Source organism: Stenotrophomonas sp. CASM101, assembly GCF_049384845.1.
GTDB lineage: Bacteria > Pseudomonadota > Gammaproteobacteria > Xanthomonadales > Xanthomonadaceae > Stenotrophomonas > Stenotrophomonas hibiscicola.
Window position 1 is genome coordinate 1 of the sequence record NZ_JBMRFR010000012.1, and the last position, 56,967, is coordinate 56,967.

At 67.2% G+C, this 56,967-nt stretch carries 49 protein-coding genes, 1 pseudogene and 1 riboswitch (1 of these 51 only partly in view); of the genes and pseudogenes, 33 read left to right on the plus strand and 17 right to left on the minus strand.

Annotation, left to right across the window (positions count from 1 at the left end):
- Positions 1–166: 166 nt before the first annotated feature.
- The gene (locus tag VG543_RS15365; protein WP_423178772.1) at positions 167–646 is read right to left on the minus strand and encodes a DM13 domain-containing protein; all 480 of its coding nucleotides are present in this window, start codon (positions 644–646) and stop codon (positions 167–169) included.
- A 101-nt stretch (positions 647–747) separates the two neighbouring features.
- Positions 748–1,500, minus strand: coding sequence for an NRDE family protein (locus tag VG543_RS15370; RefSeq protein ID WP_312543534.1), 753 nt, complete (start codon positions 1,498–1,500; stop codon positions 748–750).
- Between the two features lie 323 nt (positions 1,501–1,823).
- Between VG543_RS15370 and mraZ the strand changes: the two genes are divergently transcribed.
- From mraZ to lpxC, 15 genes and pseudogenes are all read left to right on the plus strand, one after another.
- Positions 1,824–2,270 carry a division/cell wall cluster transcriptional repressor MraZ gene (gene mraZ, locus VG543_RS15375; RefSeq protein ID WP_004143635.1) on the plus strand — a complete coding sequence of 149 codons (447 nt, stop codon included), beginning with the start codon at positions 1,824–1,826 and terminating at the stop codon, positions 2,268–2,270.
- A gap of 14 nt (positions 2,271–2,284) precedes the next feature.
- Positions 2,285–3,253 (plus strand): 16S rRNA (cytosine(1402)-N(4))-methyltransferase RsmH, encoded by a 969-nt coding sequence (rsmH, locus tag VG543_RS15380; RefSeq protein ID WP_012479154.1) that lies wholly within the window; start codon positions 2,285–2,287, stop codon positions 3,251–3,253.
- Positions 3,250–3,513, plus strand: coding sequence for a cell division protein FtsL (ftsL, locus tag VG543_RS15385; protein ID WP_005412242.1), 264 nt, complete (start codon positions 3,250–3,252; stop codon positions 3,511–3,513). Before rsmH ends, ftsL begins: the two co-directional genes overlap by 4 nt.
- Positions 3,510–5,354 carry a peptidoglycan D,D-transpeptidase FtsI family protein gene (locus tag VG543_RS15390; protein ID WP_019661067.1) on the plus strand — a complete coding sequence of 615 codons (1,845 nt, stop codon included), beginning with the start codon at positions 3,510–3,512 and terminating at the stop codon, positions 5,352–5,354. The genes ftsL and VG543_RS15390 overlap by 4 nt, the downstream gene beginning before the upstream one ends.
- Positions 5,351–6,859: a UDP-N-acetylmuramoyl-L-alanyl-D-glutamate--2,6-diaminopimelate ligase gene (locus VG543_RS15395; RefSeq protein WP_423178771.1), complete on the plus strand. Its 1,509-nt coding sequence runs from the start codon at positions 5,351–5,353 to the stop codon at positions 6,857–6,859. Before VG543_RS15390 ends, VG543_RS15395 begins: the two co-directional genes overlap by 4 nt.
- Positions 6,856–8,250 (plus strand): UDP-N-acetylmuramoyl-tripeptide--D-alanyl-D-alanine ligase, encoded by a 1,395-nt coding sequence (locus tag VG543_RS15400; protein ID WP_423178769.1) that lies wholly within the window; start codon positions 6,856–6,858, stop codon positions 8,248–8,250. The genes VG543_RS15395 and VG543_RS15400 overlap by 4 nt, the downstream gene beginning before the upstream one ends.
- Positions 8,240–9,325 (plus strand): phospho-N-acetylmuramoyl-pentapeptide-transferase, encoded by a 1,086-nt coding sequence (mraY, locus tag VG543_RS15405; RefSeq protein WP_019661070.1) that lies wholly within the window; start codon positions 8,240–8,242, stop codon positions 9,323–9,325. Before VG543_RS15400 ends, mraY begins: the two co-directional genes overlap by 11 nt.
- A gap of 1 nt (position 9,326) precedes the next feature.
- Positions 9,327–10,646: a putative lipid II flippase FtsW gene (gene ftsW / locus VG543_RS15410; RefSeq protein WP_423178768.1), complete on the plus strand. Its 1,320-nt coding sequence runs from the start codon at positions 9,327–9,329 to the stop codon at positions 10,644–10,646.
- Positions 10,643–11,731: an undecaprenyldiphospho-muramoylpentapeptide beta-N-acetylglucosaminyltransferase gene (gene murG / locus VG543_RS15415; protein WP_155028955.1), complete on the plus strand. Its 1,089-nt coding sequence runs from the start codon at positions 10,643–10,645 to the stop codon at positions 11,729–11,731. Before ftsW ends, murG begins: the two co-directional genes overlap by 4 nt.
- Positions 11,732–11,771: 40 nt before the next feature.
- Entirely contained in the window at positions 11,772–13,208 is a 1,437-nt protein-coding gene (murC, locus tag VG543_RS15420) for a UDP-N-acetylmuramate--L-alanine ligase (protein WP_019661073.1), read from the plus strand.
- Positions 13,205–14,167 carry a D-alanine--D-alanine ligase gene (locus VG543_RS15425; protein WP_021203431.1) on the plus strand — a complete coding sequence of 321 codons (963 nt, stop codon included), beginning with the start codon at positions 13,205–13,207 and terminating at the stop codon, positions 14,165–14,167. The genes murC and VG543_RS15425 overlap by 4 nt, the downstream gene beginning before the upstream one ends.
- Positions 14,164–14,841: pseudogene (locus VG543_RS15430) on the plus strand (cell division protein FtsQ/DivIB); the annotation flags it as partial. The gene VG543_RS15425 and the pseudogene VG543_RS15430, both read left to right, overlap by 4 nt.
- Positions 14,842–14,909: 68 nt before the next feature.
- Positions 14,910–16,145: a cell division protein FtsA gene (gene ftsA, locus VG543_RS15435; RefSeq protein ID WP_005408083.1), complete on the plus strand. Its 1,236-nt coding sequence runs from the start codon at positions 14,910–14,912 to the stop codon at positions 16,143–16,145.
- Positions 16,146–16,322: 177 nt separating this feature from the next.
- On the plus strand, positions 16,323–17,558 hold the full coding sequence (gene ftsZ, locus VG543_RS15440; RefSeq protein WP_058980418.1) for a cell division protein FtsZ: 1,236 nt from the start codon (positions 16,323–16,325) through the stop codon (positions 17,556–17,558).
- A 171-nt stretch (positions 17,559–17,729) separates the two neighbouring features.
- Positions 17,730–18,641 carry a UDP-3-O-acyl-N-acetylglucosamine deacetylase gene (gene lpxC, locus VG543_RS15445; protein WP_019661076.1) on the plus strand — a complete coding sequence of 304 codons (912 nt, stop codon included), beginning with the start codon at positions 17,730–17,732 and terminating at the stop codon, positions 18,639–18,641.
- Positions 18,642–18,923: 282 nt separating this feature from the next.
- On the opposite strand, the gene VG543_RS15450 is transcribed toward lpxC, so the two are convergent.
- Positions 18,924–19,373, minus strand: a complete 450-nt coding sequence (locus tag VG543_RS15450; RefSeq protein WP_026347140.1) for a DUF721 domain-containing protein — start codon at positions 19,371–19,373, stop codon at positions 18,924–18,926.
- Positions 19,374–19,385: 12 nt separating this feature from the next.
- On the opposite strand from VG543_RS15450, the gene VG543_RS15455 reads away from it, so the two are divergent.
- The 3 genes from VG543_RS15455 (at position 19,386) to VG543_RS15465 (ending at position 24,363) form a co-directional block, all read left to right on the plus strand.
- Positions 19,386–20,342, plus strand: a complete 957-nt coding sequence (locus VG543_RS15455) for a M23 family metallopeptidase (protein ID WP_019661077.1) — start codon at positions 19,386–19,388, stop codon at positions 20,340–20,342.
- Between the two features lie 229 nt (positions 20,343–20,571).
- A complete protein-coding gene (gene secA, locus VG543_RS15460; protein WP_423178767.1) occupies positions 20,572–23,304 on the plus strand; it encodes a preprotein translocase subunit SecA in 2,733 nt (910 codons plus the stop codon).
- A gap of 102 nt (positions 23,305–23,406) precedes the next feature.
- A complete protein-coding gene (locus tag VG543_RS15465; protein ID WP_423178766.1) occupies positions 23,407–24,363 on the plus strand; it encodes a Nudix family hydrolase in 957 nt (318 codons plus the stop codon).
- An 87-nt stretch (positions 24,364–24,450) separates the two neighbouring features.
- Here VG543_RS15465 and VG543_RS15470 read toward each other — a convergent pair whose 3' ends face one another.
- Both VG543_RS15470 and metF read right to left on the minus strand, forming a co-directional pair.
- Entirely contained in the window at positions 24,451–25,035 is a 585-nt protein-coding gene (locus tag VG543_RS15470; protein WP_058980414.1) for a DUF4124 domain-containing protein, read from the minus strand.
- 40 nt (positions 25,036–25,075) lie between these two features.
- Positions 25,076–25,903 (minus strand): methylenetetrahydrofolate reductase [NAD(P)H], encoded by an 828-nt coding sequence (metF, locus tag VG543_RS15475; RefSeq protein WP_423178764.1) that lies wholly within the window; start codon positions 25,901–25,903, stop codon positions 25,076–25,078.
- Between the two features lie 203 nt (positions 25,904–26,106).
- Between metF and VG543_RS15480 the strand changes: the two genes are divergently transcribed.
- Genes VG543_RS15480 through VG543_RS15495 form a run of 4 tightly spaced genes read left to right on the plus strand, consistent with a single transcriptional unit; the run spans position 26,107 to position 29,444 of the window.
- Positions 26,107–27,033: an alpha/beta fold hydrolase gene (locus VG543_RS15480; RefSeq protein ID WP_154350236.1), complete on the plus strand. Its 927-nt coding sequence runs from the start codon at positions 26,107–26,109 to the stop codon at positions 27,031–27,033.
- A gap of 24 nt (positions 27,034–27,057) precedes the next feature.
- A complete protein-coding gene (locus tag VG543_RS15485) occupies positions 27,058–28,107 on the plus strand; it encodes a sensor histidine kinase (RefSeq protein ID WP_423178763.1) in 1,050 nt (349 codons plus the stop codon).
- Entirely contained in the window at positions 28,104–28,835 is a 732-nt protein-coding gene (locus VG543_RS15490) for a LytR/AlgR family response regulator transcription factor (protein WP_423178762.1), read from the plus strand. Before VG543_RS15485 ends, VG543_RS15490 begins: the two co-directional genes overlap by 4 nt.
- A 51-nt stretch (positions 28,836–28,886) precedes the next feature.
- The gene (locus VG543_RS15495; protein WP_134731244.1) at positions 28,887–29,444 is read left to right on the plus strand and encodes a DUF3228 family protein; all 558 of its coding nucleotides are present in this window, start codon (positions 28,887–28,889) and stop codon (positions 29,442–29,444) included.
- Between the two features lie 75 nt (positions 29,445–29,519).
- On the opposite strand, the gene VG543_RS15500 is transcribed toward VG543_RS15495, so the two are convergent.
- The 3 genes from VG543_RS15500 to ahcY form a co-directional block, all read right to left on the minus strand.
- Complete coding sequence (locus tag VG543_RS15500; protein WP_423178761.1) at positions 29,520–30,005, minus strand: hypothetical protein; 486 nt, start codon at positions 30,003–30,005, stop codon at positions 29,520–29,522.
- On the minus strand, positions 30,005–30,478 hold the full coding sequence (gene ybaK, locus VG543_RS15505) for a Cys-tRNA(Pro) deacylase (protein WP_423178760.1): 474 nt from the start codon (positions 30,476–30,478) through the stop codon (positions 30,005–30,007). Before ybaK ends, VG543_RS15500 begins: the two co-directional genes overlap by 1 nt.
- 197 nt (positions 30,479–30,675) lie before the next feature.
- Positions 30,676–32,121 (minus strand): adenosylhomocysteinase, encoded by a 1,446-nt coding sequence (ahcY, locus tag VG543_RS15510; RefSeq protein ID WP_019661087.1) that lies wholly within the window; start codon positions 32,119–32,121, stop codon positions 30,676–30,678.
- 36 nt (positions 32,122–32,157) lie between these two features.
- Positions 32,158–32,241: riboswitch (S-adenosyl-L-homocysteine riboswitch) on the minus strand.
- A 120-nt stretch (positions 32,242–32,361) separates the two neighbouring features.
- Between ahcY and VG543_RS15515 the strand changes: the two genes are divergently transcribed.
- Together VG543_RS15515 and ppc are read left to right on the plus strand one after the other, a co-directional pair.
- Positions 32,362–34,878 (plus strand): S9 family peptidase, encoded by a 2,517-nt coding sequence (locus VG543_RS15515; RefSeq protein ID WP_423178758.1) that lies wholly within the window; start codon positions 32,362–32,364, stop codon positions 34,876–34,878.
- 172 nt (positions 34,879–35,050) lie between these two features.
- Positions 35,051–37,762 carry a phosphoenolpyruvate carboxylase gene (gene ppc / locus VG543_RS15520; protein WP_134731301.1) on the plus strand — a complete coding sequence of 904 codons (2,712 nt, stop codon included), beginning with the start codon at positions 35,051–35,053 and terminating at the stop codon, positions 37,760–37,762.
- Positions 37,763–37,829: 67 nt separating this feature from the next.
- Here ppc and VG543_RS15525 read toward each other — a convergent pair whose 3' ends face one another.
- Both VG543_RS15525 and metK read right to left on the minus strand, forming a co-directional pair.
- Positions 37,830–38,336 carry an acyl-CoA thioesterase gene (locus VG543_RS15525; RefSeq protein ID WP_019661090.1) on the minus strand — a complete coding sequence of 169 codons (507 nt, stop codon included), beginning with the start codon at positions 38,334–38,336 and terminating at the stop codon, positions 37,830–37,832.
- 140 nt (positions 38,337–38,476) lie between these two features.
- Positions 38,477–39,688, minus strand: coding sequence for a methionine adenosyltransferase (metK, locus tag VG543_RS15530; RefSeq protein ID WP_005408103.1), 1,212 nt, complete (start codon positions 39,686–39,688; stop codon positions 38,477–38,479).
- A 327-nt stretch (positions 39,689–40,015) separates the two neighbouring features.
- On the opposite strand from metK, the gene VG543_RS15535 reads away from it, so the two are divergent.
- The 3 genes from VG543_RS15535 (at position 40,016) to VG543_RS15545 (ending at position 43,698) form a co-directional block, all read left to right on the plus strand.
- Positions 40,016–41,731 carry a GNAT family N-acyltransferase gene (locus VG543_RS15535; protein WP_134731252.1) on the plus strand — a complete coding sequence of 572 codons (1,716 nt, stop codon included), beginning with the start codon at positions 40,016–40,018 and terminating at the stop codon, positions 41,729–41,731.
- Positions 41,728–42,528, plus strand: a complete 801-nt coding sequence (locus VG543_RS15540; RefSeq protein WP_171953443.1) for a UDP-2,3-diacylglucosamine diphosphatase — start codon at positions 41,728–41,730, stop codon at positions 42,526–42,528. Before VG543_RS15535 ends, VG543_RS15540 begins: the two co-directional genes overlap by 4 nt.
- A gap of 123 nt (positions 42,529–42,651) precedes the next feature.
- Positions 42,652–43,698, plus strand: a complete 1,047-nt coding sequence (locus tag VG543_RS15545; protein ID WP_423178756.1) for a metal-dependent hydrolase — start codon at positions 42,652–42,654, stop codon at positions 43,696–43,698.
- 44 nt (positions 43,699–43,742) lie between these two features.
- On the opposite strand, the gene VG543_RS15550 is transcribed toward VG543_RS15545, so the two are convergent.
- The 5 genes from VG543_RS15550 to VG543_RS15570 form a co-directional block, all read right to left on the minus strand.
- On the minus strand, positions 43,743–44,570 hold the full coding sequence (locus VG543_RS15550) for a class I SAM-dependent methyltransferase (protein WP_423178755.1): 828 nt from the start codon (positions 44,568–44,570) through the stop codon (positions 43,743–43,745).
- A 59-nt stretch (positions 44,571–44,629) separates the two neighbouring features.
- Positions 44,630–45,625, minus strand: a complete 996-nt coding sequence (gene dusB / locus VG543_RS15555) for a tRNA dihydrouridine synthase DusB (RefSeq protein WP_155030412.1) — start codon at positions 45,623–45,625, stop codon at positions 44,630–44,632.
- Positions 45,626–45,772: 147 nt separating this feature from the next.
- A complete protein-coding gene (locus VG543_RS15560; RefSeq protein WP_021203449.1) occupies positions 45,773–46,204 on the minus strand; it encodes a hypothetical protein in 432 nt (143 codons plus the stop codon).
- Positions 46,205–46,353: 149 nt separating this feature from the next.
- Entirely contained in the window at positions 46,354–47,319 is a 966-nt protein-coding gene (locus VG543_RS15565) for a ribokinase (protein ID WP_019661097.1), read from the minus strand.
- Between the two features lie 25 nt (positions 47,320–47,344).
- A complete protein-coding gene (locus VG543_RS15570; protein WP_019661098.1) occupies positions 47,345–48,643 on the minus strand; it encodes a NupC/NupG family nucleoside CNT transporter in 1,299 nt (432 codons plus the stop codon).
- 193 nt (positions 48,644–48,836) lie between these two features.
- On the opposite strand from VG543_RS15570, the gene VG543_RS15575 reads away from it, so the two are divergent.
- The 6 genes from VG543_RS15575 to VG543_RS15600 all read left to right on the plus strand — a co-directional run bounded on the left by VG543_RS15575 (position 48,837) and on the right by VG543_RS15600 (position 54,251).
- Positions 48,837–49,808 carry an aldo/keto reductase gene (locus tag VG543_RS15575; protein WP_423178754.1) on the plus strand — a complete coding sequence of 324 codons (972 nt, stop codon included), beginning with the start codon at positions 48,837–48,839 and terminating at the stop codon, positions 49,806–49,808.
- A 22-nt stretch (positions 49,809–49,830) separates the two neighbouring features.
- Positions 49,831–49,968, plus strand: a complete 138-nt coding sequence (locus VG543_RS15580; RefSeq protein WP_423178753.1) for a hypothetical protein — start codon at positions 49,831–49,833, stop codon at positions 49,966–49,968.
- Between the two features lie 87 nt (positions 49,969–50,055).
- Complete coding sequence (gene hemP, locus VG543_RS15585; protein WP_005412278.1) at positions 50,056–50,250, plus strand: hemin uptake protein HemP; 195 nt, start codon at positions 50,056–50,058, stop codon at positions 50,248–50,250.
- A 153-nt stretch (positions 50,251–50,403) separates the two neighbouring features.
- The gene (locus VG543_RS15590; protein WP_423178752.1) at positions 50,404–52,647 is read left to right on the plus strand and encodes a TonB-dependent hemoglobin/transferrin/lactoferrin family receptor; all 2,244 of its coding nucleotides are present in this window, start codon (positions 50,404–50,406) and stop codon (positions 52,645–52,647) included.
- Positions 52,648–52,651: 4 nt separating this feature from the next.
- Positions 52,652–53,251, plus strand: coding sequence for a hypothetical protein (locus tag VG543_RS15595; RefSeq protein WP_019661101.1), 600 nt, complete (start codon positions 52,652–52,654; stop codon positions 53,249–53,251).
- A gap of 73 nt (positions 53,252–53,324) precedes the next feature.
- Positions 53,325–54,251 (plus strand): DUF6607 family protein, encoded by a 927-nt coding sequence (locus tag VG543_RS15600; protein ID WP_423178751.1) that lies wholly within the window; start codon positions 53,325–53,327, stop codon positions 54,249–54,251.
- Positions 54,252–54,358: 107 nt separating this feature from the next.
- On the opposite strand, the gene VG543_RS15605 is transcribed toward VG543_RS15600, so the two are convergent.
- Together VG543_RS15605 and VG543_RS15610 are read right to left on the minus strand one after the other, a co-directional pair.
- Positions 54,359–56,875, minus strand: coding sequence for an ABC transporter permease (locus VG543_RS15605; RefSeq protein ID WP_423178749.1), 2,517 nt, complete (start codon positions 56,873–56,875; stop codon positions 54,359–54,361).
- Positions 56,872–56,967: the 3' portion of an ABC transporter ATP-binding protein gene (locus VG543_RS15610; RefSeq protein ID WP_019661104.1), read on the minus strand. 552 nt of this gene lie beyond the right edge of the window; 96 of the gene's 648 nt are visible here — the last part of the coding sequence; its start codon lies off the right edge, out of view; the stop codon is at positions 56,872–56,874. The genes VG543_RS15605 and VG543_RS15610 overlap by 4 nt, the downstream gene beginning before the upstream one ends.

The following is a 56,967-nucleotide window of genomic DNA, read 5'->3' on the forward strand; positions in this document are numbered from 1 at the left end:
CGACGTTAAGGTGCGGGATGGGGATCGCTCGGCTCGTCTGTCGGCTGCTATCCGCAGATATCATGTTGACGGTCCCTCCACCCTGGCTCCTACATACCGCGTAGGAGCCGGGAGGAACATACAAGCCATGCTCGGCTGCTCTTCGCCCAGATGCTTGGGATGTTGTTCAACCCGGCGCGCGGTACTGCCCGGCGGAAATGAACTGCTCGAACCGTTCGCACCACACCACTACGGTGGTGTAATCGTCCACGTTGACGCTTTCAGGCACGTCCACCAGGAAACGGTTGAAGGTCTTCACCTCGCCGATGCGCTGGGCCTGTGCCTTGATCTTCAGGAAATCGGCCTTGTTGTCGACGAAGTCGCGCACGAGGTAGACCTTGTAGTCCGGCCCCGGGCCCATCTTGCCGTCGAACGCGACCTGGCGCGGGCTGACGCTGACCTTGCCGTCGGCCCAGTGCACGGCGTCGCTGCCCTTGAGGTCGCGACGGAAGGTGGTGTGGTAACGGGCGTCGCCCATCGCCGCCTGTACCTGCGCGACCGGCGGGTCGTCGGGAGCGATCAGGATCGGCAGCAGGTAGATGCCAAGGCCGAAGCCCAGGCCGAGGGCGAGCAGGTGGGTGACGACAAGTACGACAACACGGCGCATCGATGACTCCCTGTGGATCGGTGAGGCGCGCGGCAGAACCGCGCCGGGTCATCGTGTGGCGTGCGTGCAGACATTTATAGACACAGAAAACAGGTACAGGGTCAGAAATCGACCTGGCTCTGGCCGAGGGCGACACCCTGAGGGCCGAAGCGACGCTCGTGGATCTGCCCGTGCCCTTCGGCATCGATCAGCAGCACCGTGCTGGCGCGGGTGCCATAGTCGTCGCCGCGGATGAAGGCCGGGCTCAGCCAGCGCTCGCGTTCCAGTCCGATGCCGGTGTCGGGCAGGTCGCTGTCGGCGGGGCGATGTTCGTCCGCCAGGGCGGCCCAGAGCGGGGTCAGGTCCTCATCGCCGGCCTCGAACCAGGCTTCAAGCGCGGCCATCAGTCGTCGGGTCTTCGGCCAGGGTGCGTCCAGCGCGCCGTTGGACATGCCATGCACGCCCGGGCCCAGGCGCTGGCGCTCGGCAGGGTGGTTGCCCAGGTACTCCAGGCTGTCGCCATCGGCCAGCAACAGATTGAATGGGGCGTAGGCACCCGCCACCGTTGCCAGCCGCTCGATATGCACGGCGGCCGGGTCGCGGCCGCGCAGGAAGTCGGCCACCAGCGCACCCCGTGAAGGACCGGTCTGTGCGGCCAGCGGGTCGCGGACATTGGTGACCACAGCCATGCGTCCACCCGCACCGACGCCGGCCCAGCCGCCGCCGGAGCGCAGGTCGCGCCCCCCGATGACGGAGGTCTCATCTTGCCAGGGGGCCAGCGCCGCTGTCGGGCGGGCGTGGAACTCATCACGGTTGCCGGTCATCACCAGCCGCCAGCGCGGGTGGTGCATCCAACCAAGAGCGAGCAGGCACATGGCCTCATTGTGCACGGTTTGCGCAGTCTGGCGCCGCTTCCTGCCCGTCCCGGATGAATGCGCGAGCGATGTTTCACGCTCTGTCCACACCCCTGAACTTCCGTTCAATCTCAAAAATTGAGACGGATCAGCAACTTGTGGATAAGCCTTGAACAATTCTCTAAAGGTTGTTGCAAGCCATTGATGCGGCTGGCGATTTCCCCGCTGAAAAGTTGTTGACAACCCTTCGGCCGCTGCTAAGGTGGGCATCAGAGGGAAATCCGGGTGTTTTGTGGGTTTTCGTGGTTCAATGTTTCACCGGGCGAAGGATAGGTGCACGCGTCGTGTTCCAGGGCGAGACGGCCATCACAGTTGACGATAAAGGGCGCATGGCGGTTCCCACCGCTTACCGCGACCTCGTCGCGCGCGCCAGCAACAACCGTCTCGTGCTGACCTACAACCCGTTCGAAGCCGGCTGCCTGTGGCTGTATGCAGAGTCGGAATGGGAGCGGGTGCGCGACGACGTCATGTCCAAGCCCAACACCCAACGCGTCGTGCGCCTGTTGCAGCAGAAGCTGGTCGGCTCGGCCGCCCATCTGGAACTGGACGGCAACGGTCGCATCAGCATCCCCGCCAGCCACCGCGGTGCGGTGGGCATTGAAAAGAAGGCGGTATTGCTCGGTATGGGCGACAAGTTCGAATTGTGGAGCGAGCAGGCGCATCGGGCCCTGATCCAGCAGACGTTGTCTGACGAGGATCTGGGTGATGGGTTGCTCGACCTGAAGTTGTGAGCCGGGGTGCCCGGATGCGCCCAGAAGCGCAGACCGGTCACCTTCCGGTGTCGCAGTCGCCGGCGGTGCACCTGCCGGTCCTGTACACCCAGGTCCTTGAAGGCCTGAGGGTGATCGAAAACGGACGTTATCTGGATGGCACGTTCGGTCGTGGCGGTCATGCACGTGGCGTGCTCACCCAGCTCGGTCCCGAGGGGCGCCTGCTGGTCATGGACAAGGATCCGGAAGCCATCGCCGTTGCCGAGCGCGATTTCGCGCCGGACCCGCGCGTGTCCATCTTCCGTGGCAGCTTCGCCCAGCTGCTGCAGTGGGATGCGACGGCCGAAGGCCTGGACGGCGTGCTGTTCGACCTCGGCGTGTCGTCGCCGCAGCTGGACGTGGCCGAACGTGGCTTCAGCTTCGGCAAGGACGGCCCGCTGGACATGCGCATGGATCCGGACAGTGGTGAAAGCGCCGCGCAGTGGATCAACCGCGTGGAAGAGCGCGAGATCGCCGATGTGCTGTGGACCTACGGCGAAGAGCGCCAGAGCCGCCGCATCGCCCGTGCCATCGTGGCCCGCCGTGAGAAGCAGCCCTTCTCCCGCACCGCCGAACTGGCCGAGCTGATCGCCTCGGTGATGCCGCGTGGAAAAGACAAGATCCACCCGGCCACGCGCAGCTTCCAGGCCATCCGCATCCACATCAACCGCGAGCTGGCCGATCTGGAGGCCGGGTTGGATGCCGCCGTCGAACGGCTCAAGCCCGGTGGCCGCCTGGCGGTGATCAGCTTCCATTCGCTGGAAGACCGCATCGTCAAGCAGTACATGAACCGCCTGGCCAAGGCGCCGCCGGCCAACCGCCGCCTGCCCGAGGCGGTCGCGTTCGTGCCGACGCTGGACCTGATCGGCGGTGCCATCAAGGCCACCGACGAAGAGCTGGCCGCCAACCCGCGTGCCCGCAGCGCCGTGCTGCGCGTGGCGCAGAAGCGGGAGGCCGACGCATGAGCCGGTTGCTGCTGATCATCCTGCTGGCTTCCACCGTGGCCTCGGCGATCGGCGTCGTGTTCGTGCGTCATCGTCACCGGCAGACGTTCATCGAACTGTCGCGCGCCGAGCGCAAGCGCGATGACATCAACCTGGAGTTCGGTCGCCTGCAGCTGGAACAGGCCACCCTGGCCGAAGCCAACCGTGTCGATCGCATCGCCCGCGAGAAGCTCGGCATGAAGTTCCCCGAGGCCGCCGACATCGTGGTGGTGCGGCCATGAGCAAGACCGGCCGCAACCGCCCGCGCAACGCCTTCAACCTGCGCCAGCGCCTGCGCTGGGTCGCGCTGGCGCTCGGCCTGTGCTCGGTGTCGCTGGTCGGTCGTGCCGCCTACGTGCAGATCATCAACAGCGACTTCTACCAGCGCCAGGGCGAGGCCCGTTACCTGCGCGAGCTGCCGATCAAGACCTCGCGCGGCATGATCACCGACCGCAACGGCGAGCCGCTGGCGGTGTCCACCCCGGTCGCCTCGATCTGGGTCAATCCGCAGGACCTGCTGCGTTCGCCCGAGCGCATTCCGGAGCTGGCCCAGGCGGTCGGCATGTCTGTGGATGAGCTGAGCAGCCGCCTGTCGCAGAAGTCGGACAAGGAATTCATGTACCTGCGTCGCCGGATCAATCCGGACGAGGCAGAAAAGGTGGTCGCGCTGAAGATTCCGGGCGTGGCCGCGCAGCGCGAGTTCCGCCGCTTCTACCCGCAGGGTGAGGCGATGGCGCACGTGCTGGGCTTCACCAACATCGACGACCGCGGCCAGGAAGGCCTGGAGTTGGCGTTCGACGAATGGCTGCGCGGCAAGGCCGGTGCCAAGCGGGTGATCCGCAACCGCAAGGGCGAGACCGTCGAAAGCGATCTGCTGCGCGCCGCCGAACCGGGCAAGGACCTGACGCTCAGCATCGACCGCCGCATCCAGTACCTGGCGTTCAAGGAACTGCGCAACGCGCTGGTGGCCAACAAAGCGGCCGGCGGTTCGATGGTGATCATGGACGTGAACACCGGCGAGATCCTGGCCATGGTCAACCTGCCCACCTACAACCCGAATTCGCTGACCGGGGCGCTGCCCGATGCGCGCCGCAACCGTGCGGTGACCGACCTGGTCGAGCCGGGTTCGACGATGAAGCCGTTGACGATTGCCACGGCGCTGCAGGCTGGTGCGGTGACCAAGGACACCATCATCGATACCAACCCGGGTTACATGCAGGTGGCCCGCTTCACCATCCGCGACGTGCCGCGCAACAACGGCGTGCTGAACGTGACCGGCGTGATCACCCGCAGTTCCAACATCGGCGCGGCCAAGGTCGCGGCAAAGATGCCGGACCAGGTGTTCTATGACGGCGTGCGCCGTTTCGGCTACGGCTCGGTGCCGCACAGCGGGTTCCCGGGTGAATCCGGTGGCGTGGTGCGGCGCCCGGCCAACTGGGACGGTGCCACCAAGACCACCATGTCCTACGGCTACGGCCTGAACGTGACACCGCTGCAGATCGCCACCGCCTACTCGGCGCTGGCCAATGGCGGCAAGTTGATCGCGCCGACCTTCGTCAAGGGCCAGCGCAACGAAGCGCATCAGATCATCGACGAGAGCGTCGCCAGGCAGGTGGTGGCGATGATGGAAACGGTGGTCACCCAGGGCGGCGCCAAGCAGGCAGCAGTGCTGGGTTACCGCGTAGCCGGCAAGACCGGTACCGCGCGCAAGACCGGCCCGGGTGGTTACGAGCGTGGCCATTACAACGCGCTGTTTGCCGGTGTGGTGCCGGCCACCAACCCGCGCTTCGCCACCGTCATCGTCATCAACGATCCGCAGGCCGGCAAGTTCTACGGCGGCCTGGTGTCGGCGCCGGTCTATCACAACGTGATGGAAGGCACACTGCGCCTGATGGACGTGCCGCTGGATGACCTGCAGTCGTGGCTGGCCGCACAGCAGTCGGGCAAGGTCGGCCACTCGGCCTCGATCCTGCCCGCACCGCCGGCCGAGACCGCGCTGCCGGTGGATGCCGCCGCTGAATTCGATGCTGCGTTGCCGAGCGCGCACGCCCAGACGCCCCCCGTTACGGGAGGCACGCAATGAGTCCTTCGATGTTGCTTTCGCAGTTGCTTCCCGACGTGGCCCTGGCGGGCCATGATCCCGTTCTGACCGGCCTGGCGCTGGACAGCCGCGCCGTGCGTCCCGGCAATGCCTTCGTCGCCATCGCCGGTTTCGGCGCGCATGGCCTGAACTTTGTCGAGCAGGCCCGCGCGGCCGGTGCCAGCGCCATCCTGTTCGAGCCCCCGGCACCGGCCGAACTGCCGGCGCCAGCCGATGCGATCGCCGTGCCGGGCCTGCGCGCACGCATGGGTGCGATGGCCGACCAGTTCCATGGCGCGCCGTCGCGGGCGATGGCGATGGTGGGCGTGACCGGCACCAACGGCAAGACTTCCACCGTGCAGCTGCTGGCCCAGGCCTGGCACCTGCTCGGAACGCCCAGTGGCAGTATCGGCACGTTGGGCGCCGGACTTTATGGTGCGGTCGAGCCGACCGGTTTCACCACGCCGCTGGTGCTGCAGATGCATGCGCTGCTGGCACAGCTGCGCGACGCCGGTGCGCGCGCGGTGGCGATGGAGGTCAGCTCGCACGCGCTGGACCAGGGTCGCGTCGATGCCGTGCACTACGACGTGGCGGTGTTCACCAACCTCACCCGTGATCATCTGGATTACCACGGCGACATGGCCAGCTACGGCGCGGCCAAGGCGCGGCTGTTCCATCGTCCGGGCCTGAAGGCTGCGGTGATGAATCTTGACGACGCCTTCGGCCGCCAGCTGTTTGCCGGCCTGCCGGCGGGCGTGCAGCCGATCGGACTGAGCTCGCGTGGTGCCAGCGATGCCAGCGTGCGCGCCGAAGCGCTGCAGCTGGATGGTCGTGGCATTGCGTTTGAACTGGTCATCGACGGCCAGCGCGCGGCCGTGCATTCGCCGCTGCTGGGCCGCTTCAACGTGGACAACCTGCTGGCCGTGGCCGGTACCCTGCATGCACAGGGCCAGCCGCTGCCGCGCATCGCTGAAGTGCTGTCGGCGCTGCAGCCGATCCGCGGCCGCATGAACCGCCTCGGCGGCGAGAATGGCCTGCCGACCGTGGTGGTCGACTATGCACATACCCCGGACGCGCTGGAACAAGCGCTGGGCAGCCTGCATGGTCACCTGCAGGGTACGCTGTTCTGCGTGTTCGGCTGCGGCGGCGAGCGTGACACCGGCAAGCGTCCGCAGATGGCCGCGATCGCCGAGCGCCTGGCCAGCCAGGTCATCGTCACCGACGACAATCCGCGTGGCGAAGACGGTGACGTGATCGTCGCCGACATCCTGGCCGGCTTCCAGAATGCCGATGCCGTGACCGTGCAGCGCAGTCGCGCGCGTGCGATCGGCCTGGCGGTGAAGCGTGCCGGTGCCGGCGACATCATCCTGATTGCTGGCAAGGGCCACGAGCCGTACCAGGAAGTGAACGGTGTGCGCCATGACTTCGACGACACCGAGGTGGCTGCCGCTGCACTGGCGGCCAAGGCCGGTGTACTAGAGGCGCAGGCCGGGGAGGGTGCCGCGTGAAGCGCACTCTGCTTTCGCTGATCGCCCACTGGGCCGGCGGTGAGATCCACGGCGACGACGTGGCCATCGACGCGGTCAGCAATGACACCCGCAGCCTCGGTCCGGGCAGCCTGTATGTGGCGCTGCGCGGCGAGCGCTTCGACGGCCATGACTTTGCCGCCGACGCACAGGTGCGCGGTGCCAGCGCGCTGCTGGTCGAGCGCCTGCTGCCGGTCGAGCTGCCGCAGGTGCTGGTGGCCGACAGCGAGCTTGCACTGGCGAAGATCGCCACCGGCATGCAGCGTGACCGCGGCACCGAGGTGTTCGCGATCACCGGCAGCAACGGCAAGACCAGCGTGAAGAGCCTGCTGCTGTCGATCCTTCAGCAGGTGGCCCAGCACGCCCACAAGGTGGTCTACGCCAACCCGGGCAACCGCAACAACGAGATCGGCCTGCCGCTGGCGGTGATCGATGCGCCGGAAGATGCCGACTACGCCGTCTACGAGATGGGCGCCGGCAAGCCGGGTGATATCGCCTACCTGACCGAAATCGCCCGCCCGCGCTATGCCCTGGTCAACAACATCGCCCCGGCACACCTGGAACGCATGGGCAGCCTGCTTGGCGTGGCGGTGACCAAGGGCGCAATCTATGCCGCACTGCCGGCCGATGGCGTGGCGGTGATCAACGCCGACGATGCCTACGGCCGCTGGTTCGAACAGCATTTCGTCGGTACCCCGGCACGCTGCCGCGTGCTGCGCTACGGCCTGGAACATACTGCTGATGTGACCGCGCGCGACATCCGCGCAGGTGCGCAGGGCAGCCAGTTCACCCTGGTCTCGCCGGCCGGCGAGGCTCGCGTGGTGCTCGGCCTGCCGGGTCGCCACAACGTCAGCAATGCGCTGGCTGCCGCCAGCCTGGCGCTGGCCGCCGGTGTCGACCTGGCGCTGATCGCGACCGGCCTGGCCGAAGCGCAGCCGGTGCCGGGCCGCCAGATTGCCCATCAGCTGCGCAATGGCGCGGTGCTGGTGGACGACAGCTACAACGCCAACCCCGGTTCGCTGGCTGCGGCCATCGACGCCCTGGCCGCCGCGCCGGAAGAGGGCTGGCTGGTGCTGGGCGACATGCGTGAGCTGGGTCCGGACGCCGGAGCGCTGCACGCTCAGGCCGGCATCCGTGCACGCGCCGCCGGCCTGAAGCGGCTGTATGCACTGGGTCCGCTCAGTGCCGCCGCTGCGGCCGCCTTCGGTGAAGGAGGACGCCATTTCGATACCCATGGTGCGCTGTCGCAGGCGCTGCAGGACGAGTTGCACGCTGGTGTGCGCTGCCTGGTCAAGGGTTCCCGTGGCAGTGCCATGGACCTGATCGTCAAAGCGCTGCTGGCGCAAGGAGAGGAATCCCCGCATGTTGTATGAACTGGCTCGATGGTTGCAGCAGTTGGAGAGCCTGTTCGGGCTGTTCAACTACCAGACGTTCCGCGCCATCCTTGCCGCGCTGACGGCCCTGTTCCTGTCGCTGTGGCTCGGCCCGGCGATGATCCGCAAGCTTGCCCAGTTCAAGGGCGGCCAGCCGATCCGCAAGGACGGTCCGCAGACCCATTTCTCCAAGGCCGGTACGCCGACCATGGGTGGCTCGCTGATCCTGCTGACCGTCACCCTGTCGGTGCTGATGTGGGCCGACCTGCGCAACCGCTACGTGTGGCTGGTGCTGGCAGTGATGCTGTGCTTCGGTGCCATCGGCTGGTATGACGACTGGATCAAGATCGTCCGCCGCGACCCGAACGGGCTGAAGTCGCGCTGGAAGTACCTGCTGCAGTCGATCTTCGGCCTGGCCGCCGGCCTGTTCCTGTTCCATACAGCCGACGTGCCGGCAGCGCTGACCTTCTACATCCCGATGTTCAAGTCGGTGGCGCTGCCGCTGGCCGGCATCGGCTTCGTGGCCATCGCCTACTTCTGGATCGTCGGCTTCTCCAATGCGGTGAACCTGACCGACGGCCTGGATGGGCTGGCGATCATGCCGACCGTGCTGGTGGCCTGCGCGCTGGGCGTGTTCGCCTACGCCTCGGGCAACGTAGTGTTCGCCAACTACCTGCAGATCCCGCAGATCCCGGGGGCCGGCGAACTGGTCATCATCTGCGCGGCCATCGCCGGCGCGGGCCTGGGCTTCCTGTGGTTCAACACCTATCCGGCCATGGTGTTCATGGGCGACATCGGCGCGCTGGCGCTGGGCGCGGTGCTGGGCACCATCGCGGTGATCACCCGCCAGGAGCTGGTGCTGGTGATCATGGGCGGCGTGTTCGTCATCGAGACGCTGTCGGTGATGATCCAGGTGGCCTCGTTCAAGCTGACCGGCAAGCGCGTGTTCCGCATGGCGCCGATCCACCACCATTTCGAACTGAAGGGCTGGCCGGAGCCGCGCGTGATCGTGCGCTTCTGGATAATCTCCGTCGTGCTCGTGCTGATCGGCCTGGCCACGTTGAAGGTGCGCTGAGATGAACGACCTGTCCCGCCAGGCAACACGCCTTGAAGCCATCGAAGGCAGCTACGACAAGTGGCTGCTGGGCGCGATCATCGCGCTCACCGGCATTGGCGTGGTGATGGTGGCGTCCAGCTCGATCGCGCTGATGAGCAGCCCGTTCTACTACCTCAACCGCCACCTGATCTTCCTGGCGGTGGGTATCGTGCTGGCGGTGCTTGCCGCCCGTACCGAGCTGAAGTCCATCGAGCAGTACAACCAGATGCTGCTGCTGGGCTGCTTCGTGCTGCTGCTGGCGGTGTTCGCACCGGGCCTGGGCAGCACGGTCAACGGTGCGCGCCGCTGGATCAACCTGGGCATCTCCAAGTTCCAGACGGTCGAGGCGGTGAAAGTGCTCTACATCGTCTGGCTGTCCAGCTACCTGGTGCGCTTCCGCGACGAGGTCAACGCGACCTGGCCGGCGATGCTCAAGCCGCTGGGCGTGGCCGGTGCGCTGGTGGTGCTGTTGCTGCTGCAGCCGGACTTCGGCTCGTCCACCCTGCTGCTGGCGATCACCGCCGGCATGCTGGTATTGGGCGGGGTGAACATGCCGCGCATGTCGATGCCGGTGATCATCGGCCTGGTCGGCATGAGCGCGCTGGCGATCATCGAGCCGTACCGCATGCGCCGCATCACCTCCTTCCTGGACCCGTGGGCCGACCAGCAGGGCGACGGCTACCAGCTGTCCAACGCGCTGATGGCGGTGGGCCGTGGCGAGTGGACCGGCGTCGGCCTGGGCAACTCGGTGCAGAAGCTGTACTACCTGCCCGAAGCGCATACCGACTTCATCTTCTCGGTCACCGCCGAGGAATTCGGCTTCCTGGGCACCTGCGTGATCGTGGCCCTGTACGCGCTGCTGGTCGGCCGGACCTTCTGGCTGGGCATGCGCTGCGTGGAAATGAAGCGCCACTTCTCTGGCTACATCGCCTTCGGCATCGGCCTGTGGATCAGCATGCAGACCTTCGTCTCGATCGGCGTGAACCTGGGCATCCTGCCGACCAAGGGACTGACTCTGCCGCTGATTTCCTCCGGCGGTTCGTCGGTGCTGATGACCTGCGTTGCGATGGGCCTGTTGCTGCGCGTGTCCTATGAACTCAAGCGTGCCGAGCGCCGCCAGGCCGTGCGCATCGGTGGTGCCGAAGACGCAGCTGCTGAGCCGGTGGGCGAGCCAGCCGTGCAGGTGGCCGCCAGCGCGCCGATCAGCGCCGGGGCGAGGGCCGCAGCTCCAGCAAACGCCGCGCGCGGCACCAGCCGCCTTCAGTCGCGTATCGAACCGACCTTCGGGAGGCTGTCATGAGCGCGGCCACCGATAGCGTGCGCCCGGTGATGATCCTGGCCGGTGGCACCGGCGGTCACATCTTTCCCGGCCTGGCTGTGGCCCGCGTGCTGCGCGAGCGCGGCGTGCCGGTGACCTGGATGGGCGCCGACGGCGCGATGGAAACGCGACTGGTGCCGCAGCACGACATTCCAATCGACACGCTGGCCATCACCGGCCTGCGCGGCAAGGGCAAGCTGGCCCTGCTGGGCGCGCCGTGGCGGCTGATGCGCGCGCTGCGCGCTGCCGGCATGATCATCCGCAAGCGCCAGCCGCGTGCGGTGGTCGCCTTCGGTGGCTTTGCCTCCGGCCCCGGTGGCATGGCCACCCGCCTGCACGGCCTCCCGCTGCTGGTGCACGAACAGAATCGCGCGCCCGGCATGACCAACCGCATCCTGTCGCGCTATGCGCGCCGCCTCCTCACCGGCTTCCCGGGTACCTTCGCCGAGCGTGAGGAGTTCGTCGGCAATCCGGTGCGCGCAGAGATCGCCGCCACCGCACCGCCGGAACAGCGCTTCGCCGACCGCCACGGACCGCTGCGCGTGCTGGTGGTTGGCGGCAGCCAGGGCGCGCGTGCACTGAACACCGGCGTGCCGCAGGCGATCGCCGCACTCGGCCCCGGCATTCCGGTACAGGTGCGCCACCAGAGTGGCGAGAAAATGCACGCCGAAGCGGTGGAGGCGTATGCAAAGGCCGGCGTGCTGGCCGACATCACGCCGTTCATCGCCGACATGGCCGAGGCCTTCGCCTGGGCCGACCTGGTGGTGTGCCGCGCGGGCGCTTCGACGCTGGCCGAGCTGTGCGCGGTCGGTGTCGGCAGTGTGCTGGTGCCATTCCCCGCTGCCGTCGACGATCACCAGACCCGCAATGCGGAGTATCTGGTCGAGCGCGGTGCTGCGGTTTTGCTGAAGCAGGACGGAACGCTGGCCGACGGCATTGCCGCACTGCTGCGCGATCTGTCCGAAAATCCCGCCCGCCGCATGCAGATGGCGCAAGCCGCGCGTGCCCTGGCCAAGGTCGATGCCGCCGAGCGCATCGCCGATATCATTCTTGAGGAAGCTGTATGAAGAAGGCATGCCACCGCGCCTGCCCTGCGCGAGGCCGCGCATGATCCGTCGCCTGCACGACACCAACGACCTGGTGCGCGCGTTCCCGCGCGTGCATTTCGTCGGCATCGGCGGCACCGGCATGAGCGGTATCGCCGAAGTGATGCTGACGCTGGGCTATGAGGTGTCCGGCTCGGACAACGCCGACAACGTGGCAACCCGTCGGCTGGCCAGCCTGGGTGCGCGCATCATGCGCGGCCACTCGGCAGCCAACGTACTGGGCACCGACTGCGTGGTGGTCTCCAGTGCCATCCGCGAAGACAACCCGGAACTGATGGAAGCGCGCAGCCAGCGCATTCCGATCATGCCGCGTGCGGCGATGCTGGCCGAGCTGATGCGCTTCCGCCGCGGCATCGCCGTGGCCGGTACCCATGGCAAGACCACCACCACCAGCCTGACTGCTGCGGTGCTGAGCGAAGGTGGCCTGGACCCGACGTTCGTGATCGGTGGCCAGCTGCTGGCGGCCGGTGCCAACGCCAAGCTGGGCGGAGGCCAGTGGCTGGTGGCCGAGGCCGACGAAAGCGATGGCAGCTTCCTGCGCCTGAACCCGCTGATGTCGATCATCACCAACATTGATGCCGACCATCTGGAAAACTACGGCAACGACTTTGCCCGCGTGCAGGCGGCGTTCGCCGAATTCCTGCAGCGCCTGCCGTTCTACGGCTTGGCCGTGCTGTGCATCGATGACCCGGAAGTGGCCGCGCTGGCCGCCAAAACCCCGCGTCACGTGATGAGCTACGGCATGAGCCCGCAGGCCGACGTGCGCGCCGAGAACGTGGTGCAGGAAGGGCCGCGCATGCGCTTCACCCTGCGCCTGCCGCAGGGCACCAGCCAGGAAGTGGTGCTGGCGCTGCCGGGCAGGCACAACGTGCTCAACGCGCTGGCCGCCGCCGCAGTGGGCTGGCAGCTGGGCGTGGCGCCGGATGCCATCGCGCGTGCGTTGGAGAGCTTCGCCGGTGTCGGCCGTCGCTTCAACGATCTGGGCGAAGTGACCACCGCCAGTGGTGCCAAGGTCCGTATCATCGATGACTACGGCCATCACCCGAGCGAGCTGGAGGCCGTGTTCGCCGCGGCCCGCGGTGGCTGGGCTGACAAGCGCCTGGTGGTGGCCTTCCAGCCGCACCGCTACAGCCGCACCCGTGACCAGTTCGACAAGTTCGCTGCGGTGCTGTCCAGTGTCGACGCACTGGTACTGAGCGAGGTCTACCCGGCCGGTGAGGAACCGATTGCCGGTGCCGACTCGCATGCGCTGGCCCGCGCCATCCGCGCCCGCGGTCGCAGCGAGCCGGTGGTGGTGGGCAAGGCTGCCGAACTGGCCAGCGTGCTGCCGGACGTGCTGCAGGACGGTGACCTGCTGCTGATGATGGGGGCGGGCGATATTGGCGCCGTGGCCACCCACATCGCGGTGGAAGGCTTCAAGGGGGAGGGCGAGGCGTGAGCACGCTGACCTTCCCGCCGCTGCGCGTGACCGACCCGGCCGTGTTCGGTCGCGTCGCCGTGCTGCTCGGTGGCACTTCCAGCGAACGCGAGGTGTCGCTGGATTCCGGCCGCAACGTACTGGAAGCACTGCAGTCGCGCGGTGTCGATGCGTTCGCGGTGGACGGCATTCCGGCGCTGGCCAAGGCGCTGGCTGCCGGCGGCATCGACCGTGTGTTCAACATCCTGCACGGCCACAACGGTGGTGGTGAGGACGGCATCGTGCAGGGCCTGATGGACGCCTTCGGCGTGCCGTACACCGGCTCGGACGTGCTGGGCTCTGCGCTGAGCATGGACAAGATCCGTACCAAGCAGGTGTGGTTGTCGCTGGGCCTGCCGACCCCGCAATACCGCAAGGTCGACGCATCGAACGTGCATGCACTGGCGGCCGAGCTGGGCCTGCCGGTGGTGGTCAAGCCGGCCAACGAAGGCTCCAGCGTGGGCATCAGCCGGGTCACCGACGAGGCTGGCCTGGACGAGGCCGTGACCCTGGCCGCGCGCTACGACGGCCAGTTGCTGATGGAGCAGATGGTGGTGGGCGATGAGCTGACCGTGGCCATCCTCGGCGACGTTGCCCTGCCGTCGATCCGCATCGTGCCCAAGGGCCAGTGGTACGACTACAACGCCAAGTACATCGCCGAGGACACCCAGTACCTCTGCCCGGGCCTGGAGGGTGGCGACGAAGCGGAAATCCGCCGCATCGCGCTGGCCGCGTTCCGCGCGGCCGGCTGCCGTGGTTGGGGCCGCGTGGACGTGATGCGCGACCGCAGCAGCGGCCGCTTCTTCCTGCTGGAAGTGAATACCGCGCCGGGCATGACCAGCCATTCGCTGGTACCCAAGGCGGCCCGCCAGGCCGGCATCGGTTTCGAGGAACTGGTGTGGCGCGTGCTGGAACAGACCCTGGAGGCTTCGCACGCATGAACGCGGTGCTGCGCATCTTCGTCTGGCTGTTGGCGCTGTCGGTGGTTGCACTGCCGGTGGTGGCCGTGGTCAATGGCTGGGTCGGCGCCGAGCGCTGGCCGCTGGCGAAGCTGCGCGTGCATGGCGAGTTCAAGCGGGTACCGGCCGAGCAGCTGCAGCAGGTGCTGCTGCCGTATGCGCGCGCCGGCTTCTTCGCGGTCAAGCTGCAGGACGCGCAGGACGCACTGGAAAAACTGCCGTGGGTGGAAAGCGCGCGGGTGCGCAAGCAGTGGCCGGACGTGCTGGAAGTGACCCTGGTCGAGCACAAGCCGTTCGCGCGCTGGGGCAACGACCGCCTGGTTTCCGAGCAGGGCAAGTTGTTCCCCACGCCGAAGAAGCTGGCCGACCTGGCGTTGCCCGAACTGGACGGCCCGGACAGCCAGACCGAAGAAGTGATGAAGCTGTACAGCGACTCGCGTGCGTTGTTCGCACCGGCCGGCGTCGATGTGCGCCGGGTAACGATGGATGCACGCGGCAGCTGGTCGCTGGTGCTGAGCAACGGCACCGAAGTGGTGGTCGGCCGTGACGATGCGCGCTCGCGCCTGCAGCGCTTCGTCAAGGTACTGCCACAGCTCAACCGCCAGGACGCGCCGATCGAGCGCGCCGACCTCCGCTACACCAATGGTTTCACGCTGAGCTGGGGTACCCCGGCCACGCCGGCGAAAACGCCGGCGACCCCAGTCAGCAGGACGCAGGAAAGGACATGAATCGCAAGGGTGACAAATCGCTGATCGTTGGCCTGGACATCGGCACCTCCAAGGTGGTGGCGCTGGTGGGCGAGTATTCGCCGGGCAACCCGATCGAAGTGATCGGCATCGGCTCGCACGAATCGCGCGGGTTGAAGCGCGGCGTGGTGGTGGACATCGAATCGACCGTGCAGTCGATCCAGCGCGCGGTGGAAGAAGCCGAGCTGATGGCCGGCTGCGAGATCCGCTCGGTGTACGCCTCGATCTCCGGCAACCACGTGCAGTGCAAGAACTCGCCCGGCATCGTGCCGATCCGCGACGGGGAAGTGACCTGGGGCGACCTGGATCGCGTGCTCGATGCGGCCAAGGCGGTGGCGATTCCGGCCGACCAGAAGATCCTGCACGCGATCCCGCGCGAGTACGTGCTGGACGATTCGCAGGAAGGCATCCGCAACCCGGTCGGCATGACCGGCGTGCGCCTGGAGGTGCATGCGCACCTGGTGGTGTGCGCGCAGTCGGCCGCGGCCAACATCAGCAAGTGCGTGCAGCGCTGTGGCCTGCAGGTGGACGACCTGGTGCTGTCCTCGCTGGCCTCCAGCGTGGCGGTGCTGACCGCTGACGAACGCGAGCTGGGCGTGGTGCTGGTCGACATGGGCGCCGGCACCACCGACATCGCGGTGTTCGTGCAGGGCGCGATCTGCCACACGGCCTCGCTGCCGATCGCCGGCGACCACGTCACCAACGATATCGCGCACATGCTGCGCACGCCCACCCCGGAAGCCGAGCAGATCAAGGTGCGCTACGCCTGCGCCCTGGCCCAGCTGGCCACCGCCGAGGAAAGCATCCAGGTGCCGTCCGTGGGCGACCGTCCACCGCGCCGCATGCCGCGCCATTCGCTGGCGCAGGCGGTGCAGGGCCGCTACGAGGAGATCTTCGAGATGGTGCAGGCCGAACTGCGCCGCTCCGGCTTCGAGGAACTGGTGCGCGCCGGCATGGTGCTGACCGGTGGCGCCTCGAAGATGGAGGGCGTGGTCGAACTGGCCGAGGAAATGCTGCAGATGCCGGTGCGCGTGGGCATCCCGCAGCACGTCACCGGCCTGGGCGAAGTGGTGGGCAACCCGGTGCACGCCACCGGCGTGGGCCTGCTGCTGATGGGCAGCCAGATCGAGCACCCGCGGCGGCCATCGCTGCCGACCGGGCGCGCTGGAAGCATGTTCAAGAAACTCAAGACCTGGTTCCGCGGCGAGTTCTGACGCGGAACCCGCAACTCCGGGCCCGGCCCGGCGCAACACCCGCAGTACCCGCATCACAACGCAACAACGCAACAACGCAATACACAACCCACACAGCCGCAACGGCAACATGACACGCGAAGGCAGGAGGCCCGACCGTCCATGCCACCGACAAGCGGATACAACGAGGACACGGACATGGCGCATTTTGAACTGATCGAAAAGATGGCACCCAATGCGGTGATCAAGGTGGTTGGCGTGGGCGGCGGCGGCGGCAATGCCGTGGCGCACATGGTCAACTCGGCGGTGGACGGCGTGGAATTCATCACCGCCAACACCGACTCGCAGGCCATCAAGAATTGTGGTGCCAAGCTGCAGCTGCAGCTGGGTACCAACGTGACCAAGGGCCTGGGCGCAGGCGCGAACCCGGAAGTCGGCCGCCAGGCCGCGCTGGAAGACCGTGAGCGCATCATGGACGCGCTGCAGGGCGCGGACATGGTGTTCATCACCGCCGGCATGGGCGGCGGCACCGGCACCGGCGCTGCGCCGGTGGTGGCACAGCTGGCCAAGGAAATGGGCATCCTGACCGTGGCCGTGGTCACCAAGCCGTTCCCGTTCGAAGGCCGTCGCCGCATGCAGGTGGCGCTGAAGGGCATCGAGGAACTGAGCCAGCACTGCGACTCGCTGATCACCATCCCGAACGAGAAGCTGATCACCGTGCTGGGTCGCAACGCGACCATGATCCAGGCCTTCCGCGCCGCCAACGACGTGCTGCAGGGCGCCGTGCAGGGCATCGCCGACCTGATCGTGCGTCCGGGCCTGATCAACGTCGACTTCGCCGACGTGCGTACCGTCATGTCCGAAATGGGGCTGGCGATGATGGGCACCGGCACCGCTCGTGGCGATGACCGCGCCCAGGCCGCCGCCGAAGCCGCCATCCAGAACCCGCTGCTGGACGATGTGAACCTGGCCGGTGCCAACGGCATCCTGGTCAACATCACCGCCGGCGCCGACTTCACCATGGCCGAGTTCGACGAGATCGGCCGCACCATCGATGGCTTCGCTTCCGAAGACGCCACCGTGGTGGTCGGTACCGTGCTGGATCCGGACATGCAGGACGAAGTGCGCGTGACCGTGGTCGCTACCGGCCTGAACCGCGTTTCGGCCAGCAAGACCCAGCGTCCGGGCGAGCGTGCGCCGATCAAGCTGGTCCGCAATGCCACGACTGGCCAGCCGGAGTTCGGCGACTTCGACAACGGTGGCGACGCCGTGTCCAAGGCCGTCGGCGGCATGGGCCTGGGCCTGCGTCGCGCCAGCAGCGATACCGCGGCCGCTTCGGCCCCGTCGGCGCCGTCCTCCTCGGCCCCGGCTGCGGCGGAACTGCCGAACGACTACCTGGACATCCCGGCGTTCCTGCGCCGCCAGGCGGACTGAGCGGGGCGGCCCGGGGTTGTCCTCCCCGGGTAGCGCCACCATGTCCTGAAAACGCGGGCGCCGGGCCAGGATGGGCCCGGCCGCCCTGCTTCACGCGCGTCCTGCCGGCGTTTCAGCCGGGGTAGGGGAGCGTGCGTGTTAATCTAATGTGTCACTTCCGGTCCATCCCCCATGATCCAGCAACGCACCCTCAAGAACACGATCCGCGCCACCGGCGTTGGCCTGCACAGCGGCGACAAGGTCTACATGACCCTGCGCCCGGCACCGGTCAACCATGGCATCGTGTTCCGCCGCGTGGACCTGGACCCGGTGGTGGAAGTGCCGGCCAAGGCCGAGCTGGTCACCGAAGTGACCCTGTGTACCGGCCTGACCTGCAACGACGCCAAGATCCAGACCGTCGAACACCTGATGTCGGCGCTGGCTGGCCTGGGTGTGGACAACATCATCGTCGAACTGTCCTCGGCCGAGCTGCCGATCATGGACGGTTCGGCCGGCCCGTTCGTGTTCCTGCTGCAGTCGGCAGGCATCGTGGAACAGGATGCGCCCAAGCGCTTCATCCGCGTGCTGAAGACCGTGGAAGTGACCGAGGGCGACAAGGTGGCCCGCTTCACCCCGTACGAGGGTTACAAGCTGGGCTTCACCATCCAGTTCGACCACCCGATGATCCCGGCCAAGCAGTCGCGCCAGGAAATCGAGTTCTCGACGCTGGCCTACACCAAGGAAATCTCCCGCGCGCGCACCTTCGGTTTCATGCGCGACCTGGAATACATGCGCGAGCGCAACCTGGGCCTGGGCGGTTCGATGGACAACGCCATCGTGCTGGACGAGTTCCGCGTGCTCAACGAAGACGGCCTGCGCTACGCCGACGAATTCGTGCGCCACAAGATCCTCGATGCGATCGGCGACCTCTACCTGGCCGGTGGCCAGGTGCTGGGCGCTTACGAGGGCTTCAAATCCGGCCACGCGCTCAACAACAAGCTGGTGCGGGCGCTGATGGCCGACGCCACTGCCTGGGAATGGGTCAGCTTCGACTCGCCTGCCACCCCGGGTCCGGTCGAATACGCCACTCCGGCCTATGCCTGATTCCGTAGGCCGTTGAATTTAAAGATAAAAACGCCGCCACCCAAGGCGGCGTTGTTGTTTCCGGCGAAGACGACGCATTCAGTGTGCTTGAAAAGGCATCAAGGCCGGTTCGAGGTCACGGTTTTGTGAACCTGTTGGATCCGAAGCCTGAATTTAACGCCGTTTTAACAACAATCTAACGACAGGCCCCTGGATGGCCGCTAGGATGCGACCCGGCCCCCGAAATGTTTCACGCCGTGGTGACACGCGCGACGGGGAGCGGAGCCGGATGCTCCGTTGCCATCATGACCGTTTCTTCGGTTTGGAAGGAACGTCCTGCAGGCAAGCCAAGGCGTCGCGTAGCCCTTTGTGCGTGGCGGCTGAAACTGCGTGGGGTCCATTCCGGTTGTCGAGCGCTGGGGAGCGGGTGGGAGTGGGAGACGCAGTCTTGATGGTCACCTTGGTGGCCTTCAGCCCGATGGAACGGGCCGCGTCGAGCAACTGGGCTTCGGCAAGCCGCAACTTGGCATGCCAGACCGGGGATTCGACGAGAAAAACGAGGTGTTCCCCGTCCACATTGGCCAGCCGGCAGCGGCTGCGCAGAGGTGGCGGCAACTGGGGGCGCAACTGTCGGTCCAGCGCGTCGAGCCACAGGGCACGCCGCAGCGGGTTCCCGCTTTTGTCCGCCATTACCGCATCCAGCGCCGGTTTCGGTGCCGACGCGGGGCGAACGCTGGATTTCGGCTCAGACATGAAAACTCACTGATGGCATTCAAAAAGATCGTAATCAAAACGCGTGAAGGACAGGCCAAATCGTCGCCGATCACGCGTTTGCGGTTCTATTTCGAGGACCGCCCCCGCGCCCTGCTGGGCAGCGTGCTCGGGGTAGGCTGCATTATCGGCCTTGCTGGCGGCATTGGCGTCAGCGCGCTGAATGATTCCCGGCTGCAGGCCAAGGTCGAGCGCCAGGATGCGGAGCTGGCCAAGGTCAAGCGCGATGCGCAGACCCAGGTCAACGCGCTGGCGGCCCGTCTCGGCGAGCTGCAGGCCCAGGCCACCCGCCTCAACGCGCTCGGCGAACGGCTGACCCAGATGGGCAAGCTGGAGGATGGCGAGTTCGACTTCAACGAGACCCCCGGTCTCGGTGACGGTGACGCAGGCGGTCCGACCAGCGACATCCCGGTCAAGGACGTCAACGCCGACTTACAGGTGCTGGAGCAGCGCTTCGCTGCTTCAGGCCGCCAGTTGTCGGTGATGGAGTCGCTGATGTTCGACCACCAGCTGCAGCAGAACGCCGTGCCTTCGCGCATGCCGATCCGCAACAGCTACGTGACCTCCGGCTTCGGCACCCGTGCCGACCCGTTCGGCCGAGGCGCCGCCACCCACAAGGGCATGGACTTCCACGCCAAGGTCGGTGACCCGGTGATGGCCGTGGCCGAAGGCGTGGTCAGCTTCGCCGGCGTGAAGGGGGGCTACGGCAACGTGGTCGACGTCGACCACGGAAATGGCTACGTCACCCGCTACGCGCACAATTCCCGCCTGGTGGTGAAGGCCGGCGACCTGGTCCGTGCCGGCCAGGAAGTGGCCAAGGCCGGTTCCACCGGTCGTTCGACCGGCGCCCACGTGCACTTCGAGGTGTGGGAGAACGGCAACGTGGTCAACCCGCGCAAATTCCTCGGCGACGGCGGCAACACGCCGGTCGGCCGCGTCAGCCGCGGCTGATCCCGGGTCGGATCCCTTCCGCGCCGCGGGAGGGCTCTGGCCCCGTATCCGTGTTTCTTTGCCGAATCCGGGGCGATTGCGACCGGATTGGCGCTTGAAACCTCAGCCGCCCGTCCCAAGCTACAATGGGTGTTGCCATCGACAGGGCGCCAGGCGCCCTGTTTCGTTTGCGGCGGACGGATCCCCAGGGGGAGGCCGGGCGTCGTGTCCATCCAACCCGGTTCCTTCAATGATCAACAGCCTGCTTACCCGCGTATTTGGCAGTCGTAACGAACGACAGCTGCGCCAGCTCAACCGCATCGTCGCCAAGATCAATGCGCTGGAGCCGGAGATCGAGAAGCTTTCCGACGAGCAGCTTCAGGCCAAGACGCCGGAGTTCAAGCAGCGCATTGCCGGTGGTGAAGCCCTGGACAAGGTGCTGCCGGAAGCGTTCGCGGTGTGCCGCGAAGCCGGCCGCCGCGTGCTGGGCATGCGCCATTACGATGTGCAGCTGATCGGCGGCATGGTGCTTCACCTGGGCAAGATCGCAGAAATGCGTACCGGTGAAGGCAAGACCCTGGTGGCGACCCTGCCGGTGTACCTCAACGCGCTGGAAGGCAAGGGCGTGCACGTGGTCACCGTGAACGACTACCTGGCCCGCCGCGACGCCGCGCAGATGGGCAAGCTGTACAACTGGCTGGGCCTGAGCGTGGGCGTGGTGTATCCGGGCATGCCGCACAGCGACAAGCGCGAAGCCTACGCTGCGGATATCACCTACGGCACCAACAACGAATTCGGTTTCGACTACCTGCGCGACAACATGGCGCTGTCCAAGGCCGACCGCTACCAGCGCGGCCTGCACTACGCCATCGTCGACGAAGTCGACTCCATCCTGATCGACGAAGCGCGTACTCCGCTGATCATCTCCGGTCCGGCCGACGATTCCCCGGAGCTGTACATCCGTGTCAACCGCGTCGTGCCGCACCTGGTCAAGCAGGAGAGCGAGGACGGCGAAGGTGATTTCTGGGTCGATGAGAAGGGCAAGCAGGTGCACCTGTCCGAAGCGGGCATGGAGCACGCCGAGCAGCTGTTGGTGGAAGCCGGCATCCTCAACGGCGAAACCGAAGGCCTGTACGCGGCGCAGAACCTGACCGTGGTCCACCATCTCAACGCCGCCCTGCGCGCGCACGCGATCTACCAGCGTGACGTGGACTACATCGTGCGCGACGGCGAAGTGGTCATCGTCGATGAGTTCACCGGGCGTACCCTGGCTGGCCGCCGCTGGTCCGATGGCCTGCACCAGGCGGTGGAAGCGAAGGAAGGCGTGCCGGTCCAGCGCGAGAACCAGACGCTGGCGAGCATCACCTTCCAGAACCTGTTCCGCATGTACAAGAAGCTGTCCGGCATGACCGGCACGGCCGATACCGAAGCCTTCGAGTTCCAGAGCATCTACGGCCTGGAAGTGGTGGTGATCCCGACCAACCGCCCGACCATCCGCAAGGACAGCCCGGACCAGGTGTTCCTCAACCGCAAGGGCAAGTTCAATGCGGTGCTGGCCGACATCGAAGAGTGCGCCAAGCGCGGCCAGCCGGTGCTGGTCGGTACCACCTCGATTGAAACTTCGGAAATGCTGTCCGAGCACCTGAGCAAGGCCGGTGTGAAGCACGAAGTGCTCAATGCCAAGCAGCACGACCGCGAAGCGACCATCGTCGCCAACGCCGGCCGTCCGGGCGCGGTGACCATCGCCACCAACATGGCCGGCCGTGGTACCGACATCGTGCTGGGCGGTTCGCTGGAAGCAGAGCTCCACGCGCTGGGCGAGGACGCGACCGACGAGCAGAAAGCCGCGGTCAAGGCCGACTGGCAGAAGCGCCACGAGGCAGTGAAGGCGGCGGGCGGCCTGCACATCGTCGGCACCGAGCGCCATGAGTCGCGCCGTATCGACAACCAGCTGCGTGGCCGTTCCGGCCGCCAGGGTGACCCGGGTTCGTCCCGCTTCTACCTCGCATTGGAAGACAATCTTCTCCGGGTGTTTGGGGGAGAGCGTGTGCAGAAGATGATGCGCATGATGGGGATGAAGGAAGAGGACGTCATCGAGGATCGATTGGTCACTCGAATGATCGAAAAATCGCAGCGCAAGGTTGAAGCCCACAACTTTGACATCCGCAAGAACCTGCTGGACTTCGACGACGTCAACAACGACCAGCGCAAGGTGATCTACGCCCAGCGCGACGAGCTGCTGGACGCCGAGTCGGTGAAGGACAACGTCGACGGCATCCGCGACGACGTGATCTTCGACGTGGTGGCCCGCTTCGTGCCGCCGAACTCGATCGACGAGCAGTGGGACCTGCGTGGCCTGGAAGCGACACTGGAGTCGGACTTCGGTCTGCAGATGTCGCTGACTGACCTGGTCAAGCAGCATGAGGAACTGGATGCCGAGGCCATCGCCAGCAAGGTCCAGGAGCGCGTCAACCAGCACTTCGCCGAGAAGGAAGCCAGCCTGGGCGAAGAGACCATGCGCGCGCTGGAGAAGCACGTGATGCTGACCGTGCTGGACCAGAGCTGGAAGGAGCACCTGGCGCGCATGGATTACCTGCGCCAGGGCATCTACCTGCGTGGTTACGCGCAGAAGCAGCCCAAGCAGGAATACAAGAAGGAAGCCTTCGAGCTGTTCTCGGACATGCTGGAGAACGTCAAGCGCGAAGTGGTGACCCTGCTGGCCCGCGTGCGTATCCGCAGCGACGAGGAAGTGCAGGCGCTGGAAGCGGCCGAGCGCCAGCAGGTCGAAGCCCGCCTGAGCCAGTCGCAGTTCCAGCACCAGGACGTGGGCGGCTACAGCGCCGACGAGGAAGCCGCGCAGGTGCAGGCTGCCCAGCAGGGCGTGGCGCAGATGCAGCGCGACGAGCCGAAGATCGGCCGCAACGATCCGTGCCCGTGCGGCAGTGGCAAGAAGTACAAGCACTGCCACGGCCAGCTGAGCTGATGCCGAAGAGCCCCGCGAAAGCGGGGCTTTTCGTTTGTGGCAGGGGAGTTGCAGCGGATCCGTGATTGCGCCGGCCGCCCTGTTCTGGGCATGCTTCCCCCCATGCCTTCCCCCACCCGATCGATCCATGTCGTGGCCGCCGTCATCACCGACGCCCGTGGCCGCGTGCTGCTCAACCGCCGTACCGAGAACCGCGACATGGCCGGCCTGTGGGAGTTTCCCGGCGGCAAACGCGAATCCGGCGAGACCTCCGAACAGGCGCTGGTGCGCGAGCTGCGCGAGGAACTGGGCATCGAGGCCGATGTCGGCGAGTGGCTGATGGATGTGCCGCAGCGCTATCCGGACAAGCACCTGACCCTGGAGGTGCGCCACGTGCGCAGCTGGAAGGGGACACCGCGTGGGCGGGAGGGCCAGGCGATCACCTGGGTGGCGCCGGACAAGCTGGGCCGCTATTCAATGCCGCCGGCAGACCTGCCGGTGGTGGCCGCCCTGCGCCAGCCCGACAGCTACCTGATCACCCCGGCGCCGGCCGATGATGAGGGCGGCGTGCAGCATTGGCATGAACAGCTGCAGCGCGTGGTGGCTGCGGGCCAGCAGCGCATCCAACTGCGGTTGCCGACGGCCCATCCGCAGCGGCAGGCGATGGTCGAGCAGGTCGTGCGTGCGCATCGCCGCAGCGGCGTGCAATGGTTGCTCAACCGCGATATCGAACTGGCGCGTGCGTTGGGCGTGGGCGTGCACCTGGGCAGCGAACAGCTGCTGCAGCTGTCGCAGCGCCCGCTACCCCAAGGCCAGCTGGTGGCTGCATCCTGCCACGACCTGCAGCAACTGCAGGACGCACAACAGTTGGGCTGCGACTTCGCTGTGCTGGGCCCGGTGCAGGCCACGCCCAGCCATCCAGATGCCGTGCCCATGGGTTGGGATGCCTTCGCCGAGCTGCGCGCGCAGGTGTCACTGCCCATCTATGCGCTGGGCGGCATGGGCCGCAGTCACATTGCCGAAGCGCGCCGCCATGGCGGCCAGGGCATCGCCGCTATTCGCGGGCTGTGGCTGGCGTAAAGCCGCGTCGGTCGCCGGGCATCGCCCGGCGCTACCCTGTGGAATGGAAGCAGTAGATCCACGCCATGCGTGGATGGATGCCCGCGATCACAACGTGATCCAGAAACACCCGTACTGCCGCCGTAATCCCACCACCGTCGAGGCACGCGCCACGCTGCCTGGCAGGGTCTGCTCCAGGCGCAGGCCGACCGGATGGCGAACAGCCGTCGGCTCAGGGGCGGATCCCTGCGCAGCAGGGCCCTGGCCCTCGTCAGTCACTGCGTCCTGGCCCTGTCCTGGATACACCGGCACGACGTCCACCAGCGGCCGCCGCACCAGCGATTCCAGTTGACCGAGGATTCGCTGCGCGCCCGCATCGGAGACCGCGCCCCACAGGTACAGCGAGGACAGCCGGTTCACATCATTGCTGACGATGCCGTTGCGCAATGCGTCCACCAGTTCACTCAGCCGCCGCGGGCAGCGTGCCCCCAGGGTATCGCGCTGCAGGATGTTGCCGCTGGGCGCAGGCGGTGGCACCCGCGACCGCGCACCCACACTGTCGCAGGGTCGGTCGGTATACACGCTTTGGCCCTGCGCATCGGTGCAGCGGTTCAGGCGCGTGGACTGTGCGTGGGCGACGCTCGACAGCACGCACAGCGGCAGCAGCAACAGCAGGAAGGAAAGCCGGATCATGCCCGCAGGGTAACGCCGATCATGCTCGCGCGGCGTGCTTTCAGCCCTGCAGCAGCCTCAGCACCGAGGTGGTCGGCTTGGCCAGGTTCAGCGTGTAGAAGTGCAGGCCGGGCGCGCCGCCTTCGATCAGGCGCTGGCACAGCCGGGCCACCACTTCCGTGCCGAATGCACGCACCGACTCCGCATCATCGCCATAGGCCTGCATCTTGCGACTGATCCAGCGCGGAATCTCCGCACCACACTGTTCGGAGAAGCGGCGCAGCTGGCTGAAGTTGGCGATCGGCATGATGCCCGGCGTGATCGGCACCTGCACGCCCAGCCGCCGCACTTCATCGACGAAATGGAAGTACGCGTCCGGATTGAAGAAATACTGGGTGATGGCCGCATCGGCACCGGCATCGATCTTGGCCTTGAAGTGCTTCAGGTCAGCCAGTGAATCGGAGGCCTGCGGATGTGTCTCCGGATACGCGCCCACTTCGATGTGGAACGCATCGCCGTGCTCGGTACGGATGAAGTCGATCAGCTCGGCGGCGTAGCGCATGTCTCCGGGGAAGCCCATGCCCGAGGGCAGGTCGCCACGCAGCGCGACCAAGCGGCGGCAGCCGATGGCGCGGTACAGCTTGAGCAGCTCGCGGATCTCCTGGCGGGTGCCGCCCACGCATGACAGGTGCGGCGCCGCATCGAACCCATGGTGCTGGTTGAGGTGGCGCACGGTCTCGGAGGTATAGCTCAGGGTCGAGCCACCAGCGCCGAAGGTACAGGACACGTACTCGGGGCCGTAGTCCTTCAGCTTGGCTGCGGCACGATCCAGCTGGCTGCGCTGTTCGTCGGTCTTGGGCGGATAGAACTCGAAGCTGATGGCGGTCATGGTACGGGCGGCAGCGGCGGGTGCGGATCAGTATATCGCTCCATCAAGATGGATGTTGTCAATTCGTACGGGTGTGCACCGTCCGTCGCCTGCGACCGTTCGCCCCGGCGATCGGCCGCTGCTCCGAAATCGCAACCCGGGTGCCGTGGTCGGCGCCACGCTGTTCCCATCCCGGCAACACCCACCCGACGAAGGAGCAAATGATGAAGATCTTCCTGGCACTCTGGTATGCAATGAAGGCCTTGGCCCGGCTGGCGATGATCGGCATGGCGATGGCCGTGCTCGGTTCCGGCTCGGCGCACGCCGCCAGCGCCCCGGCGGCGGGTAAGGTGCAGGTCGAGGTGGTCGGCAAAGGTCGCCCGCTGCTGATGATCCCCGGCCTGAACAGCAGCGCCGGGGTCTGGCGCGAGACCTGCCTGGCCCTGAAAGCTGTGCAGTGTCATCTGGTGCAGCTGCCGGGCTTTGCCGGTGCGCTTGCGGCCGATCCGCGCCCGGCCGAGTTCCTGCCGGCGATGCGCGGGCAGCTGCTGGCCTACCTGCATGACCAGCACCTGGGGCCGGTGGTGGTGGTTGGCCACAGCCTCGGTGGCCTGCTGGGCCTGCAGATGGCGCAGACCGAGCCGAAGGCGGTCAGCGCGCTGGTGGTGGTTGACGCACTGCCGTTCCTGCCGGCCGCGCGTGACCCGAAGGCTACCGCTGACAGCGTGCGGCCGATGGCCGACCAGCTGCGCAAGGGCATGCTGGCCGCCGACGCTGCGCAATGGCAGGCGCAGCTGAAGGCCGGCCTGCCGGGGATGACCCGCGATCCGCAGCGGCAGGCCGAGCTGGGCCGCTGGGGCGAAGCCAGCGACCGCCAGACCACGGCCGATGCCATGCATGCGGTGATGACCACCGACCTGCGTGACAGCATCGCCTCGATCACCGCACCGACGCTGGTGCTGGGCAGCTGGGCCGGCTACCAGCCGATGGGCGGCACCGAGGACAGCACGCGCGCGGTGTTCCAGGCCCAGTACGCGAAGCTTCAGGGCGTGCAGATTGCGATGAGCGCACAGGGGTTCCACTTCCTGATGTGGGATGATCCGCGCTGGCTGCAGGAGCAGGTGCAGCGTTTCCTCGCCGCGCACCCCTGACCCTTGTCCTCGCCGAGAGCCCGCATGGACGCCACTACCTCATCCCGCCGCTTCTGGACGCTCAATGCACTGGCATGGGCGGGTTATGCGATGTACGGGCTGTGGGCGGGGATGCGGATCGGCGGCGGCGTGGTGTTCAGCGGCATCGTGTTGATCACCGTCAGCGTGGCCGCCTGCCTGTGGCTGTGCAGTGGCATGCTGCGCGCGGTGGCGCTGCGCCAGCGCTGGTGGGAGGGGAGCCTGGGCAGCCTGGTGTTGAAACTGGCCGCCGGTGTGGTGGCCGGCGCCAGCGTCGCACAGGCGATGACGGCGGCGCTGCTGCTGCCGGCGCTGGCACTGGGCTGGGTGCAGCTGCCCGGTGGCCACGCGGATTACCGATGGTCTTCGCTGCTGGTGTACTGGATGAACACCGCGCTGTTCCTGCTGATGTGGACCGGCCTATGGGCCGGCCTGCACGGTCTGCGCCGGGCGCGCCACAGTGAACTGGCCCGGCTGCGAGCCGAAGCCGAACGCAGCGCACTGGAGCGCGATGCACTACGCGCACGGCTCAACCCGCACTTCATGTTCAATGCGCTGAACAACCTGCGCGCGCTGATCCTGGAAGACCCGGAGCGGGCCCGCGACATGGTCACCCGCCTGTCGCGCACGCTGCGGCAGGCGCTGGCGAACAACCGCAGCGAGCAGGTCACGCTGGCCGAGGAACTGGCGGTCGTGGACGATTACCTGGCCATCGAGGCGATCCACTTCGAGCAGCGCCTGCAGGTAGGACAGCACATCGATGCCGGCGCCCTGCAGGCACAATTGCCGGCGATGGCGCTGCAGTTGCTGGTTGAAAATGCCATCAAGCACGGCATCGCCAGTCGCCCCGGCGGTGGCGGGATAGAGATCCGGGCCACGTTGGACGGCGATGTGTTGCGCCTTCAGGTGGACAACCCGTTGGGCAACGCCAGCGAGCTCACCCACGGGCATGGTGTTGGCCTTGCCTACCTGCGTGCGCAGCTCGGCACGCAGGGGCATTTCACCCTGCAGCCGGTCGGCGACCGCATGCAGGCCCTGCTGGAGATTCCACAATGAGTGCCATGCTGCGTGTGTTGATCGTTGATGATGCACGGCTGGCGCGCCAGGAGCTGCGCACGCTGTTGTCGGCGCTGCCGTGGGTGCAGTGCGTGGGCGAGGCCGACGATGTGCCCGCTGCACGCGAGGCGATCGCCACACTGGCCCCGGACCTGGTGCTGCTGGATGTACAGATGCCCTCCGGCAGCGGCTTCGATGTGCTGGATGGGTTGGAGGCGGTGCCGGCGGTGGTGTTCGTTACTGCCTACGACACCTACGCGGTGCGCGCCTTCCAGGCCAATGCGCTGGACTATCTGGTGAAGCCGGTCGAGGCGCCGCGCTTGCTGGAAGCGTTGCAGCGGGCGCGCCAGCGCGAGGTGGTGGCGGGCGAAACACCGGAGCCGCGCAGCACGCTGGGCGCGCAGGACCAGGTGTTCGTGCGCGAGGGCGAACGCTGCTGGTTCGTCGCGGTCTCGGAGATCCGTCGGCTGGTGGTGGATGGCAACTACACACGGCTGTGGTTCCGCGACCAGAACGCCCTGCTGACTCGCAGCCTGAGCGCGCTGGAAGCACGCCTGCCGCCGGAGTTGTTCTTCCGCGCCAACCGCAACACGCTGGTCAACCTGCGCCGCATTCGTGGCGTGACGCCCAGCATTGCAGATGGCTACGACCTGACGCTGGACGACGGCAGCGAGGTGGAGGTATCGCGGCGGCAGGCACGTGACCTGCGCGAGCGGATGGCGTTGTAGGGGCTGCCAGCGGTTACCCTGTGCAGCAGAACTCCTGATCACACCTGCGCCATGTCCATCGTCCTCACCGATTTCGCCCGTCCCCGCCTGTTCCCGCGCGTGCCGCGTGGCAACACCATCCAGGACTGCACCGCCGAGCAGTTCGAGGCACATCTCAATGCGCATGCGCCACTGAAGGTACTCGACGGCTACGCCCCGTTCTGCAAGCTGTTCGTCTACGAGAACTGGACCAGCACGCGCTGCCTGACGGTGCCGGTCACCGAGGCCAACCGCCACCTGCTGCGCAGTGGTTACGAAGCGCGCAACCGCGAGGAATTGCCGGTGCTGGTGCGTTGGTTCGAGGGCGTGGAATCGCCGCGTGCGAACTACCTGGTGGTGATCCTGTACAGCGCCGAGCAGCTGGCCAGGGAAGGTTCGCCGATCGAGGCCGACTGGGGCATCGTCGGCTGCATCTACACCGCCGAACCGGAAGAGGTGCCAATGGCGCCGATCACGATGATGCGCAATGCGCTGGGCGTGGAGGAGGGCGGCTCCGGCGTGCCGCTGGACCGTGAGGCGTACCGGCGTTCTGTCGAGTTCTGGGAGAACAACGCGAACTGGCGGCCGTGAGCAATATTTGCCATCCACGCATCGCGTGAATGTGCGGACCGCAGTAGAGCCACGCCATGCGTGGCTGCTTGGCCTTCAGGCAGCTTTCCATTCCCACCACGGGTAATGGTACTCGCGGTCGATGGCCTGCCAATGCTGGCCGCATTGCGTGCAGGCAACGGTATGGCAATCGCCCCAAACATCCTCGGCCTCCTGCAACGAGAGCAGCTGCATCTGCCCTTGTTCGATCAGGCGACGCGGATCGAAGAACGGGTAGCCGGGGTTGAGCGCACACAGGCATCCCTTACGCGCCTGCCAGTAGCGTAGCCGTTGCAGGCCCGCCTTGAGGTGTGCCTGGTTGCTGATCAGCATGCCGCCCAGGGCGATGCCCTCGCAGCTGCGTTCGATCAGGTCGACATGTGTGGCCAACGTGTCCAACGATGAGGCACTGAACAGCCGTGCGACGCTACGTGCGGCATCGGTGATGCGCGTTGCGTCGCGCGACAGCAGGTCCTGCAACAGCACATCGGCCTGTGCATCGTCGAGACGGGGTATCCGCGCTGCAGACCAGGGCCAGCGCATCAGCGAGACTTGCCGATGGCAGCGTAGTGGCCGGCGGTGAGGCGCAGCAGGTCGGCCGGTGCCAGTTCCACTTCCAGTCCGCGGCGACCGGCGCTGACATGCAGGCGGGGCAGCGCCTGCGCGCTGGCGTCCAGGAAGGTGCGCAGGCGCTTCTTCTGCCCGAGCGGGCTGATGCCACCGACCAGGTAGCCGGTGGCGCGTTGTGCCACATCTGCGGCGGCCATCTCGCACTTCCTGCAGCCGGCTGCTTCGGCCAGGGCCTTCAGGTCGAGCTGGCCGGCCACCGGTACGATCGCCACCAGCAGTTCGTGCGTTTCGGTGCTGGCCAGCAGGGTCTTGAACACCTGGGCTGGATCGAGGCCGAGCTTGTCCACGGCTTCGCCGCCGTACGATCCGGCGTGGGCGTCGTGCACGTAGCTGCGCACGGTGTGGGCGATCTTCTCGCGCTTGAGCAGGTTGATGGCAGGGGTCATGGCTGCATCGTAGCGCGCGCTGGGCGCGTTGCCTTGACCGAAGCTACTGCCGGAGCATCCACGCATGGCGTGGATCTACCAGTGGGGACTGGATGCGGGGTGTACGGCCACACGCAAACGCAGAACGGACGCCCGAAGGCGCCCGTCCGTGTCGCATGCACCGGTAGTGCCGGCCGCTGGCCGGCACCGCGCAGGCATCAGTAGCGGTAGTGGTCCGGCTTGAACGGGCCTTCCACCGGCACGCCGATGTAGTCGGCCTGTTCCTGGGTCAGGGTGGTCAGCTTCACGCCGATCTTCTCCAGGTGCAGGCGCGCCACTTCCTCGTCCAGCTTCTTCGGCAGCAGGTAGACCTTCTTCTCGTAGCTGTCCTTGTTCGCCCACAGGTCGATCTGCGCCAGGGTCTGGTTGGCGAAGCTGTTGGACATCACGAAGCTCGGGTGGCCGGTGGCGCAGCCCAGGTTCACCAGGCGGCCTTCGGCCAGCAGGAAGATCGCGTTGCCGTTCGGGAAGATGTACTTGTCCACCTGCGGCTTGATGTTGACGTGCTTGATGCCCGGGTAGGACACCAGTGCGTCGACCTGGATCTCGTTGTCGAAGTGGCCGATGTTGCAGACGATGGCCTGGTCCTTCATCGCGCTCAGGTGCTCGATGCGGATGATGTCGCGGTTGCCGGTGGTGGTGACGTACAGGTCGGCACGGCCCAGGGTCGATTCGATGGTGTTGACTTCATAGCCTTCCATCGCCGCCTGCAGGGCGCAGATCGGGTCGATCTCGGTGACGATCACGCGCGCACCGTAGGCACGCAGCGAGGCCGCGCAGCCCTTGCCGACGTCGCCGTAGCCGCAGACCACGGCCACCTTGCCCGCCAGCATCACGTCCATCGCGCGCTTCAGGCCGTCGGCCAGCGACTCGCGGCAGCCGTACAGGTTGTCGAACTTGCTCTTGGTGACCGAGTCGTTGACGTTGATCGCCGGGATCAGCAGGGTGCCGGCCTGGGCCAGCTGGTACAGGCGGTGCACGCCGGTGGTGGTCTCCTCGGAGACACCCTTCCAGTCCTTGACCACGCGGCCCCAGTAACCGGGGCGCTCCTTGGCCACGCGCTTGAGCAGGTTCTTGATGACCTGTTCTTCGTGCGAGGCGGAGGCGGTGTTGACCCAGTCGCTGCCGTTTTCCAGCTCGTAGCCCTTGTGGATCAGCAGGGTCACGTCACCGCCGTCGTCCACCACCAGCTCCGGGCCGGTCAGGGTGCCATCGGCCAGGGTGAAGGTCAGCGCGTCCAGGGTGCAGTCCCAGTACTCTTCCAGGGTCTCGCCCTTCCAGGCAAACACCGGGGTGCCGGTGGCGGCAATGGCGGCGGCCGCGTGGTCCTGGGTCGAGAAGATGTTGCACGAGGCCCAGCGCACGTCGGCGCCGATGTCCTTCAGGGTCTCGATCAGCACCGCGGTCTGGATGGTCATGTGCAGCGACCCGGTCACGCGCACGCCCTTCAGCGGCAGCTCGGCCTGGTACTTGCGGCGGATCGACATCAGGCCCGGCATTTCGTGCTCGGCGATGTCCAGTTCCTTGCGGCCCCAGTCGGCCAGCGTGATATCGCGGATCTTGTAATCACCTTCGGTGGAGAAGGTCTTGGCAACAGCGTTCATTCGTGTGCTCCGGTTGTGGACGAGCGGGTGCTCGCATCTAGCCGGGCGCCGTTGTTACAAAGCCACCTTACCGAGCCTGGCCGGGCCTCGTGGGATCCGGTCGCAGCGCCCCTCGGCAGGGGAGGACCCGCATTATATCGCGGCCCCGGCATGACATCGGCATGACCCAACCATCGGCAGATGGGGCCGCGTGCACGGCCTGTTAAGGTCGGTGTTTTCACGCATCACACAGGTGGAACGATGAGCATGCACGCGCGCCGTACGCGGCGGTGGACCGGCCTGGTCCTGTCGATGGGGCTGCTGGCGGTGGCCCCGCTGGCCTGGGCGGCCGGCTCCCAGCCAGCTCCGGCGCAGGCGCAGGGCGTCAATGGCTACGAACTGCCATCGGCCGCACTGCAGGCAGTGGTCGACGCCCCGCGCGCGCCGTCGCTGTTCCTGTCGCCGCGCCGCGACGTGGCCGCGATGATGCAGATGCCGTCGCTGCCTTCGATCCAGGTGGTGGCGCAGCCGGAACTGAAGCTGGCTGGCCTGCGCATCAACCCGCGCACGTTCTCCGACAGCCGCTTCAGCTTCGGCGAGAAGCTGTGGCTGATGAACGTGGCCGACGGCAAGGAGCGGCAGATCAGCGGCCTGCCGGCCAAGCTGTCGATCGCCAGTGTGATGTGGTCGCCGGACCAGAAGTGGCTTGCCTTCAACCAGGTCGACGCTGCCAGTGGCGCCAATGAACTGTGGCTGGTGGACGTGGCCGGCGGCAGTGCCCGCCGCCTGGTTGCCGGCCTGAACACGGTGATCGGCAGCGGCTACCAGTGGCTGCCGGACAGCCGCGGCCTGGTGGTGTTCACCCGCCCGGCCAACCTCGGTGCGGCCCCGCCCGCCGATGGCATTCCGACCGGCCCGGCCGTGCAGCAGACCAGCCAGGGCGGCGGCGTGGTGTCGATCCGTACCTACCAGGACCTGCTGAAGAACGAGGCCGACGCACGCCAGTTCGACTACTACGCCACTACCCAGCCAATGGAAGTCGGCCTGGATGGCAGCACCCGCGCGATCGGCGCGGCCGGCATCTTCATGGGCTTCTCGGTGTCGCCGGATGGCCGCTTCGTGCTGCGCCAGCCGGTGCAGCGCCCGTACTCCTACGTGGTGCCGGTGAGCAGTTTCCCGCGCCGCATTGAAGTGATCGACCGTGCCAGCGGCAAGCTGGTGCACACCGTCGCCGTTCGCCCGCTGGTGGAAGGGCTGCCGACCGGCAACGATGCCGAAGTGACCGGCGTGCGCGACATCAGCTGGCGCGGTGATGCCGACGCCACCCTGGTCTGGGCCGAAGCGCAGGACGGCGGCGACCCGAACAGGGAGGCCAGGGTGCGCGATGCGGTGCTGATGCAGGCCGCGCCGTTCGACAAACCGCCGGTCACCCTGGCCCAGCTTGGCAGCCGCCTGGCCGGCATCAGCTGGGGCCGCGGTGACCTGGCCCTGCTGACCGAATCGTGGTGGAAGACCCGCAGGACCAAGACCTGGCTGATCGCCCCGGACAACGCCGGTGCCGAGCCGCGCCTGCTGTGGGATCGTGACGCGCAGGACCGCTATGCCGATCCGGGCCGGCCGCTGCTGGCCAGTGACGAGCGGGGTCGTTCGCTGCTGCAGACCAGCCCCGATGGCAGCAGCCTGTACCTGGCCGGTGCCGGTGCTTCGCCGGAAGGCGACCGTCCGTTCGTGGACCGCTTCGACATCGCCACGGGCAAGGCAACGCGCCTGTTCCACTCGCAGGCGCCGAGCTATTCGCTGCCGGTGGCGTTGCTGGACGACCAGGCCAGCTCGCTGCTGCTGAGCCGCGAGAGCCCGGATGAGCCGGCCAACTTCTACGTGCAGTCGCTGGCCGATGCCGGTGCTGCACCGCGCGCGCTGACCCGTTTCGCGCACCCGCTGCCGCAGTTGAAGGGCGTGCAGAAGGAGCAGATCCGCTACAAGCGCAAGGATGGGGTCGACCTGACCGCGACCCTGCTGCTGCCGCCGGGCTACGACCCCAAGCGGGACGGCCCGCGGCCGCTGCTGATGTGGGCCTACCCGGGTGAGTTCAAGAGCGCGGCTGCGGCCAGCCAGGTGACCGATTCGCCGTACCGCTTCAACGCGGTCAGCTACTGGGGCCCGCAGGCGTTCCTGGCCAAGGGCTATGTGGTGCTGGCCAGCCCGTCGATGCCGATCATCGGTGAGGGCGACAAGGAGCCGAACGACACCTACATCGAACAGCTGGTGGCCAACGCGCAGGCAGCGGTGGATGAGGTGGTGCGCCGTGGCGTGACCGATCGCGATCACATCGCCATCGGCGGCCATTCCTACGGTGCGTTCATGACCGCCAACCTGCTGGCACACACCCGCCTGTTCAAGGCCGGCATCGCCCGCAGCGGCGCCTACAACCGCACGCTCACCCCGTTCGGCTTCCAGGCCGAGGAACGCAACTACTGGCAGGCACAGGAGGTCTACCAGAAGATGGCGCCTTTCAACTACGCCGACAGGATCAAGGATCCGATCCTCTTCATCCACGGCGTGGACGACAACAACTCCGGCACGTTCCCGATCCAGAGCGAGCGCATGTTCGCCGCGGTGAAGGGCCTGGGTGGCACCGCGCGGCTGGTGATGCTGCCCAACGAATCGCATGCCTACCGCGCACGCGAATCGATCATGACCATGCTGGCCGAAAGCGAGCGCTGGCTGGAGCAGACCATCGGCCCGGCCGAGCAGGGCAAGGCGAAGAAGAAGCGCTGACCGGACCCGGTAGTGCCGGCCGCTGGCCGGCAACCTCATGGACTCACGCAAGCTGAGGTTGCCGGCCAGCGGCCGGCACTACCAGATGAAACCATTTTTGCATCGCAGCACGCTGCCCGTTCTGGTTTAGGCTTGGGGTCTGGATCCGTTGACCGAGGCCTGTGCGTCGCCGATGAACGAGTACCGCAGCAGCATCGAGTTTGCTTCTCCCGATCTTCCGCTTCGCGATGACGTGCGCCGGCTCGGCGCGCTGGTCGGCGACCTGCTGGTTGAACAGGTCTCCGCCGCTTTCCTCGACGATGTCGAGGACGTGCGCACCCGCGCCATCGCCCGCCGCGAGAACCAGGCGGCGTTGTCCGAGCTGGCCGAAGGGCTGGCCGGGCGCACGCCGCAGCAGGCCGAGACCATGGTGCGGGCGTTCAGCACCTATTTCCAGGTGGTCAACATCGCCGAGCGCGTGCATCGCATCCGCCGCCGCCGTGACTACCAGCGTGCCGGTACCGCAGGGGCGCAGCCCGATGGCCTGCAGGATGCGCTGCAGCACCTGAAGGCGCAGGGCGTGACGCTGGACGAGCTGGCGCAATGGCTGCCGCGCATCGACATCGAACCGGTGTTTACCGCGCACCCGACCGAAGCGGTGCGCCGCGCGCTGCTGGAGAAAGAGCAGCTGATGGTGGCCAGCCTGGTCGACAACCTTGATGGCCAGCGCACGCCGGGGGAAGCGGCCGCCGATGCCGCGCGCTTCCGCATGGCGCTGACCGCTTCGTGGCAGACCACCGATTCCTCGCCGGTGCGGCCCACCGTGGACGACGAGCGCGAGCACGTCGGCTTTTATCTGGTACAGGTGCTGTACCGGGTGATCCCGGTGCTGTACGAATCGCTGCAGCAGGCGCTGCGCGATACCTTCGGCGAAGAACTGCCGCTGCCGCGCCTGCTGCGCTTCGGCACCTGGGTGGGCGGCGACATGGACGGCAACCCGAACGTGGATGCCACCACCATCCGCAACACGCTGGATGCACAGCGGCAGGCAGTGCTGGGGCGCTACCAGAAGGAACTGCTGCAGCTGGCCAGCCTGCTCAGCCAGTCTACCGAGCGAGTGGGCGTGAGTGATGCGTTGCAGGCACGCGTGGCGCAGTACCAGCAGCTGCTGCCGCAGGTGCAGTCGCGCCCGCGCCATGCCGACATGCCGTACCGCCTGCTCAACGACCGCATGCGCGCACGCCTGCAGGCCACGCTGGATGATGGCAGCGGCGCCTACGCCGGCCCCGCCGAACTGATCGACGATCTGCAGCTGATCCTCGACAGCCTGCGCGCCAATCGCGGCGAACATGCCGGCGGCTTTGCCGTGCAGCGTCTGCTGTGGCGGGTGAAGACGTTCGGCTTCCATCTGGCGCGGCTGGATGTGCGCCAGGAATCGAGCGTGCATGCGCGTGCGCTGGCCACGGTGCTGGGCAGTGACGTAGCGTGGGACGATCTCGATGCCGTGGGGCGTGCGCGCCTGCTGGCGCCGCATGCGAGTGGTGACACGCCGTTGCCGAAGGGCGACGACGAAGGCAACCAGCGGCTGGATGCGGTGTTTGCCGCGCTGGCTGATGCACGCGCACGCCATGGCGGCGATGCACTGGGCAGTTACATCATTTCGATGGCGCACGACCGCAGCGACGTGCTGGCGGTACTGGCGCTGGCGCGGCGTGGTGGCCTGGTCGACGCCGATGACACGGTGCCGCTGGACATCGCGCCGCTGTTTGAAACCGTGGATGACCTCAAGCGCGGCACCGCCACGCTGCGCGACCTGCTGGACGACCCGGTGTATCGCACCCATCTGCGCGCGCGCGGCGACGTGCAGATGGTGATGCTCGGCTACTCGGACAGCAGCAAGGACGGTGGCATCGCCGCCTCGCGCTGGGGCCTGCAGCGCGCGCAGGTGGAACTGCTGGAGGTGGCGGCCGAGGCGGGCATCCGCCTGACCTTCTTCCATGGCCGTGGCGGCTCGATCAGCCGTGGCGGTGGGAAGACCACGCACGCGGTGGATGCTTCACCGCGCGGCAGCATCGATGGCCGCCTGCGGGTGACCGAGCAGGGCGAAGTGATCCATCGCAAATATGGCATCCGCGCGCTGGCCCTGCGCTCGCTGGAACAGGCCACCGGTGCGGTGCTGCGCGCCAGCCTGCGCCCGCGTGCCGCCGAGCCGCGCGAGGATGCGTGGCGGCCGGTGATGGACGCGGTGTCATCGGCCAGCAGCGAGGTGTATCGCGCCTTTGTTGGCCAGGCCGGCTTCATGGACTACTTCCGTACCGCCACACCCATCGACGTGATCGAGCGGATGACGCTGGGCTCGCGTCCTTCGCGCCGGCTCGGCCAGGATGCGGCACTGGGCAACCTGCGTGCGATTCCCTGGGTGTTTGCCTGGAGCCAGGCGCGTGCCGTCATTCCCGGCTGGTACGGCGTGGGCAGCGGCCTGCAGGCGGCGGTGGACGCTGGCCATGAAGAGACCCTGCGCGAAATGGCGCGTGACTGGCCGTTCTTCCGCACCTTCCTGGACGACATCGCGATGGTGCTGTCCAAGGGCGATATCACCATCGCCGAGCAGTTCTCGCTGTTGTCTGGCGACCTGCACGGGCGCTTCTTCCCGCAGGTACAGCGCGAACTGGAACTTACCCGGCACTGGCTGCTGGCGCTGATGGACCAGAAGACGCTGCTGGACCATGATGCGCGGCTGGCGCTGTCGATCCGCCTGCGCAATCCCTACGTCGATCCGATCAGCGTGCTGCAGGTGGATCTGCTACAGCGCTGGCGGGCCAGCGGGCGCGAGGATGACGAGCTGCTGCGCGCGCTGGTGGCGTGCGTGAACGGTGTTTCGCAGGGGGTGCAGAACACGGGTTGATGCGTATCCGCCGGGCATGGCCCGGCGCTACCTGCCTCGGTGGGTGCGGGGCGTGCCCCGCACACCCTCACTCCTCCGGCGACGGAGGATTCGATGCCAGCAGTTCCAGGTGGCGCTGTTCCATTTCCTGGCGCAGTTGGCGGCGGATCAGCGCTGCGGCCTGGCGGCGCTTCTCGTCCGAGGTGACCGGCTGCAATGTTGGCACCGGCGTCGGCCGGCCTTCCTCATCCACGGCCACCATCGTGAAGAAACAGCTGTTGGCGTGGCGCACGCTGCGCTTGAGGATGTCTTCGGCCACCACCTTGATGCCGATCTCCATCGACGAGGTGCCGGTATGGTTCACCGAGGCCAGGAAGGTGACCAGCTCGCCCACCGCGATGGGCTGGCGGAACATCACCTGGTCCACCGACAGGGTGACCACATAGCTGCCGGCGTAGCGGCTGGCACAGGCATAGGCGACCTGGTCGAGCAGCCTCAGGATCGCGCCACCGTGGACCTTGCCGGAGAAATTGGCCATGTCCGGCGACATCAGCACGGTCATGGACAGCTGGTGGGTTTTCAGTTCGGTCGACATGGGCCGATTGTATCGGCGTGGCGTAGCTCTTGTAGAGCCGAGCCCATGCTCGGCTGCTCTTGTCGCAGGAAAAAGAAAGCCGAGCATGGGCTCGGCTCTACAGAAAGCAGAAGGGCCGCGTGAGCGGCCCTTCGTGTTTCTTACTTCAGCTTCGCATCGGCGCGCAGGGCGGCGGCGCGGTCGGTCTTCTCCCAGGAGAAGGCCGTGGCGTTGACGGTCTCGCCTTCGCCGTTGAGGTAGCTGAACTCCTTCGGCTTGCGGCCGAAGTGGCCGTAGGCCGCAGTCTGCTGGTACATCGGGTGGATCAGGTCCAGCATCTTGATGATGCCGTACGGGCGCAGGTCGAAGTGCTTGCGGATCAGCTTCTCGATCTTGTCATCGCTGATCTTGCCGGTGCCGAAGGTGGTGACCGAGATCGAGGTCGGCTCGGCCACGCCGATGGCGTAGGAGACCTGCACTTCGCAGCGGTCGGCCAGGCCGGCAGCAACCACGTTCTTGGCGACGTAGCGGGCCGCGTAGGCAGCCGAACGGTCGACCTTGGACGGGTCCTTGCCGGAGAACGCGCCACCACCGTGACGGGCCCAGCCGCCGTAGGTGTCGACGATGATCTTGCGGCCGGTCAGGCCACAGTCGCCCACCGGGCCGCCGATCTCGAACTTGCCGGTCGGGTTGATGTGGAACTTGGTGCCCTTGTGCAGCCACTTGGCCGGCAGCACCGGCTTGATGATTTCTTCGCGGACGGCCTCGATGAGGTCCTTCTGCTTGATGCCCGGGGCGTGCTGGGTCGACAGGACCACGGCGTCGATGGCCGAGACCACGCCATTTTCATAGCGCAGGGTGACCTGGCTCTTGGCGTCCGGGCGCAGCCACGACAGCGGCGAGTTCTTCTTCTTGCGGATCTTGGCCTGCTGCTCGACCAGGCGGTGCGACAGGTGGATCGCGGCCGGCATGTAGCTGTCGGTCTCGTTGGTGGCATAGCCGAACATCAGGCCCTGGTCGCCAGCGCCCATTTCTTCCGGCTTCTTGCGGTCCACGCCCTGGGCGATGTGCGGCGACTGCTTGCCGATCAGGTTCAGCACGCCGCAGGTGGCGCCGTCGAAGCCGACGTCGGAGCTGTCGTAGCCGATGTCCGTGATGACCTTGCGGGTCAGCGCTTCCAGGTCGATCCAGGCGCTGGTGGTGATTTCACCGGCCACGATGGCAACGCCGGTCTTGACCATGGTCTCGCAGGCCACGCGGGCACGCTGGTCCTGGGTCAGGATCGCGTCCAGCACCGCATCGGAGATCTGGTCGGCAACCTTGTCCGGATGGCCTTCAGAGACCGACTCGGAGGTGAAGAGATAGCTGGACATCAGGCGTAATATCCCTTGATTCGGATGGAAAGATGGGCGCGCATGATACACGGGGTGCGCCGCCTGTGCATTGTGAACCGGTACCGGTTGCCGGTGGTTAAGCCCGCGTAGGCCTGGCAGGGGCCGTCGTGACGGGATTGGGGCCCGGCCTCGAGGCCCAGTGTTCCACCAGCGTGACGACGGACGGGGCTGTCCAACCCCGGACCGCGCAGGCCGCGACCCTGCCGGACCGGCCGTCATCGTTCTGCCCCGAAACCGCCATCTGGCTGCCGCCTGCCGGGCGCAGGCTGTCGGCCAATCCGGCCGCCGGGCATGAGTGGATCCGCCATGCAGGAACTCGAACAGCGTCTCCAGCAACGCTTCCCCGATTGGTTCCATGGCCGTCGTGGCCAGCTGGCACGGCCGCTGCTGCGCAGCGTCGGTCGCTGGTCGCGGTTGGACCAGATCGAGGCCTTCCTGAAGCGCAGTGCAGGGTTGCGCGGATTCGGCTTCGTCGCCGCCGCCCTGGAATTCGTCGATGGCCAGTACCAGGTGGATCCGGCCGCGCTGGCGAAGATCCCGGCCACCGGCCGCCTGCTGATTGTTGCCAATCATCCGTCCGGGGCGCTGGACGCGCTGGCGCTGCTGGACGCGGTCGGACGCATCCGCCGTGACGTGCGGATCGTGGCGAACGATCTGTTGGGGGCTATCGCGCCACTGCAGGATCTGCTGTTGCCGGTGCGCATCCTTGGCGGCAAGGCCCAGCGCGGCAGTCTGCACGCGGTGGAGGAGGCGCTGGCCGCCGAGCAGTGCGTGATCGTGTTCCCGGCCGGCGAGGTCTCGCGCCTCTCGCTGCGAGGCATCCGCGATGGTCGCTGGCAGCGCGGGTTCGTGCGCTTTGCCCGCGCCGCCGGGGCGCCGGTGCTGCCAGTGCGGGTGGAAGCGCGCAACTCGGCGCTGTTCTACGGCGCATCAACCCTGTTCAAGCCGGCCGGCACCGCCCTGCTGGCACGCGAGATGTTCACCCGTCGTGGCCGCCCGCTGCGGCTGAGCATCGGCGAGCCGATGCGGCTGGGCGATGGCGGTGACCCGGGCGCACAGCTGCTGGCGGTACGTCGCGCGCTGTATGCGCTGGGCCGCAATGGCGCGGCCGGCAATGCCGCTGCCTGCGCAGGCCCTGAGCCGCTGGCCGCCCCGGTGCCCCCTTCGCAGGTTGCTGCAGGGATTGCCGCAGCGACCCAGCTGGGCCAGACCGCCGATGGCAAGCAGATTCTGCTGGCCACCTGTACTGCCGATTCGCCGCTGCTGCTGGAGCTGGGCCGCCTGCGCGAACTGACCTTCCGCCAGGTGGGCGAGGGCACCGGGCGCAGCCGTGACCTCGACAACTACGACCCGCAGTACGAGCACATCGTGATCTGGGACGCCGCCGCGCAGCGCATCGCCGGCGCGTACCGGATCATGCGCGGCGCCCACGCACTGGCCCGGCACGGCCTGTCCGGGCTCTACAGCGCGTCGCTGTTCCGCTATTCCGACGATGCCATCACCCACATCGCCGAGGGCCTGGAACTGGGCCGCAGCTTCGTGGTGCCCGACTACTGGGGCAGCCGCAGCCTGGACTATCTGTGGCAGGGCATCGGCGCCTACCTGCAGTGCCGGCCGGGCATCCGCTACCTGTTCGGCGCCGTGTCGATCAGCGCGGCGCTACCGCGTGAAGCGCGCGAGCAGCTGGTGGCGTACTACCAGCGCTATTACAGCGGTACCGCTGGCATGGCCGAATCGAACCGCCCGTTCCAGTACTTCGCCGCACCGCCCAGTTTCGGTGAGCTGGATGCAGGCGCCGCGTTCGAGGTGCTCAAGGCCAACCTGGCTGCGCTCGGTACCGGCGTGCCCACGCTGTACCGCCAGTACACCGATCTGTGTGAACCCGGTGGTGCCCGCTTCCTCGCCTTCGGTGTCGACCCGGACTTCAGCGATTCGATCGACGGCCTGATCGAAGTGGACCTGTGTGCGATCCGGCCGAACAAGCGCAAACGCTACCTGCGCGACGCGGGGACGCCGGCATGAGCGCGCTGGCGAACCTGTCGCCGCACCGGCGCGCAGTGTTCGTCTCCGATGTGCATCTGGGTTCACGTCATTGCCATGCCACCGAGCTGGCACGGTTCCTCTTGCAGCTGCGTTGCGAACGGTTGTACCTGGTCGGCGACATCATCGACCTGTGGTGGATGGCGCATCGCCGGGCCAATTGGCGGCAGTCACACAGCGAAGTCATCCAGGCCCTGCATGCATTGCGCCGTGCGGGTACCGAGATCATCTACATCCCCGGCAACCACGATGCCTCGCTGCGCCAGGTCTGTGGGCTGATGCTGCCGGCGATGCAGGTGCGCCGCCGCGCCATCCACGTGACCGCCGATGGCCGCCGGCTGCTGGTCGTGCATGGGGACGAGTACGACGGCGTGACCCACTTCGGTGGCCTGCAGGAGAAATTCGGCGATTGGCTGTACTACCGCATCCTGACCGGCAACCAGGCGCTGAACGCGGTGCGGCGGCTGCTGGGCATGCGCTACTGGTCATTGTCTGAATTCCTGAAGAAGCGCAGCGGCGCCGCCGAACGCTACATCGAGCGCTTCGTGCAGGCCGGGCTGGACGATGTCCGCCGTCGCGGGCTGGATGGCATCGTCTGTGGCCACATCCACCGAGCTGCGTTGATTGAACGCGATGGCCTGGTCTACGCGAACGACGGCGACTGGGTGGAAAGCCTGACCGCGCTGGCCGAAGACCATGATGGCGCGCTGCGCCTGCTGGACCACAACGGCCAGACGCTGGCGGAGCTGCCGGGCGCACGCATGTCGCAGGCGGCGTAACCCGCTCGCGTCTGTACCCTTGTAGAGCCGAGCCCATGCTCGGCTGCCGTTACACGCAATGAAGAGCAGCCGAGCATGGGCTCGGCTCTACATGCACCGCCCGCAAGCCGCTAGCATCGGCCCATGGACTCCCTGACCCAGATCGTGCTCGGTGGCGCCGTCGCTGCTGCCATCGCCCCGCCTGGCCACCGCCGCGCGGCCCTGCTGGCCGGTGCCGCGCTTGGCACCCTGCCGGACCTCGACGCCCTGTGGCTCGGTTTCACCGCAGCCGATCCGGTGGCGAACATGATCGAGCACCGCAGTTTCAGTCATTCGCTGCTGGTGCTGCCCTGGGTGGCCGCATTGATCTGGTGGCTGTTCAAGCGCTTCGGCAATGGCCGCGTCGCGCAGTCACCGCTGCGCTGGTTCTGGGCGATCCAGCTGGCGCTGGTCACCCATCCGCTGTTGGATGCGTTCACCGTCTACGGTACCCAGCTGTGGTGGCCGTTGCGGCCGCACCCGACCATGGGTTCCAGTGTCTTCATCATCGACCCGGGTTACACGGTGTGGCTGCTGCTGGGCTGCGTGCTGGCCTGGTTTGGCCGCGCCCGGCCGTGGGTGGGCAAGGTGCTGGGCGTGGCGCTGCTGATCAGCAGTGGCTACCTGGGCTGGGGCCTGATCGCCAAGGCACAGGTCGACCGTGCCGCGCAGCAGAGCCTGGACGCGATGGGCCTGGGCGATGCGCCGCGCTTCTCGGTGCCGATGCCGTTCAACACCCTGCTGTGGCGGGTGGTGGCGATGACGCCGAACGGCTACGTGGTGGGCGACCGCTCGCTGGTGGCCGACCACGGGCCGATGCGGTTCGAAGGCCACGCGTCCAACGTGCAGGTACTGCGCGAAGCAGGGGGCATCCCGGCGGTGCAGCAGCTGACCTGGTTCAACCGTGGCTTCATGCGTGCGCAGGTGATGGACGGCCGGCTGGTGCTGAGCGACCTGCGCATGGGCCTGGAGCCGGACTACACCTTCAACTTCGCCGTGGCCGAGCAGGTCGACGGGCAGTGGCGGCCAATCACGCCCGAGCAGCTGCGGGCGGATTACAGCAGTCCCGCCGCGCGCGCTGATGCCGGGCGCCGGCTGGCGGCGATGTGGCAGCGGATCTGGCATGCGCCCGTAGTCGGCGCTGTCGAGTAGATCCACGCCATGCGTGGATGCGGGAGCATTGGTGCCGCGTCGGCTCAATACACCGTGGCGCGGCCCTGCACGAACGAATAGAAGAACACCGCATTCGGGCCGTTCTGCACCAGGCGGAACTCGCGACGCATGCCTTCCACGGTTTCCTCGTCCACCGAGCCGGCCTGCAGCAGTTGGTCGGCGGCCGACAGCAGCAGCTGCTCCCAGAACGCGATCATCGTCTTGCGCCGCGCCGGTTCGCGGTTGTCCAGGTGGATGGTCTTGATCTCGGTGTGCACGTCGCGGAAGCCGCCGGCCAGCAGCAGGTTGCCCAGCTTGGCGCCAACGAAGGGGTCGCCCCCGTGGTCGTACTGGAAATCGTTGAACGCCATCCAGTAACGCCAGATGTGCGGCGAATACGGGTCGAGCAGGAACGAGGCATTCATCACCTCGGTGATGTAGACCGGCGAACCCGGTGCCAGCACCCGGCGCACCTCGCTCAGCACGCGCGCAGGTGACGGCACGTGCTCCAGTACCCAGCACAGGAACGCCGAGTCGAAGCTGCGTGCCTCGAACGAGAGCTCGCCGGCGTCAGCCTGCTGCAGGGTGTAGCGATCGCTGCACCACGGCGTGCGCGCCAGGTTCTCGCGCGCGGTGGTCAGCTGGGTCTCGCTCAGGTCCACACCGGTCACGTGCAGCTCGGGGAAGCGGCGCAGCAGGATCTCGGTCTGCGCACCCACGCCGCTGCCGACTTCCAGCAGGCGCCGCGCGCCGCTGTAGTCGATTTGGCCGAAGATGCTCGATTCCAGCAGGCGCGCCTGGGTCATCAGGCGCTGCTGCTCGGTGCCGGAGAACCCGTGCAGGTAGGTCGGGGAGGAGATCGGCGGGGTCATGGGGCGGGCTCTTGTAGCGTCGAGCAGGCTCGACTGTCCGGAAACGCAGGATTGGCGGCTCAGGCCGCCGAAGACAACGCCGGTTCCCCGGCGATCAGGCGGTCGAAGTACTCGGTGGTCAGCGCGACCTGGCTCTGCGGGTCTTCGGCGCGGTTGACCACGGCGCGGAAGGCCGCATTCTCCGGCCGGTCCTTGGCATACCAGCCCAGGTGCTTGCGCGCGATGCGCACGCCCTGCGGCTCGCCATAGAACGCATGCAGTGCGTGCAGGTGGCCGAGCAGGATGTCGCGCACTTCCGCCAACGACGGTGGTGGCAGTTCCTCACCGGTGGCCAGAAAGTGCGCCACTTCGCGGAAGATCCACGGCCGGCCCTGTGCCGAGCGGCCGATCATCACCGCGTCCACGCCGGTCTGCTGCAGCACGTATGCCGCCTTCTGCGGCGAATCGATATCGCCGTTGGCGATCACCGGAATGCGCAGCGCGGCCTTGATCTCGCCGATCGTGGCGTACTCGGCCTGGCCGGTGTAATGCTGGTCGCGGGTGCGGCCATGCACCGCCAGCGCGGCGATGCCGCTGTCCTCGGCGATGCGGGCGATCACCGGGCCATTGCGATGGTCGCAGTCCCACCCGGTGCGGATCTTCAGCGTGACCGGAACGTCCACCGCGTTGACCACGGCCTCGAGGATGCGCGCCACCAGCTGCTCGTCACGCATCAGCGCCGAGCCGGCCCAGGCGTTGCACACCTTCTTGGCCGGGCAGCCCATGTTGATGTCGATGATCTGCGCGCCGTGGTCGACGTTGTAGCGTGCGGCCTCGGCCAGCTGCTGCGGCTCGGTGCCGGCGATCTGCACGCTGATCGGTGCCGGTTCGCCGTCATGGTCCATGCGGTGGATCGACTTGCGCGTGGTCCAGAAGCGCGGGTCGCTGATGGTCATTTCCGAGGCGGCCAGGCCCGCGCCCAGCCGTTTGCACAGCAGGCGGAAGGGTTTGTCGGTGACGCCGGCCATGGGCGCCAGCACGACGTTCGGAGCAATGGTGTACGGGCCGATCTGCATGCGCCCATTGTAGGGCGCCGACAGCGACGCGGCCGTATCGGCTGCGCCCCGGTTCAGGCCGATCGGCACCGACCTCATGCCGTACCGGCATCAGCAGATGCTTGACGGTTGCTTCCGCCGCCCCCAAGGGCGGGCGAAGGTGGGCGGCTACCCCAGGCGCTGCCAGGCCTGGCGGGTACCCAGGGCGAAGGCCAGCCCCAGGCTGAGGCAGACCAGTGAACTGACCATCCAGAAGCGCCGGCCGTTGTAGCCGGGCCGCAGCAGCGCCAGCCCGAAGCCCATCGCGGCGCGCAGCAGCAACAGCAGGGCGATGCCCGACAGGACCAGACGACTGGCCGGCAGTGGCGAATGCCAGCCCGCAGCGGCCAGTGCGTACAGCGTCCAGGCCACCAGCACGGCCGTGATGCCGGCGGTCATCAGCGGTGGCCACCAATGCCCGGCCTGTGCCAGCCGGACCACGCGCTGGCCGGCACCGAAGTACCTGTACCACGCGGCGCCGAAGGCGATGCAGCCGATATGCAGCAGCGCCGCAGCGGCACTGCCTGCGGCCGCGACCAGCAACCAGGGGAATCCGTCCATGTCCTGCCCGTGCAAGGAAGCTGCGCGGATCGTGAGCGAGGGGCAGGATGTGGGCAATGCGACAGGCGGTCGCAGGGGCTGGGCAATGGGCGAAAGAAAGGCCCAGGTGCCTGTGCACCCGGGCCTTGTCATCCACGCGTGGCGTGGAATTACTTGGCTTCGGCGTCGGCCGGGGTGAAGCGCGGCATCGCCGCCGCAGCGCCTTCCTTCTCGGTCGAGCGACCGGCGAACTGGTTGGCAAAGCGCACGTGGCGGGCGAACGGTGCATCGGCCACCTGTGCCAGCGACGCAGCCAGCGCACCGTTGAAGGCATCACCAGCACCGGTGGTGTCGATGGCCTGCACCTGTTCGGCACCGACGCGGTAGTACGGCTGGGTATCGCCGCGCAGGTTCTCGTCGGCGTGAGAGACGAACACGCCCACCGAACCCAGGGTCACCACCACCGTGCCGTTGCCGACCAGCTTGCGGCACAGCGCATGCAGGCTGGCGCCATCCAGCGCCGCGACGTCGTTGGCATCCACGCGCTCGCCGACATGGCGGCCGAGCAGGGCGGCGAACTCGGTCTCGTTCGGGGTGATCACATCGGCCAGCTTGAGCAGGCCGATGGTCGAGGGCGCATCGGCCGGCGCGGTGTTGAGCACGGTGGTGACACCGGCCTCGCGGGCCGTGGCCAGCGCCGCTTCGATGGTCTGCACCGGCGATTCCAGCTGCACCAGCACCACCTTGGCACCGGCCAGCAGGGCCTGCTGCTGTTGCAGGAAATCGGTGCCCAGCGCGGCATTGGCGCCGGGGCCGATCACGATCGTGTTGCGGCCACGGGCATCGACGTAGATGCCGGCGGTGCCGGTCGGCTCGCTGCTGGCCTCGGCGATCAGCGCGAAGCCATCGTGCGCAGCCAGTTCGCGCGCAGTGGCGCCACCGGCGTCATCGCCCAACGCACACACGAAGTGGGTGTCCGCACCAGCGCGGCAGGCCGCCACGGCCTGGTTGAAGCCCTTGCCACCGGGGCCGGTGCTGTAGCGGCCGGCAATGGTCGCACCCGGTGCCGGCAGCGTTTCGCACCGCCACACGTGATCGACATTGAAGGAACCGACGACAACGACACTGCTGCTCATAGGAAATCTTTTCTCAACCAGGGGTTCAACTGAAGTGCGTCAGCACGCCGGCGATGGTCGCCGTCATGAAGGTGGCAATGGTACCGCCTAGCACCGCGCGCAGGCCGAACTTGGCCAGGTCGTGGCGGCGCTCCGGCGCGAGGCCACCGATACCGCCGATCTGGATCGCGATCGAGCTGAAGTTGGCGAAGCCGCACAGCGCGTAAGTGGCAATCAGGCGGCCTTCGGCGGACAGGCTCACGCCCGGGATCTGGCCGTTCACGATCTGCGACAGTTCGGTGTAGGCGACGAACTCGTTGATCACGACCTTCTGGCCGATCAGCGAGCCGACGGTGGTGGCGTCGGCCCACGGCGTGCCGATCACCCAGGCGATCGGGGCCAGCAGATAGCCGAAGATGGTCGACAGGTTGGTCGGCTTGCCGATGGCAGCGGCCAGGCCGGTCACTTCGCCCACCCAGGTCAGCGGCGCGTTCAGCAGCGCGATAAGGGCGATGAAGGCCAGCAGCATCGCGCCGATGTTCAGTGCCAGCTTCAGGCCGTCACCGGCGCCGGCAGCGGCGGCATCGATGATGTTGCTGGAGGTCTTTTCGACTTCCATCTTCACCGTGCCGCGGGTCAGCGGGGTGCCGGTTTCCGGAATCAGCAGCTTGGCCACGACCAGGGTGGCCGGGGCCGCCATGATGCTGGCCGCCAGCAGGTGCTTGGCGTAGAAAGCCTGCTGCGCCGGATCGCCGCCGCCCAGCATGCCCACGTAGGCCGCCAGCACGCCGCCGGCGATATGCGCCATGCCGCCGATCATCATGGTCAGCAGTTCGGACTGGGTCATCCTGGCGATGTACGGGCGAACGGTCAGCGGCGCCTCGGTCTGGCCGATGAAGACGCTGGCGCAGACGCTGGTGGTTTCCGCGCCGGACACGCGCATCACCTTGGTGATCGACCAGGCCATCACGCGCACGATCGCCTGCATGACGTTGAGGTGGTACATCACCCCCATCAGCGCCGAGAAGAAGATGATGGTCGGCAGCACCTGGAAGGCGAAGATGAAGCCGTAGTTCTTGGTGTCCATCAACGAGCCGAAGATGAAGCCCGAGCCCTCGTTGACGAAGCTGAGGATCTTGACGAAGCCCTTGCCCAGCGCATCGAACACGTCGCGCCCGCCCGGCACCAGGATCACCAGCGCCGCAAAGGCGATCTGCAGGGTGATACCGGTGGCAACCAGCTTCCAGTCAACTGCACGCTTGTTGTTGGAAAACAACCAGGTGATGCCGATCAGCACCGCCAACCCGAACAGGCCGAAGCCGATCCTGCCCAAACCTTCGACCATGTGAGTGACTCCCCTGGGGCGTCGCGAAAAACGGGAAGCCTAGTGCAGGGCAGGGGCCGGGGCAAGAAAAAGCAGCGTGCGCGCACCCAACGGTACCGATCGGGCCAGCAACGGCAAGGGCTTGCGGCCGGCGGCGGCAGGTAGAATGGAGTTCGATCCCGGCCCGGATGCGGGCCCGCAGCAGGAGATTCGCATGCAATACCGTCGCTTGGGCTCCACCGGCCTGCCGATTTCCGCCCTGTCCTTCGGCGCCTGGGTGACCTTCGGTGACCAGATCCCGCGCGACGAGGCCCGCAACCTGGTGGCGGCCGCCTGGGATCATGGCGTCAACTTCTTCGACAATGCCGAGGGCTATGCCAACGGCCGCGCCGAACAGGTGATGGGCGATGTGATCGCCGACCTGCGCCTGCCGCGCGACGGTTTCTGCGTCTCCAGCAAGGTGTTCTTCGGCAGCGCCAAGGACCCGCGGCCGACCCAGCGCGGCCTGTCGCGCAAGCATGTGACCGATGCCTGCCACGCCGCGCTCAAGCGCCTGCGGGTGGATTACCTGGACCTCTATTACTGCCACCGCCCGGATCCGGACGCACCGGTCGCCGAGACCGTGCATGCCATGGACACCCTGGTGCGGCAGGGCAAGATCCTCTACTGGGGCACCTCGGAGTGGTCGGCGGCGCAGATCCAGCAGGCGCTGGACATCGCCGAGGCGCGCAACCTGCAGGGCCCGTCGATGGAGCAGCCGCAGTACAACCTGCTGCACCGCGAGCGCGTGGAGGTCGAGTACGCGCCGCTGTATGCCGGTGCCGGCCTGGGCACCACCATCTTCTCGCCGCTGGCCTCGGGCCTGCTCACCGGCAAGTACGACCAGGGCATCCCGGCCGATGCACGGCTGGGGCGCGAAGGCATGGAGTGGTTGCAGGACCTGGTGCTGGGGGCCGACGCCGGGGCCCGCCTGGGTCAGGTGCGCCGTTTCAGCGAAGTCGCGCGCGCGCTGGGCCAGGCCCCGGCCACGCTGGCGATTGCCTGGTGCCTGCGCAACCCGAATGTCTCCAGCGTGATCCTCGGCGCCAGCCGGGTCAGCCAGCTGCTGCAGAACCTGCAGGCACTGGACGTGCTGGAGCAGGTCGACGCCGCCGGCTGGGCCCAGGTCGAAGCCGTCTTCGCCTGACAGCCCTTTGCGGAGTCGAGCCATGATCGACTCCGCGCGCAGCGCGGGCGTTTCCTGGCGACGGCGCCAAGAGCAGTCGAGCGTGGCTCGACTCTACAAAGGTGTCGCACCCAATCTTTTGATTGATGGTGTTTATCGAATTTCCGAATTCGATCATTAATCTCATCAATGAAATTGAGAATGGTTGTTGATTGTCAACTGAGAATCATTATCATTTAACTCGTCCCTCGCACGAGTCCAGATGCTCATGAATGCTCAACCTGTACTGCTGCGCCCCGAAACGCTGACCCTCCGCGATCGTCCGGTCCGTGTCGTTCCGCCGGAAGAGGTCATCGACAGCGAAGCCCTGCTCAAGGGCCGTCGTGAAATCCTGATCCAGCACGGCGACCGCTTCTATCGCCTGCGGCACACCAGCAACGACAAGCTGATCCTGACCAAGTAATCGCGGTCTGGTCGCCCGCCTCCCTCCCTCCTGCCGGCAGCGCCGACAGGGTGGGCGACCCGTCCGCTCCCGCTCTCTCCCCCTCGGTCTACCGCGTGCACCTTCCGGGTGCGCCGGTAACCGGGGGTTCCCCTGCCTGACCGAACGAACCCGATGACCCGCCATACCGCCCTTTGCCTTGCTGTCTGGATGGCGCTGCCGCTGTCCGCCCACGCTGCTGCCACTGCTGCCCCCGATGCGCGCGAATTCGATCGGGTGCAGGTCACCGCCACCCGCACCGAGCGGGCGCTGAGCGACGTGGCGGCCACCGTGGATGTCATCGACCGTGAGCAGATGGACCGGCACCTGGTGCAGGACATCAAGGATCTGGTGCGCTACGAGCCGGGCCTGTCGGTCACCCGCAGCGCGACCCGCTTCGGCCTGGATGGTTTCCGCATCCGTGGCCTGGACGGCAACCGCGTGCGCATCCAGACCGACGGCATCGTCATGCCGACCCGGTTCGACATCGGTTCGTTCGCCAGTTCCAACCGCAACTTCACCGACCTCGATACGCTCAAGCGCGTCGAGATCGTGCGTGGACCGGCCAGCCCGCTGTACGGCTCCGATGCACTCGGTGGCGTGGTCGCGTTCGTGACCAAAGACCCGGCCGACTATCTCAAGGACGGCAAGAACAGCTACTTCGGCCTGAAGTTCGGCTACGACGGTGAGTGGAAGGGCCTGCTCGGCGGTGCCACGGCCGCCTTCGGTGGCGACCACTGGAGCGGCCTGGTCAACGTCAACCACCACCAGGGCCAGGAAACGGACAACAAGGGCACGGTTCGCAGCGACAACGACACCCGCACCGCGTCCAATCCGCAGGATCGCGACGGCCGCAGCCTGCTCAGCAAACTGGTCTATGCACCCAGCGAGGACCAGCGCTTCGGCCTGACCGTGGAAGGCAACGAAGACACCACCGATACCAATGTGCTGTCGGCGATCGCCAGCGTTGCACCGCGCCCCGGCGCGATGGCTGCGGCCACTGGCATGAAGTCCCACGACACCCAGAAGCGCAACCGCGTCTCCTTCGCCCACGAGATGGATGCGCTGGACCAGCCGTTCGCCGACAGCCTGCATTGGCAGGTGTACGCGCAGAACAGCGAAACCCGGCAGCAGACCGACGAGACCCGCACCGACGGCACCCGTCGCCACCGCGTGTTCTCCTTCGACCAGCATGCCTATGGCCTGCAGGCGCAGTTCAACAAGGCGTTCGCCACCGGCAGCGTCGAGCACGCATTGACCTACGGTTTCGAAGGCACCCGTACCGAGATCCGCCAGAAGCGCGACGGCTATCAGGTCAGTAAGGCTGGCGTGGTCAGCAACACGGTGCTGCCGGACACCTTCCCGGTGCGTGACTTCCCGATCAGCAAGACTACCGAGCTGGGCCTGTATGCGCAGGATGAGATGCGCTTTGCCGATGGCAGGCTGTCGCTGGTGCCGGGCGTGCGCGTGGACCGCTACGAGCTGAAGCCGGAAGTGGACAGCATCTTCGCCGAAGACAACCCGACCACGGCCGTGGCGCAGCTGAAGAAGACCAGCGTGTCGCCGAAGCTGGGCATGGTCTGGCGCTTTACCGACGAATGGTCGCTGTTCGCCGGTTATGCGCGTGGCTTCCGTTCGCCGCCGTACAACGACGTAAACATCGGCCTGACCAACATCGCCTTCCGCTATACCGCCATCGCCAATCCGGATCTGAAGCCCGAAACCAGCGACGGTTACGAACTGGGCCTGCGCTTCATCGCGCCGGCGGCGTACGTCAGCGTCAGCGGCTACTACAACGACTACAAGGATTTCATCGAGTCCAACGTCGATACCGGTCGCAACGCGCAGGGTTTGACCGTGTTCCAGTCGCAGAACATCGCCGACGCGCGCATCTATGGCGCGGAAATGAAGGCCGGCATCGAGTTTGGCGAACTCAGCCCGGCGCTGAAGGGCTGGGCGCTGCGCAGTGCGTTGGCATGGTCGCGTGGTGACAACCGGACCGATGACGAACCGCTGGCCTCGGTCGATCCGCTGCGTGGCACGCTGGGCCTGATGTATGACGCCGATACCTGGGGCGTCGAACTGGCCGGTACCTTCGTGCAGCGCAAGAAGCGCCTGCCGCCGCCTGCGGCGCAGACCAATCCGAACGCACCGGCGCCGTTCGTCTACCAGCCGGCCGGGTACGGCGTGCTGGACCTGATGGCGCACTGGAACTTCGCGCCGGGTGCCACCTTCAATGTCGGCGTGTTCAACCTGGCCGACAAGCGCTACATCGAATGGTCGTCGATCACCCCGAGCCTGATCACCGATCGCGCACTGAGCGATCGTTTCAGCGGCCCGGGCCGCACCTTCTCCGCCAGCCTTGCCGTTTCCTGGTGATCTCATGAGCCGAGCCTTGTCCGCACGCAGGAATGACTCCATCGCCGCGCCGAACAGCGCGGCCTGGCCGACCCCGGCACAGCTGGCCACGCTCGGCACCGTGTTGTGCCTGTACCACGCCGACGGCAACGAGCTGGGCGGCTGGCGCCAGGCCGTACGCGTACACGCCTGCCAGGGCGTGGACAGCGAGGGCCTGCGCGAAAGCCTGTGCTTCCTTGATGGCCGCGGCCGCTGCGTGTGGCGCCTGTACCTGCTGCCCGACAGCGATTTCCTGGCCTGGGACCGTCTGGTCGCGCCGCTGCCGCCGGGACCGGAACACGACAGCGAGGCGAGCGTTGGCGAACGCCTGTGGCGGCGCCTGGCCGGCCATCTTGGCGGCCAGCGCTGGCGCCTGTGCGCGCTGCGCCTGCATGCCGCCGACGACGGACGCACGCTGGCCGCCAGTCTGTCGACCCTGTCCTCGCTGGGCGCGGCCACCGCGCGCCGCATCGCACGCCTGGAAGGTGCTGAAGGCGAGCTGGTGATCGACGACTGCTGCTGTGCCGACGCCGCCCGGCGTCCGGCGCCCCAGATTCCCGGCGACCTGCCGCTGATCCGCCTGTGACCCTCTCCTGATGGAACGCCCGTTGGCCACGGATGGCCCCTCAATGAATCTGCAACCCCGAAGGAAGACCCCGATGAAGCTCCAGACAGCCAGCGCCATGCTGCTGCTCGCCGCCAGCGGCGTGGCCAGCGCGCAGCCCTCCGATATCGCCCGCGACCACGACAGCATCCTTGCCATGCAGGGTGAGTACACCGTGGACTTCGCGTTCGACGAGACCGTGCTGCTGAAGCCGGGCTACGAGCGTGCACCGGCGATGCGCAGCGGTGGCAGCGAAGTGGTCATCGTGGTCGAGGACACGCCGAAGCGCATCGTGCTGCAGCACCTGCTGCTGGACGAGAAGAGCGGCCACATCACCAAGCACTGGCGCCAGGACTGGGTGTACGAAGCACCGAACCGTTTCGAGTTCAGCGCCGACCAGACCTGGAAGGTGCGCAGTATTCCGTCGGCGGTGAACCAGGGCGCCTGGACCCAGTGCGTGTACGAAGTGAGCGACGCACCGCGCTACTGCGGCACCGGCACCTGGACCTACACCAACAACGTGCCGAGCTGGACCAGCGACCTGAGCTGGCGCCCGCTGCCGCGCCGTGAGTACACCAAGCGCAGCGACTACAACGCGCTGGCCGTGATCAACCGCCACACGCTGACCCCGAACGGCTGGACCCACGAACAGTTCAACACCAAGGTGCAGCGCAACGCCGATGGCAGCCAGGTGGAGATCGCACGCGAGTTCGGCTTCAACGACTACGTGAAGACCACCGAGGTCGACTTCACCCCGGCGCGCAACTACTGGAAGGCCACCGCCGGTTACTGGGCCAAGGTGCGCCAGCGTTGGGACGGTTTCCTGACCCAGGCGCCGGGCGTGCACCTGAAGACCAGGATCGACGGCATGGCGATGATCATCCCGCTTTTCACCCAGGCCGAAGAGATCCAGTCCGGCAAGAAGGTGAAGGACAAGCAGATTGACGACGTGTTCGCCAAGTACGTGGAAAAGGCCCAGTAGAGCCACGCCATGCGTGGATGTGCTTGTTCCTTGAACACTGGCAACGCCGTCATGTGCACTTGGTAGGTGCCGAGCTTGCTCGGCACGCGCCCCCGTCCGGCGCCGCCTCAGGCCTCACGCAGCGCCAATGCCGGCGGCGTATGCAGGATCGCCCGCGTACCCCACCAGCCTGCCAGCAGGCTCAGCCCAATGCCGACCACGCCGCCGATCAGCAGGCCCGGCCACGGCGGCAGCAACGGCAGCTCGAACACCTTCTGCGAGACTGCCACGCCGATGACGGCCGCCGCGCCCACCGCGAGCAACGCGGCCAGCGTGCCCAGTGCGCCGAACTCAACGAGCACCGCGCCACGCAGCTGGCGCCGGGTCGCGCCCAGCGTGCGCAGCACCGCGCTGTCGTAGCGGCGCTCGCCCGCCGTGGCCTGCAGTGCGGCCAGCAGCACCAGCACGCCGGCCAGCAGGCTGAATACCATCACCAGCTGCACCGCCTGCGCGACCCGCTCCATCACATCGCGCACCTGCGAGATCACCGCGTCCACGTCCAGCAGCGACAGGTTGGGCTGTGCGCGCACCAGCTCGCCCAGCCCAGCCGCGTTGCCGGCCGGCAGATGGAACGCCGACAGCAGGTTGTGCGGGGTGTCGCCCACCGCATTGGGATTCAGCAGCACGAAGAAGTTCGGCCGGAAGGTGTTCCAGTCGGCCTTGCGCACACTGGTGACGGTGAACTCGCGCTCCTGCTCGCCTACTGAAATGGTGATGCGGTCGCCCGGATACACGCCGTAGCGCTTGGCCCAGCCGATTTCAACCGACGCCTCCGCCGCCGTGCTGTCGGGCGTCCAGAAGGTGCCGTTCATCAGCGTGTTGGCCGGCGGGAAGCTGCTGCGCCAGCTGAAGTTCAACGGCCGGTTCTCGTCGTCGTCATCGCGCTGGGCTTCGCCTGACGCCGGCTGCCCGCTCTGGTCCGGCGAGCGATCCACGCGCAGCGGCGGCTTGCCGTTGATCGCGATCAGGCGACCGGTCGCCATCGGTTCGATGCTGGCGTCGTTGGCCCCCAGTCCGCGCAGCGCGGCCAGCACGCTGTCACGCTGTCCGGGCTGGATATTGATCAGGAAGTAGTTCGGCGTATCCGCGGGCAGGCGTTCGCGCCACTGCTGCAGCAGGCCGGGGCCGGTCACCGCCAGCAGCAACAGCGCGCACAGCGACAGCGACAGCCCGACCAGCTGCATCACCGCCAGCATCCGGCGCCGGGTCAGCGCCGCCAGGCCCAGCCGCCAGTGGCCGTGCAGACGGTGCTGCAGGCCGCGCAGCAGCTGCAGCAGCACGAAACCGACCACGCCGGCCGCCACCGCCAACGCGGCCAGGCCGCCCAGCACCCATAGCGCCAGCTTGAGATCACCGGTCACCTGCACCGCCAGCAGCACGCTGGCCGCCAGCGCTGCTACGTAGGCCAGCAGCGAGGCCGGGGGCAGGGCGGCGAAGGAGCGGTTGAGCACGCGCATCGGCGGCACCCCGCGCAGGCGCAGCAGCGGCGGCAGGCCGAAGCCGAACAGCAGCAACAGGCCGATGCCGGCGCCGGTCAGCGCCGGCATTGCCTCGGGTAGCGGCAAGCGCTGCGGCACCAGGCTGCCCAGTACCTGCACCAGACCTTCCTGCGCAGCCATGCCCAGGCCGATGCCGAGTGCGCAGGCCGGCACTGCCAGCATCAGCAGCTGCAGTGCCAGACCGGACAGAATGTCGCGCTGGCGCGCGCCCAGGCAGCGCAGGATCGCCACCTGGTCGATGCGGCGCAGGGCAAAACGGTTGGCCGCCAGCGCGGTCGCCACGCCGGCAAGCAATACCGCCAGCAGCGCGCTCAGGCCGAGGAAGCGCCCGGCAAGATCAAAGGCCTGGCGCACGCCGCGCTGGGTGTCGTCCACGCTCAGCAGGCGAAGGCCTTTCACCTGTGGCAGCAGCCACTGGCGGAACGCGGCAACCTGGTCGGCGGAGCCGGCGAACATCAGCCGGTAGTTGATGCGGCTGCCGGGGCCAAGCAGGCCTGCGCCTTCCACATCGGCGCGGTTGACCAGCAGGGTGGGGGAGAGCGTCAGCAGGTCGCCACCGGTATCCGGTTCGGCCTCGATGATGCCGGCGATGCGCAGCGTGCCGGCGCCGAATTCGAGGTCATCGCCGGCTTTCAGCCCCAGTCCCTGCAACAGGCGCGGGTCGGCATAGGCCTGGCCCTTGGGCGGCATGCCGGCATCGGCGATCAGGGCGCCGCCGGGTGTGGCCCGCACCCGCAGCGTGCCACGCAGCGGATAGCCCGCCTGCACCGCCTTGATGCTGGCCATCTGGCTGGCATCACCGTTGAACAGCACGCTGCCGAAGCTGGCGATGCGGGTGTAGGCCAGTCCACGCCGCTGTGCCTCGTCGGCGAACGCCTGCGGCGGGTCATCGCGCCCGACGATGCCAAGGTCGCCGCCGAGCATTTCCGCAGCGCTGCCGGTCAGCGCCAGGTTGACCCGGTTGACCAGCGTGCCCACCGCGGTCATCACCGCCACGCCCAGCACCAGTGCGGCGAACACGGTCAGCAGGTCACCGGCCAGGGCCTCGCGACGCAGCGCGCGCCACGCGTGCCGCAGCAGGTTCATGCCTGCGCCCCATGCTCGACCGGCAGCAGCCGGCCCTCGTCGATGCGATGGATGTACTGGCAGCGCTGGGCCAGGCGCAGGTCGTGGGTGAC

Bases quoted from the DNA above. Each gene is read 5' to 3' on its own strand.
- VG543_RS15365 (WP_423178772.1), bottom strand. From the start codon at position 646: ATGCGCCGTGTTGTCGTACTTGTCGTCACCCACCTGCTCGCCCTCGGC.
- VG543_RS15370 (WP_312543534.1), bottom strand. From the start codon at position 1,500: ATGTGCCTGCTCGCTCTTGGTTGGATGCACCACCCGCGCTGGCGGCTG.
- rsmH (WP_012479154.1), top strand. From the start codon at position 2,285: ATGCGCCCAGAAGCGCAGACCGGTCACCTTCCGGTGTCGCAGTCGCCG.
- ftsL (WP_005412242.1), top strand. From the start codon at position 3,250: ATGAGCCGGTTGCTGCTGATCATCCTGCTGGCTTCCACCGTGGCCTCG.
- VG543_RS15390 (WP_019661067.1), top strand. From the start codon at position 3,510: ATGAGCAAGACCGGCCGCAACCGCCCGCGCAACGCCTTCAACCTGCGC.
- VG543_RS15395 (WP_423178771.1), top strand. From the start codon at position 5,351: ATGAGTCCTTCGATGTTGCTTTCGCAGTTGCTTCCCGACGTGGCCCTG.
- mraY (WP_019661070.1), top strand. From the start codon at position 8,240: ATGTTGTATGAACTGGCTCGATGGTTGCAGCAGTTGGAGAGCCTGTTC.
- ftsW (WP_423178768.1), top strand. From the start codon at position 9,327: ATGAACGACCTGTCCCGCCAGGCAACACGCCTTGAAGCCATCGAAGGC.
- murG (WP_155028955.1), top strand. From the start codon at position 10,643: ATGAGCGCGGCCACCGATAGCGTGCGCCCGGTGATGATCCTGGCCGGT.
- murC (WP_019661073.1), top strand. From the start codon at position 11,772: ATGATCCGTCGCCTGCACGACACCAACGACCTGGTGCGCGCGTTCCCG.
- ftsA (WP_005408083.1), top strand. From the start codon at position 14,910: ATGAATCGCAAGGGTGACAAATCGCTGATCGTTGGCCTGGACATCGGC.
- ftsZ (WP_058980418.1), top strand. From the start codon at position 16,323: ATGGCGCATTTTGAACTGATCGAAAAGATGGCACCCAATGCGGTGATC.
- lpxC (WP_019661076.1), top strand. From the start codon at position 17,730: ATGATCCAGCAACGCACCCTCAAGAACACGATCCGCGCCACCGGCGTT.
- VG543_RS15450 (WP_026347140.1), bottom strand. From the start codon at position 19,373: ATGTCTGAGCCGAAATCCAGCGTTCGCCCCGCGTCGGCACCGAAACCG.
- VG543_RS15455 (WP_019661077.1), top strand. From the start codon at position 19,386: ATGGCATTCAAAAAGATCGTAATCAAAACGCGTGAAGGACAGGCCAAA.
- secA (WP_423178767.1), top strand. From the start codon at position 20,572: ATGATCAACAGCCTGCTTACCCGCGTATTTGGCAGTCGTAACGAACGA.
- VG543_RS15465 (WP_423178766.1), top strand. From the start codon at position 23,407: ATGCCTTCCCCCACCCGATCGATCCATGTCGTGGCCGCCGTCATCACC.
- VG543_RS15470 (WP_058980414.1), bottom strand. From the start codon at position 25,035: ATGATCCGGCTTTCCTTCCTGCTGTTGCTGCTGCCGCTGTGCGTGCTG.
- metF (WP_423178764.1), bottom strand. From the start codon at position 25,903: ATGACCGCCATCAGCTTCGAGTTCTATCCGCCCAAGACCGACGAACAG.
- VG543_RS15480 (WP_154350236.1), top strand. From the start codon at position 26,107: ATGAAGATCTTCCTGGCACTCTGGTATGCAATGAAGGCCTTGGCCCGG.
- VG543_RS15485 (WP_423178763.1), top strand. From the start codon at position 27,058: ATGGACGCCACTACCTCATCCCGCCGCTTCTGGACGCTCAATGCACTG.
- VG543_RS15490 (WP_423178762.1), top strand. From the start codon at position 28,104: ATGAGTGCCATGCTGCGTGTGTTGATCGTTGATGATGCACGGCTGGCG.
- VG543_RS15495 (WP_134731244.1), top strand. From the start codon at position 28,887: ATGTCCATCGTCCTCACCGATTTCGCCCGTCCCCGCCTGTTCCCGCGC.
- VG543_RS15500 (WP_423178761.1), bottom strand. From the start codon at position 30,005: ATGCGCTGGCCCTGGTCTGCAGCGCGGATACCCCGTCTCGACGATGCA.
- ybaK (WP_423178760.1), bottom strand. From the start codon at position 30,478: ATGACCCCTGCCATCAACCTGCTCAAGCGCGAGAAGATCGCCCACACC.
- ahcY (WP_019661087.1), bottom strand. From the start codon at position 32,121: ATGAACGCTGTTGCCAAGACCTTCTCCACCGAAGGTGATTACAAGATC.
- VG543_RS15515 (WP_423178758.1), top strand. From the start codon at position 32,362: ATGAGCATGCACGCGCGCCGTACGCGGCGGTGGACCGGCCTGGTCCTG.
- ppc (WP_134731301.1), top strand. From the start codon at position 35,051: ATGAACGAGTACCGCAGCAGCATCGAGTTTGCTTCTCCCGATCTTCCG.
- VG543_RS15525 (WP_019661090.1), bottom strand. From the start codon at position 38,336: ATGTCGACCGAACTGAAAACCCACCAGCTGTCCATGACCGTGCTGATG.
- metK (WP_005408103.1), bottom strand. From the start codon at position 39,688: ATGTCCAGCTATCTCTTCACCTCCGAGTCGGTCTCTGAAGGCCATCCG.
- VG543_RS15535 (WP_134731252.1), top strand. From the start codon at position 40,016: ATGCAGGAACTCGAACAGCGTCTCCAGCAACGCTTCCCCGATTGGTTC.
- VG543_RS15540 (WP_171953443.1), top strand. From the start codon at position 41,728: ATGAGCGCGCTGGCGAACCTGTCGCCGCACCGGCGCGCAGTGTTCGTC.
- VG543_RS15545 (WP_423178756.1), top strand. From the start codon at position 42,652: ATGGACTCCCTGACCCAGATCGTGCTCGGTGGCGCCGTCGCTGCTGCC.
- VG543_RS15550 (WP_423178755.1), bottom strand. From the start codon at position 44,570: ATGACCCCGCCGATCTCCTCCCCGACCTACCTGCACGGGTTCTCCGGC.
- dusB (WP_155030412.1), bottom strand. From the start codon at position 45,625: ATGCAGATCGGCCCGTACACCATTGCTCCGAACGTCGTGCTGGCGCCC.
- VG543_RS15560 (WP_021203449.1), bottom strand. From the start codon at position 46,204: ATGGACGGATTCCCCTGGTTGCTGGTCGCGGCCGCAGGCAGTGCCGCT.
- VG543_RS15565 (WP_019661097.1), bottom strand. From the start codon at position 47,319: ATGAGCAGCAGTGTCGTTGTCGTCGGTTCCTTCAATGTCGATCACGTG.
- VG543_RS15570 (WP_019661098.1), bottom strand. From the start codon at position 48,643: ATGGTCGAAGGTTTGGGCAGGATCGGCTTCGGCCTGTTCGGGTTGGCG.
- VG543_RS15575 (WP_423178754.1), top strand. From the start codon at position 48,837: ATGCAATACCGTCGCTTGGGCTCCACCGGCCTGCCGATTTCCGCCCTG.
- VG543_RS15580 (WP_423178753.1), top strand. From the start codon at position 49,831: ATGATCGACTCCGCGCGCAGCGCGGGCGTTTCCTGGCGACGGCGCCAA.
- hemP (WP_005412278.1), top strand. From the start codon at position 50,056: ATGAATGCTCAACCTGTACTGCTGCGCCCCGAAACGCTGACCCTCCGC.
- VG543_RS15590 (WP_423178752.1), top strand. From the start codon at position 50,404: ATGACCCGCCATACCGCCCTTTGCCTTGCTGTCTGGATGGCGCTGCCG.
- VG543_RS15595 (WP_019661101.1), top strand. From the start codon at position 52,652: ATGAGCCGAGCCTTGTCCGCACGCAGGAATGACTCCATCGCCGCGCCG.
- VG543_RS15600 (WP_423178751.1), top strand. From the start codon at position 53,325: ATGAAGCTCCAGACAGCCAGCGCCATGCTGCTGCTCGCCGCCAGCGGC.
- VG543_RS15605 (WP_423178749.1), bottom strand. From the start codon at position 56,875: ATGAACCTGCTGCGGCACGCGTGGCGCGCGCTGCGTCGCGAGGCCCTG.